The organism is Photobacterium kasasachensis, from assembly GCF_050336885.1.
GTDB classification, from domain to species: Bacteria; Pseudomonadota; Gammaproteobacteria; order Enterobacterales; family Vibrionaceae; genus Photobacterium; species Photobacterium kasasachensis.
Genome location: NZ_JAKJSH010000013.1, coordinates 172190 through 224151 on the forward strand (window position 1 = coordinate 172190; position 51962 = coordinate 224151).

The 51962-nt window shown below is 45.8% G+C and carries 50 protein-coding genes and 2 pseudogenes (1 of these 52 cut by a window edge); 27 read left to right on the top strand and 25 right to left on the bottom strand.

Annotated features, from left to right (window positions below; genetic code table 11):
* Together L4D19_RS18855 and L4D19_RS18860 are read left to right on the top strand one after the other, a co-directional pair.
* Positions 1 to 102, top strand: partial view of a zinc-dependent alcohol dehydrogenase family protein gene (locus L4D19_RS18855; RefSeq protein WP_428453757.1) — the end only. Its footprint begins 876 nt before the window's first position; only the last 102 of its 978 coding nucleotides appear in the window; its start codon lies beyond the left edge, outside the window; its stop codon occupies positions 100 to 102.
* Between the two features lie 164 nt (positions 103 to 266).
* Positions 267 to 452, top strand: a complete 186-nt coding sequence (locus L4D19_RS18860) for a hypothetical protein (protein ID WP_075767407.1) — start codon at positions 267 to 269, stop codon at positions 450 to 452.
* Between the two features lie 99 nt (positions 453 to 551).
* On the opposite strand, the gene arsB is transcribed toward L4D19_RS18860, so the two are convergent.
* Together arsB and L4D19_RS18870 are read right to left on the bottom strand one after the other, a co-directional pair.
* Positions 552 to 1592 (bottom strand): ACR3 family arsenite efflux transporter, encoded by a 1041-nt coding sequence (arsB, locus tag L4D19_RS18865; protein WP_428453758.1) that lies wholly within the window; start codon positions 1590 to 1592, stop codon positions 552 to 554.
* A gap of 77 nt (positions 1593 to 1669) precedes the next feature.
* A complete protein-coding gene (locus L4D19_RS18870; RefSeq protein ID WP_428453759.1) occupies positions 1670 to 1978 on the bottom strand; it encodes an ArsR/SmtB family transcription factor in 309 nt (102 codons plus the stop codon).
* Positions 1979 to 2125: 147 nt separating this feature from the next.
* Here L4D19_RS18870 and L4D19_RS18875 point away from each other — a divergent pair, with 147 nt between their 5' ends.
* On the top strand, positions 2126 to 2644 hold the full coding sequence (locus L4D19_RS18875; protein ID WP_428453760.1) for a DUF4136 domain-containing protein: 519 nt from the start codon (positions 2126 to 2128) through the stop codon (positions 2642 to 2644).
* Positions 2645 to 2719: 75 nt separating this feature from the next.
* On the opposite strand, the gene aroG is transcribed toward L4D19_RS18875, so the two are convergent.
* A complete protein-coding gene (aroG, locus tag L4D19_RS18880) occupies positions 2720 to 3772 on the bottom strand; it encodes a 3-deoxy-7-phosphoheptulonate synthase AroG (RefSeq protein WP_428453761.1) in 1053 nt (350 codons plus the stop codon).
* Positions 3773 to 4104: 332 nt separating this feature from the next.
* Between aroG and L4D19_RS18885 the strand changes: the two genes are divergently transcribed.
* The 4 genes from L4D19_RS18885 (at position 4105) to L4D19_RS18900 (ending at position 7464) form a co-directional block, all read left to right on the top strand.
* Positions 4105 to 4863 (top strand): amino acid ABC transporter ATP-binding protein, encoded by a 759-nt coding sequence (locus tag L4D19_RS18885; protein WP_428453762.1) that lies wholly within the window; start codon positions 4105 to 4107, stop codon positions 4861 to 4863.
* 93 nt (positions 4864 to 4956) lie between these two features.
* Entirely contained in the window at positions 4957 to 5697 is a 741-nt protein-coding gene (locus L4D19_RS18890; protein ID WP_428453763.1) for an amino acid ABC transporter permease, read from the top strand.
* A 39-nt stretch (positions 5698 to 5736) separates the two neighbouring features.
* Entirely contained in the window at positions 5737 to 6546 is an 810-nt protein-coding gene (locus L4D19_RS18895; protein ID WP_075767400.1) for a transporter substrate-binding domain-containing protein, read from the top strand.
* A 3-nt stretch (positions 6547 to 6549) separates the two neighbouring features.
* Complete coding sequence (locus tag L4D19_RS18900; protein ID WP_428453764.1) at positions 6550 to 7464, top strand: amino acid ABC transporter permease; 915 nt, start codon at positions 6550 to 6552, stop codon at positions 7462 to 7464.
* 103 nt (positions 7465 to 7567) lie between these two features.
* Here L4D19_RS18900 and L4D19_RS18905 read toward each other — a convergent pair whose 3' ends face one another.
* The 3 genes from L4D19_RS18905 to cobU are packed head-to-tail and all read right to left on the bottom strand — an operon-like array spanning position 7568 to position 10254.
* Positions 7568 to 9052: a cobyric acid synthase gene (locus tag L4D19_RS18905; protein ID WP_428453765.1), complete on the bottom strand. Its 1485-nt coding sequence runs from the start codon at positions 9050 to 9052 to the stop codon at positions 7568 to 7570.
* Between the two features lie 10 nt (positions 9053 to 9062).
* Positions 9063 to 9686, bottom strand: coding sequence for a histidine phosphatase family protein (locus tag L4D19_RS18910; protein WP_428453766.1), 624 nt, complete (start codon positions 9684 to 9686; stop codon positions 9063 to 9065).
* A gap of 25 nt (positions 9687 to 9711) precedes the next feature.
* A complete protein-coding gene (gene cobU, locus L4D19_RS18915; RefSeq protein ID WP_428453767.1) occupies positions 9712 to 10254 on the bottom strand; it encodes a bifunctional adenosylcobinamide kinase/adenosylcobinamide-phosphate guanylyltransferase in 543 nt (180 codons plus the stop codon).
* Between the two features lie 117 nt (positions 10255 to 10371).
* Between cobU and L4D19_RS18920 the strand changes: the two genes are divergently transcribed.
* The 3 genes from L4D19_RS18920 (at position 10372) to L4D19_RS18930 (ending at position 12663) form a co-directional block, all read left to right on the top strand.
* Positions 10372 to 11208 (top strand): CPBP family intramembrane glutamic endopeptidase, encoded by an 837-nt coding sequence (locus tag L4D19_RS18920; protein WP_428453768.1) that lies wholly within the window; start codon positions 10372 to 10374, stop codon positions 11206 to 11208.
* Between the two features lie 94 nt (positions 11209 to 11302).
* Entirely contained in the window at positions 11303 to 11671 is a 369-nt protein-coding gene (locus L4D19_RS18925; protein WP_428453806.1) for a YgiW/YdeI family stress tolerance OB fold protein, read from the top strand.
* 173 nt (positions 11672 to 11844) lie between these two features.
* Positions 11845 to 12663 (top strand): alpha/beta fold hydrolase, encoded by an 819-nt coding sequence (locus L4D19_RS18930; RefSeq protein ID WP_428453769.1) that lies wholly within the window; start codon positions 11845 to 11847, stop codon positions 12661 to 12663.
* A gap of 108 nt (positions 12664 to 12771) precedes the next feature.
* Here the strand turns inward: L4D19_RS18930 and L4D19_RS18935 are convergent, their stop codons facing one another.
* From L4D19_RS18935 to L4D19_RS18950, 4 genes are all read right to left on the bottom strand, one after another.
* Entirely contained in the window at positions 12772 to 13587 is an 816-nt protein-coding gene (locus L4D19_RS18935; protein WP_428453770.1) for an alpha/beta fold hydrolase, read from the bottom strand.
* Between the two features lie 137 nt (positions 13588 to 13724).
* On the bottom strand, positions 13725 to 15083 hold the full coding sequence (locus L4D19_RS18940) for an MATE family efflux transporter (RefSeq protein WP_428453771.1): 1359 nt from the start codon (positions 15081 to 15083) through the stop codon (positions 13725 to 13727).
* Between the two features lie 182 nt (positions 15084 to 15265).
* Positions 15266 to 15844, bottom strand: coding sequence for a nucleoside triphosphate pyrophosphohydrolase family protein (locus L4D19_RS18945; RefSeq protein WP_160649064.1), 579 nt, complete (start codon positions 15842 to 15844; stop codon positions 15266 to 15268).
* 105 nt (positions 15845 to 15949) lie between these two features.
* Positions 15950 to 16306, bottom strand: coding sequence for a YibL family ribosome-associated protein (locus L4D19_RS18950; protein WP_075767391.1), 357 nt, complete (start codon positions 16304 to 16306; stop codon positions 15950 to 15952).
* An 875-nt stretch (positions 16307 to 17181) separates the two neighbouring features.
* On the opposite strand from L4D19_RS18950, the gene L4D19_RS18955 reads away from it, so the two are divergent.
* Complete coding sequence (locus L4D19_RS18955; protein WP_428453772.1) at positions 17182 to 19689, top strand: ATP-binding protein; 2508 nt, start codon at positions 17182 to 17184, stop codon at positions 19687 to 19689.
* Between the two features lie 132 nt (positions 19690 to 19821).
* Positions 19822 to 21114 (top strand): DEAD/DEAH box helicase, encoded by a 1293-nt coding sequence (locus L4D19_RS18960; RefSeq protein ID WP_160649060.1) that lies wholly within the window; start codon positions 19822 to 19824, stop codon positions 21112 to 21114.
* 71 nt (positions 21115 to 21185) lie between these two features.
* On the opposite strand, the gene L4D19_RS18965 is transcribed toward L4D19_RS18960, so the two are convergent.
* Together L4D19_RS18965 and L4D19_RS18970 are read right to left on the bottom strand one after the other, a co-directional pair.
* Positions 21186 to 22019, bottom strand: a complete 834-nt coding sequence (locus tag L4D19_RS18965; protein WP_428453773.1) for a PfkB family carbohydrate kinase — start codon at positions 22017 to 22019, stop codon at positions 21186 to 21188.
* 169 nt (positions 22020 to 22188) lie between these two features.
* Entirely contained in the window at positions 22189 to 24039 is a 1851-nt protein-coding gene (locus L4D19_RS18970; protein ID WP_428453774.1) for a beta-ketoacyl synthase, read from the bottom strand.
* A 122-nt stretch (positions 24040 to 24161) separates the two neighbouring features.
* Between L4D19_RS18970 and L4D19_RS18975 the strand changes: the two genes are divergently transcribed.
* The 3 genes from L4D19_RS18975 to L4D19_RS18985 all read left to right on the top strand — a co-directional run bounded on the left by L4D19_RS18975 (position 24162) and on the right by L4D19_RS18985 (position 28102).
* A complete protein-coding gene (locus L4D19_RS18975; RefSeq protein WP_428453775.1) occupies positions 24162 to 25139 on the top strand; it encodes a GlxA family transcriptional regulator in 978 nt (325 codons plus the stop codon).
* A gap of 118 nt (positions 25140 to 25257) precedes the next feature.
* A complete protein-coding gene (locus L4D19_RS18980) occupies positions 25258 to 25767 on the top strand; it encodes a hypothetical protein (protein ID WP_428453776.1) in 510 nt (169 codons plus the stop codon).
* Between the two features lie 457 nt (positions 25768 to 26224).
* Entirely contained in the window at positions 26225 to 28102 is a 1878-nt protein-coding gene (locus L4D19_RS18985; protein ID WP_428453777.1) for a methyl-accepting chemotaxis protein, read from the top strand.
* A gap of 99 nt (positions 28103 to 28201) precedes the next feature.
* Here the strand turns inward: L4D19_RS18985 and L4D19_RS18990 are convergent, their stop codons facing one another.
* On the bottom strand, positions 28202 to 28492 hold the full coding sequence (locus L4D19_RS18990; protein WP_428453778.1) for an FxsA family protein: 291 nt from the start codon (positions 28490 to 28492) through the stop codon (positions 28202 to 28204).
* A gap of 160 nt (positions 28493 to 28652) precedes the next feature.
* On the opposite strand from L4D19_RS18990, the gene L4D19_RS18995 reads away from it, so the two are divergent.
* Together L4D19_RS18995 and L4D19_RS19000 are read left to right on the top strand one after the other, a co-directional pair.
* Complete coding sequence (locus L4D19_RS18995) at positions 28653 to 29816, top strand: AAA family ATPase (RefSeq protein ID WP_428453779.1); 1164 nt, start codon at positions 28653 to 28655, stop codon at positions 29814 to 29816.
* Between the two features lie 96 nt (positions 29817 to 29912).
* Positions 29913 to 30794, top strand: coding sequence for a LysR family transcriptional regulator (locus L4D19_RS19000; RefSeq protein WP_428453780.1), 882 nt, complete (start codon positions 29913 to 29915; stop codon positions 30792 to 30794).
* A 79-nt stretch (positions 30795 to 30873) separates the two neighbouring features.
* Here L4D19_RS19000 and L4D19_RS19005 read toward each other — a convergent pair whose 3' ends face one another.
* A complete protein-coding gene (locus L4D19_RS19005) occupies positions 30874 to 31176 on the bottom strand; it encodes a hypothetical protein (protein WP_075767619.1) in 303 nt (100 codons plus the stop codon).
* A gap of 202 nt (positions 31177 to 31378) precedes the next feature.
* Between L4D19_RS19005 and ltaE the strand changes: the two genes are divergently transcribed.
* On the top strand, positions 31379 to 32389 hold the full coding sequence (gene ltaE / locus L4D19_RS19010; RefSeq protein WP_428453781.1) for a low-specificity L-threonine aldolase: 1011 nt from the start codon (positions 31379 to 31381) through the stop codon (positions 32387 to 32389).
* Between the two features lie 52 nt (positions 32390 to 32441).
* On the opposite strand, the gene L4D19_RS19015 is transcribed toward ltaE, so the two are convergent.
* Positions 32442 to 33095, bottom strand: a complete 654-nt coding sequence (locus L4D19_RS19015) for a hypothetical protein (protein WP_428453782.1) — start codon at positions 33093 to 33095, stop codon at positions 32442 to 32444.
* A gap of 351 nt (positions 33096 to 33446) precedes the next feature.
* Positions 33447 to 34874, bottom strand: coding sequence for a sodium:proton antiporter NhaD (gene nhaD, locus L4D19_RS19020; protein WP_075767377.1), 1428 nt, complete (start codon positions 34872 to 34874; stop codon positions 33447 to 33449).
* 280 nt (positions 34875 to 35154) lie between these two features.
* On the opposite strand from nhaD, the gene L4D19_RS19025 reads away from it, so the two are divergent.
* The 4 genes from L4D19_RS19025 to L4D19_RS19040 all read left to right on the top strand — a co-directional run bounded on the left by L4D19_RS19025 (position 35155) and on the right by L4D19_RS19040 (position 38723).
* The gene (locus tag L4D19_RS19025) at positions 35155 to 35997 is read left to right on the top strand and encodes an ABC transporter ATP-binding protein (protein WP_428453783.1); all 843 of its coding nucleotides are present in this window, start codon (positions 35155 to 35157) and stop codon (positions 35995 to 35997) included.
* A complete protein-coding gene (locus L4D19_RS19030) occupies positions 35994 to 36935 on the top strand; it encodes an ABC transporter ATP-binding protein (RefSeq protein ID WP_428453784.1) in 942 nt (313 codons plus the stop codon). The genes L4D19_RS19025 and L4D19_RS19030 overlap by 4 nt, the downstream gene beginning before the upstream one ends.
* Positions 36932 to 37405 (top strand): hypothetical protein, encoded by a 474-nt coding sequence (locus L4D19_RS19035; protein WP_428453785.1) that lies wholly within the window; start codon positions 36932 to 36934, stop codon positions 37403 to 37405. The genes L4D19_RS19030 and L4D19_RS19035 overlap by 4 nt, the downstream gene beginning before the upstream one ends.
* Positions 37406 to 37526: 121 nt before the next feature.
* Entirely contained in the window at positions 37527 to 38723 is a 1197-nt protein-coding gene (locus L4D19_RS19040; protein WP_428453786.1) for a D-alanyl-D-alanine carboxypeptidase family protein, read from the top strand.
* 148 nt (positions 38724 to 38871) lie between these two features.
* On the opposite strand, the gene sgrR is transcribed toward L4D19_RS19040, so the two are convergent.
* The 4 genes from sgrR to L4D19_RS19060 all read right to left on the bottom strand — a co-directional run bounded on the left by sgrR (position 38872) and on the right by L4D19_RS19060 (position 43724).
* Entirely contained in the window at positions 38872 to 40566 is a 1695-nt protein-coding gene (sgrR, locus tag L4D19_RS19045) for an HTH-type transcriptional regulator SgrR (RefSeq protein ID WP_428453787.1), read from the bottom strand.
* A gap of 197 nt (positions 40567 to 40763) precedes the next feature.
* A complete protein-coding gene (locus tag L4D19_RS19050; protein WP_428453788.1) occupies positions 40764 to 41858 on the bottom strand; it encodes an ABC transporter permease in 1095 nt (364 codons plus the stop codon).
* Complete coding sequence (locus L4D19_RS19055) at positions 41855 to 42781, bottom strand: ABC transporter ATP-binding protein (protein ID WP_428453789.1); 927 nt, start codon at positions 42779 to 42781, stop codon at positions 41855 to 41857. Before L4D19_RS19055 ends, L4D19_RS19050 begins: the two co-directional genes overlap by 4 nt.
* On the bottom strand, positions 42774 to 43724 hold the full coding sequence (locus L4D19_RS19060; protein ID WP_428453790.1) for an HlyD family secretion protein: 951 nt from the start codon (positions 43722 to 43724) through the stop codon (positions 42774 to 42776). The genes L4D19_RS19055 and L4D19_RS19060 overlap by 8 nt, the downstream gene beginning before the upstream one ends.
* Before the next feature lie 234 nt (positions 43725 to 43958).
* Here L4D19_RS19060 and L4D19_RS19065 point away from each other — a divergent pair, with 234 nt between their 5' ends.
* A complete protein-coding gene (locus tag L4D19_RS19065; RefSeq protein ID WP_428453791.1) occupies positions 43959 to 44450 on the top strand; it encodes a cupin domain-containing protein in 492 nt (163 codons plus the stop codon).
* A 75-nt stretch (positions 44451 to 44525) separates the two neighbouring features.
* On the opposite strand, the gene L4D19_RS19070 is transcribed toward L4D19_RS19065, so the two are convergent.
* On the bottom strand, positions 44526 to 45545 hold the full coding sequence (locus tag L4D19_RS19070) for an NAD(P)-dependent alcohol dehydrogenase (RefSeq protein WP_428453792.1): 1020 nt from the start codon (positions 45543 to 45545) through the stop codon (positions 44526 to 44528).
* A gap of 540 nt (positions 45546 to 46085) precedes the next feature.
* Between L4D19_RS19070 and L4D19_RS19075 the strand changes: the two genes are divergently transcribed.
* A complete protein-coding gene (locus tag L4D19_RS19075) occupies positions 46086 to 46793 on the top strand; it encodes an SDR family NAD(P)-dependent oxidoreductase (RefSeq protein WP_428453793.1) in 708 nt (235 codons plus the stop codon).
* Between the two features lie 22 nt (positions 46794 to 46815).
* On the opposite strand, the gene L4D19_RS19080 is transcribed toward L4D19_RS19075, so the two are convergent.
* Positions 46816 to 47661, bottom strand: coding sequence for an MBL fold metallo-hydrolase (locus tag L4D19_RS19080; RefSeq protein WP_428453794.1), 846 nt, complete (start codon positions 47659 to 47661; stop codon positions 46816 to 46818).
* Positions 47662 to 48418: 757 nt separating this feature from the next.
* Here L4D19_RS19080 and L4D19_RS19085 point away from each other — a divergent pair.
* Both L4D19_RS19085 and L4D19_RS19090 read left to right on the top strand, forming a co-directional pair.
* A complete protein-coding gene (locus L4D19_RS19085; RefSeq protein ID WP_428453795.1) occupies positions 48419 to 49192 on the top strand; it encodes a hypothetical protein in 774 nt (257 codons plus the stop codon).
* Between the two features lie 154 nt (positions 49193 to 49346).
* Positions 49347 to 49619: pseudogene (locus L4D19_RS19090) on the top strand (IS4 family transposase); the annotation flags it as partial.
* A gap of 160 nt (positions 49620 to 49779) precedes the next feature.
* Here the strand turns inward: L4D19_RS19090 and L4D19_RS19095 are convergent.
* From L4D19_RS19095 to L4D19_RS19105, 3 genes are all read right to left on the bottom strand, one after another.
* Entirely contained in the window at positions 49780 to 50190 is a 411-nt protein-coding gene (locus tag L4D19_RS19095) for a hypothetical protein (protein WP_428453796.1), read from the bottom strand.
* Positions 50191 to 50355: 165 nt separating this feature from the next.
* Positions 50356 to 50868, bottom strand: a complete 513-nt coding sequence (locus L4D19_RS19100) for a hypothetical protein (RefSeq protein ID WP_428453797.1) — start codon at positions 50866 to 50868, stop codon at positions 50356 to 50358.
* A gap of 247 nt (positions 50869 to 51115) precedes the next feature.
* Complete coding sequence (locus tag L4D19_RS19105; protein WP_428453798.1) at positions 51116 to 51274, bottom strand: hypothetical protein; 159 nt, start codon at positions 51272 to 51274, stop codon at positions 51116 to 51118.
* Between the two features lie 282 nt (positions 51275 to 51556).
* On the opposite strand from L4D19_RS19105, the pseudogene L4D19_RS19110 reads away from it, so the two are divergent.
* Positions 51557 to 51962 (top strand): annotated as a pseudogene (locus tag L4D19_RS19110) (IS4 family transposase); the annotation flags it as partial.

Below are 51962 nucleotides of genomic sequence, written 5' to 3' on the forward strand. Positions count from 1 at the left end.
CCACTGATCGATGACTCACACCATTCAATCTGGGAGGTATCAGCAGCCCATCAACGTCTGGAATCTGGCCAGGCTGTCGGCAAAATTGTACTAACGGCGTAAGCTCAGTATCCGAAAGGCTGCCATACTGGTATGCCAGCCTTCTTGTATGCCAACTTAGGTGACTGTAATTTTCAGTACCGTATTTCGGACGTCTCAGAGTTAACACATTTCTTCTCTTCCAAGCTCCCTACACTGAATTTAAGTGCAACAGCTGGGCCGGTAAAATGGAAGACAAAGTACTCATCGCAGACACTAAAGATATTTTAGATGCGTTTGTTGATAACGGATTGCATAAAGAATTCGCGATTTATTGCCAATTCCCCCACAGCAATAAAGTGCTGCACGATATCCGGATCCGTGAAGTTCGCTCTATTGAATTCAACGACGGTTTCAGGTTGCAAAGAAAATAACCAGACATAATAAAAGACCTCTTATCTGGAATAAGAGGTCTTGGATAATAGAACTACAATAATATTGCTAAATTAACGCTAAGTTAATGCCAGTAATGTTTATGAACTGGCTTCACCGCTCAAGTCCATGTCAGATGCAAACTGGCTCTTTGTTCTATTGGCATAAGCCACCAGCGATAGCATTACAGGCACCTCGACAAGCACACCCACAACAGTAGCCAGCGCCGCCCCCGAGTGAATACCAAACAAACTAATAGCCACTGCAACTGCCAACTCAAAGAAGTTAGACGCACCAATCATACTACCTGGAGCAGCAACACAATGTGGTTGTTTCCACTTCTTCATCCAAACGTAAGTCACCGCGAAAATAAGGTATGTCTGGATGAGTAATGGAATTGCAATCAATACAATATCAACCGGGTTATCTAGAATTGTCTGCGCCTGAAAACCAAACAGCAGGATAACAGTACCCACCAAGCCCATAATTGAAAGCGGCTTCATTGTTGCAGAAAGCTTATCCAATTTAGACTTGTTGCGAACAAACTGACGCGTTAATGCACCTGCAACTAGCGGAATAACTACAAACAAACTTACCGACAGCAATAATGTATCCCAAGGAACAGTGACATCGGTTACTCCTAGCAAGAATGCAGCAATCGGTGCAAAAGCAACTACCATGATCAAATCATTAATCGCTACCTGGGCAACCGTATAGTTTGCATCACCTTTCGTTAGCTGGCTCCAGACAAACACCATCGCGGTACAAGGCGCTACACCAAGCAAGATCATACCAGCAATGTACTCTTCACCTAGTGATGGCGAAATCCAGTCACCAAATACATAACGCATGAACAACATAGCAAGCAAAGCCATAGTGAAAGGCTTGATCAACCAGTTCACCGCAATAGTAATGATCAGCCCTTTTGGCCGACGGTGTATATCACGAACCGATTTAAAATCAACCTGCATCATCATCGGGTAGATCATCAACCAAATCAGCACCGCAATGACCAAATTGATCTGGGCATACTGTAATCCGCCCAAAAAAGAGAAAACACCAGGGAACAGCGAACCACCCACCAAGCCCGCTAGCATGCCGAGCCCGACCCATATACTTAGAAAACGTTCAAAAATACCCATGCTTTCACACTCGCATAGTTAATCGTCGATTGACGATATATTGTTGTTTAAAAAAGGCCATTCGTGATGGCCAACCTCTATAAATACGACAGCAACTCTCGAAATTCTTCTAGCTTTTCCTGGTTTACCGTAAAACAGGTTCTTGGCGGCTTCGGCTCTGCAATCACCAGACCGGCAGCCTTCAAAATCCGCAGGTGTTCAGAAACAGTCGACTGTGCCAAACCCAGTTCACCGACAAGATCGCTGTTCAAGCAAACTTGCTGCCGGGTCAGGATCCTCAGAATTCGAACTCGGGCCGGGTGCGACAATGCTTTCGACAAACTTGCCAAGGCAAGCTCTTTTGTTTCATCGATTTCAATACCGTCCAATACCGTGACACAAGCCATTTTTCACACCTTTCGTTCATCGTCGAATGACGATAATAGGAATAAGACAAGCCACTGTCAATCTAATTTTCAAACAGATACCCCAGCCAGTTGGCAAGATCGGCTTTGCTATAATTGGTGATGTAGCGTTATCAAAGGATACTAGCGATGTTGCCTTTTTTTAGTCCAATCTTGATCAGCGTCGCCATAGTTGGTTGCAGCGCTGATGTCGCCACTGACTATGATGCCCAAGTTAACTACTACCAATTCAAAACCTATCAGTTTGCCTCTTCTCCTGCTAACAGGGTGATCACCCTGGACTCCTCACGAGTCGAAAATGCCATCACTGCGCAGCTTGATAACAAAGGACTTACCGCTGAACCCAGCGCAGCCGATCTCACCGTTAAGCACTACATACAGCAACAATCTGATTTCCGCTCTTACGGTACCACTCTCGGCTTTGGTTACAGACACCGAAACGTCGGAGTGGCCTATACAAGCCCATCGCAGTATCGCGAATACCGGTATGGCAAATTAGTCGTCGAACTGATTGATAATGACAACAATAAAATTGTCTGGCGATCGATATCACAGCGCAAACTCACAGAAACAATGACATCAAAATCAAGAGATGAATTTATAGACGAGCAAGTCGTCGAGATGTTTAAGAACTATCCGCCTCAGTGATTATCGACATATAACCCCTAGCGCAAAAGGCCTGATTGTCTATCAGGCCTTTGTTGTTCTCAATTCAGTTTTTAATTACTTCTGACGGCGCTTGCTGACATCACTTGCCAGTTGGCGAAGTACTTTTTCCGTATCAGCCCAACCAATACAAGCATCGGTAATACTCTGACCATAGGTAGCGACTTTACCGTCAACAATATCCTGTCGTCCTTCGACCAGGTGACTTTCAATCATAACGCCGAAAATCGCATCATTGCCATCAGCAATCTGATTTCCCACATCTTCAGAAACCACAATCTGACGCTGGAACTGCTTCAAACTGTTAGCATGGCTGAAATCGATCATCACTTTCTGGCGCAAACCTGCTTTATCAAGCTGATCAGTGATCGCATTAACGTGCTCAGCGCTGTAGTTCGGCTCTTTACCGCCACGAAGAATGATATGACAGTCTTCATTGCCCGCCGTTGATACAATGGCGGAATGGCCGTACTTGGTTACTGACAGGAAGTGGTGAGGCGCACTTGACGAGCCAATCGCGTCAGTAGCAATTTTGATGTTACCGTCAGTACCGTTCTTAAAGCCAACCGGACAAGACAAACCTGAAGCCAACTCGCGGTGAACCTGTGATTCGGTAGTCCGTGCTCCGATTGCGCCCCAGCTGATCAAATCGCCCATATACTGTGGTGTGATCATATCCAGGAATTCACCGGCGGTCGGTACTCCCATATCTGTCAAATCAAGCAGCAATTTACGTCCGATACGCAGACCGTCGTTTAGCTGGAAGCTTCCATCCATATACGGGTCATTGATCAGACCCTTCCAGCCAACGGTAGTACGCGGCTTTTCAAAATACACACGCATTACCACTTCCAGCTCGCCTTTTAGCTCTTCACGGAGCGACTTGAGCTTCTTACCGTACTCAAGTGCCGCTTCGGTATCGTGGATCGAACAAGGGCCTACGATGACGAGTAAGCGGTCATCTTCGTCATTCAAGATATTGTGGATCGACTGACGTGCCTGAAACACAGTTTCAGATGCATTTTCAGTTGCCGGAAAACGCTCCAATACTGCAACTGGTGGTAAAAGTTCTTTAATCTCGCGAATGCGTACGTCATCTGTTTTATGCATGCTCATTACTTCCCGTATTTCTATCACCTGTCAACGTGTAAACTTAGATGTACAGAGATCGTTGACAGTAAATCTCACATCCCATTGACTTTAACTTATCGCCTTAACAGCGGTAGTGCAAACGCTATTTGAAATTAAATTACACATTTATTGCCCTATCGGGGCTAGTCAGCACAATATTGCTGCGAAATTTCTCCCTACCGGATTTTTATCATCGCACTTTTGCTCAAAATTCAAGCAAAGGGTATTTCAATGAAACAGCTTATTTTGTCTTTTGAGTGCTATCACTTTGAAAATAATTTGTAAAAGCAATAGCATATGAACAACAACTTATGATTTTCGAGGTCGCTACGGTGCCTGATAATGCAGTCGTTTCATTTCGAAACGTCGATAAATGGTATGGCGAATTCCATGCCCTCAAGAATATTAACCTGACCATTGAACGTGGTGAGCGCCTGGTGATTTGCGGCCCTTCCGGCTCAGGAAAATCTACCCTGATCCGCTGCATCAACGGACTCGAGCAATACAACACTGGCGAACTGCTGGTTGCAGGCCAGCCACTAAATAATAAACATTTAAAATCCATCCGCGGTCAGGTCGGTATGGTATTCCAGCACTTTAATCTGTTCCCGCATATGACTGTGCTCGATAACCTGACCCTGGCGCCACGACGTACCCTTAAAATGTCCCGACCCGATGCCGAAAAGCTCGCACGGGAATACCTTGATCGTGTGCATATCGGCCACCAAGCCAATAAGTATCCGGCCCAACTCTCCGGTGGCCAGCAACAACGTGTGGCTATTGCCCGTTCGCTGTGTATGAAGCCTGATATTTTGCTGTTTGATGAGCCAACTTCGGCGCTGGATCCGGAAATGATCAGAGAAGTGCTCGATGTGATGAAAGAGCTGGCCACGGAGGGAATCACCATGGTGTGCGTCACCCATGAGATGGGTTTTGCAAGACAAGTCGCCGACCGCGTTGTCTTTATGGACGAGGGTGAGATTGTTGAAGTCGCCCCGCCAGCCCAGTTATTCGATACACCTTGCCAGGCTCGCACCCAGCAATTCCTTGAACAGATACTGAGTTACTAAGCCTTGAAGTTAGATCGAAACTCCCCAACAGCACCCTCTGTTAATGGGTATAAAATCCTAAAACCAGTATTATCCGTTTTTTTGCAGGTGGCTATGGTTGGCTTCGGCCTGTATTGGCTGCTGAACAGCGGAGCCGAGGCAATGAACTACCGCTGGCAATGGTACCGCATTCCCCAATACCTGTGGTTTTTTGAAGATGGCGAATGGTTTCCTGCCGAGTTACTGGAAGGCTTGTTGGTCACGCTGAAAATATCGGCAGTCAGCCTCGTGTGCACATTGGCGATCGGGCTGGCAACGGCGCTGCTTAGGATGTCTGATTCCATTATCGGCCGCGGACTGGCGCGCGGGTATATCGAGCTCATCCGGAATACTCCGCTCCTTGTACAGATTTACCTGCTGTACTTCGTGTTCGGCCCGGTACTCGGACTGGAGCGCTTTACCACCGCCGTTCTGGCTCTGTCTCTATTTCAGGGGGCCTATACCGCAGAAATTTTCCGTGCCGGTCTGAACAGCATAGCCAAGGGGCAATTTGAAGCCAGCCAGAGCCTAGGACTGTCATACAGCGATAGCTATCGCTTTGTCATCCTTCCTCAGGTTATCAAAAAGATCCTGCCACCGCTGACCAATGAGGCGGTGTCTCTTGTTAAAAACTCATCGATTGTCAGTGTGATGGCGATTTTTGACCTCACGACAGAAGGAAGGAACATCGTCGCCGATACCGCTATGCCGTTTGAAGTATGGTTCTCTGTCGCCGGCATTTACCTATGCGTCACCTTAGTGCTATCCGGCTTTGCCGCCTGGCTTGAACACAGGCTCAATGTCCCTGAGCACTAATTTTGCTATCAACTATTACAACAATTGGAGAAAGGAAGCATGAAACGTCTGATAACAGCATGCATTGCTGTATTTTTATTACTAGCGGGCTCCTCTGCGTTCGCGGCAGATAAAAGTACGCTGGTAGAAATCAAAGAACGCGGTACGCTGCGTGTGGGCTTGTCCACTTTCGTGCCATGGGCAATGCGAGATAAACAAGGTGAGCTCGTCGGATTTGAGGTGGATGTCGCCCGCAGACTGGCAGAAGATGCGGGCCTTAAGGTAGAGTTCATTCCTACCGCCTGGGACGGCATCATTCCGGCACTGCTTGCCGGTAAATTCGATGTCATCATCGGCGGTATGTCGATTACCCCGGCACGTAACATGAGTGTTCTGTTTACTTCGCCTTATGCCCACTCGGGAGTCCAGTTGGCTGCACACAAAGAAAAAGCGGCAGACAAAACGGCTATTGCGGACTACAACAAACGCAGTGTAACCCTTGCAGTGCGTCGCGGCGCTTTCACGGTACAGACAGCCAAGAAATACTTCCCGAAAGCCAAGCTACGTCAGTTCGATGATGATGCCCAGGCGTTTCAGGAGGTGCTGAACGGCAATGCACACGCCGTCCTCGCGTCTTCACCCAAACCTGAGCAGATGTCGATTCAATACAAAGACAAGCTCTATATTCCTCTTTCTGAGCGCCTGAGTAGAGGTTCTGAAGCCTTTGCGATTCGTCATGGAGAGTTTGATCTGCTGAATTTCTTCAACAACTGGATCTTACTTCGTACCGAAGATGGCTGGCTAAAAGAGCGTCATGACTACTGGTTCACCACGCTTGACTGGCAAAACCAAATTGCAGAAGGTCAATAACGTTTGTCACAGGGTAAAGCAAACAAACTGTCGGGAGGCTCTCTCCCGAGTCTGACCCGGTTGAACACACTGGATCTGCTGTTAATCGTGATCGTCGGTAGTTTCATCGGCTGGTTATGGTACCGGTCATCGGCCGGTATTCACTATCAGTGGAACTGGGACAAAGCCTTTAACCTCATTCTGTCCAGCGGGAAAAATGGCGATCTACCCTATTTCATCCAAGGATTTATCGCCACCATTAGACTGAGCCTATGGGGAATGCTGTTTGCCGGTATACTTGGCCTGATACTGGGGCTAGCCCGTCGCTCTCCGTTGATGATTCTGAGGCTGCCGGCCCAGGCTTATATCCAGCTGGTACGCAACATTCCACCTCTGGTGTTTGTGTTTATCTTCTACTTTTTCATTTCCAGCCAACTAGTCCCTGCGCTTGGCCTTGAATCAGTACTTCGCCATCAGAGCGGAGAAATTAACAGCCTGCAACAGTTTCTGTTCGGCCCTGCCAGACTATGGGAAAACCTGTTTTCAGGCGTTCTTTGTGTCGGGCTGATCGCTGCTGCCTACATTGCCGAAATAGTTCGATCTGGCATTGATGCAATCGCCAAAGGACAATGGGAAGCCGCCGATTCACTTGGACTTTCCCGCTGGCACCGCTTCCGTGACGTCATTTTTCCGCAAGCGCTGTCTGGTATCGTTCCACCTCTGGCCGGACAGTTTATCTCTTTGGTCAAAGACTCATCCATTATCTCTCTGATATCAATTCAGGAGCTGACCTTCGTCGGCAGTGAAATTGCTAACTCATCAGGCTTAATCTTTGAGATTTGGCTCTTGGTGGGCGCTGGTTACTTATTCCTCTGCCTCGGTTTGTCCTTGCTATTTAGCAAACTCGAAGTACACACACTGAAACACAAACAACGCTAATCAGCTCCTACAACCTTACTAATGAAAAAGCCCTTGAAGACACTCGTCTCAAGGGCTTTATAAATATCACTCAGAAATGAATCGACACCTTAAAAGTGCGGAATTACTCCGCCATGGCAAACTTATCTGCCCACTCAGGCCAAAGCTTAGCAAGGTCCATATGTTGTTCAATCGTATCAGCAACGCGATCGATTCCTTGCTCCCGCACCTGATCAAAATCAGGCGTTTGGGTCGCCTCTAGTCCTGCCCAGCGAAGAATGGCATCGCAGGCTTCTTTCTGCTCAAAAATGCCGTGGAGATAGGTGCCAAATACCTGATTATCGATACCCAGCTGCCCGTCAGGCCCATCAACTAACTGCACCGGCGCATCAGCGTTTACCCCTTGTGTCACACCGGCATGGATCTCATAACCACGGATGGCAACAGGCTCTTGCCCCGGCAGTTGTAATTGACCCGTTGTTTGCTTGAGCTGCTTTTCCGGTGCTAACACAGTGGCAGTTTGTAAATATCCCAGCGCCTGACTCTCACCAGCCTCGCCTTCGATACCATGAGGATCAGCAATGTGTTCACCAAGCATCTGGTAGCCACCGCAAATCCCCATCAATTTGCCGCCCAGACGCACGTGACGGGCAATCTGTTTATCCCAGCCCTGTTCGCGCAAGAAAGCCAGATCACTACGAACACTTTTTGTACCCGGCAGAATAATAAGATCGGCCGGTGGCATTGGCTCGCCTTTGCCAACAAACTGCAAATTGACCTGGGGATGCATACGAAGAGGATCGAAGTCAGTATGATTGCTCACTCGGGTGAGTACCGGGACAACAACCTTCAACTGCTGCTCGGCGGCCTCGACCTGCTGCACGTTAATCGCATCCTCAGCTTCCAGCATCAAACCGTGCAAATATGGCAGCACTCCCAAAACAGGTTTCCCCGTTTTTTCTTCCAGCCAATCCAGGCCTGATTCCAGAAGCTTGATATCACCTCGGAAGCGGTTGATAACAAAACCTTTAACGCGAGCCTGTTCCGATTCAGACAACAAAGCAAGCGTCCCGTACAGGTGGGCGAAAACCCCGCCGCGGTCAATATCGGCGATGATGATGACCGGGATATCGGCCTTTTCGGCAAATCCCATATTGGCCACATCATTCTCACGCAGGTTTATCTCAGCAGGGCTTCCGGCCCCTTCGACAATCACGGTTTGGAACTCAGACTGCAACAGGCCAAACGACTCCATCACCGGCCCCATCACCACTTTTTTATAGCCGTGGTAACCAACAGCGTCCATATCAGCCAGGGCTTTGCCCTGTACAATAACCTGAGCGCCGATATCTGTATTAGGTTTTAACAAGACCGGATTCATGTGAACGGTCGGCTCAATACAGCAAGCCTGAGCCTGAACCGCCTGCGCCCGGCCTATTTCACCACCGTCTTTGGTAACGGCACTGTTGAGCGCCATATTCTGCGATTTAAAAGGGGCGACATTGATACCTTTTCTCGCCAAAACCCGGCACAAGCCAGCAGCCAGCACACTTTTACCGGCATCCGATGTCGTTCCCTGCACCATAAGTGCCTGAGTCGTTAATTGCATTTTCTTCTCACTAATATTGCTGCTGCACCGGCCACTGCACTTGCGGCCAATACTCGCCATTTTTATCGCGATACACTGTGACACGGTAACGCGCCGCATAAGGTAAATCGATTCGTTGCAGATAGCTGGCGCTTTCAGGCATATCGAGCAAAATACGGAGCAACTGCTTCATGACACCACCATGGGTAACCAGCAAGATACGTTTGCCCTGATAACGGCTTAACATGGCTTGCCAGGCTTTTATTACCCGGCTGTCAAACTCCTGTAATGTCTCGCCACCGTGTGGTGTTGATTGCCAGGGGTCTTTCCAATAATTGCTCAACAGCTCTCGCTCTGTTTGCCAGAGGCTGTCACGACTTTGACCATCCCAACGGCCAAAGTTCATCTCTTTCCAGTCAGGACATTGCTCAAGCGGTAGCGATAAATTTGAGGCAAACAATTTGGCAAAGTCATGGCAACGCTGTAACGGCGATGAAAGAACCTGCTCAACATCATGTAGCCCCTCAACAGCAGCATGCATTTGCGCCAAACCTTCCGTGGTAATCGGGAAATCTGTATGTCCCCGCAGACAACCGTCCCCTTCTGGCAAACCATGGCGCAAAATGTCGATACGGGTCGTTGACGTCTGATTCATTTCCCCCTCCCTATCCATTACACATTTATAATGCAGGCCCTTTCAGCACCTGAGGAATGCCTGCGGTCACAAAAACCACCCGCCCAGCCTGTTTGGCAATAGCCTGGTGCAGCCACCCGCTTTCATCAACAAACAGACGCGAAACCTCCCCCATAGGCACTACACCCTGCCCAACTTCATTGCTGACCAGAATAATTCGCCCTTTCGCTTCACTCAGAGCATGAAGAAATGTCTGCTTTCTCTCTTGCCAAGGGTGTTGGTTCACCTTCGGATCAAACAAACAGTTAGTCAACCACAAGGTAAGACAATCAATAAGCAAGCAATAGCTGGGTTTACTGTATTCCCGGATCACTGAGGCCAGGTCTCTCGGCTCTTCCACCAGTTGCCAGTGCTGTGGTCGTTGTGTTTTATGGCGGGCGATACGGGCAGCCATTTCATCATCTCCGGCAGTGGCTGTTGCAATGTAAACCACCTTCAGTCCAGATTCTGTTGCCAACGTTTCGGCAAGGCTGCTTTTACCTGATCGTGCACCACCAAGTATCAGTTCTGTTCCGATAAACCCCTTCATCACTCCACTTACATACCGCTTTTCAATCCACAATACTATCCATTGTATGGCACTCACTAAAGCATTACTATCTAAACACTTTCATTGCGACTGCCACTGTAACCCAAACCAACAATTATGTTCGAATCCTCTCTTTTGTTCCCCGGTGCTCTCATCTGGTTACTGCTGGCAAGCAGTATTACCAGCCTGTTTATTAACACCCGTTATTGGCCGTTTCTTTTATCATTAGCGCTGTTATTGGCCTTCTGGCTTGATCGGCTGACACCTGCTGCTGCATTGTTCTCGCTTATCGGCTTAGGGGCTGCTGCCTTTTCTAAGAAACTGTTAGGGAGATGGCGCGCTTTGGCACACTTCGGGGTAATACTCTGGGGCGCGGCCCTTGCTCTTCACCTTGTCCCCGGCTTCGGCAACCTTCTGGTCCTCGACAAGGTAGTCAGCGGCCCTGACAGTATCCCGTTTACCATGTACCTTAACCTCGACAAACCACTCATTACCTTCGGCTTATTTCTGCTAGTTCCGGGCATGCTGGTTAAGCACGGAGAGATCTCGTTATCCAAAGTCGCAGTATTAGCTGGCCTGTTTGTTCTGACACCAACGCTAGCAGCCCTGTTTAGGCTCGTCAGGCCTGAGTTTTCCTTTCCCGAATGGATATGGCTATTCGCCTTCAATAATCTGCTATTCACCTGTGTTGCAGAAGAGGCGCTATTTAGAGGCTATATACAAAATTTGCTGACTCAGCGATTTAACCATTGGATCGGTATAAGTGTTGCGAGCATTCTCTTTGGTCTGGCGCATTTCGCCGGAGGTCCTTTGTTTATACTGGTGGCCGGTTGTGCAGGTATCCTCTACGGGCTGACCTATCACTGGACTGGCCGACTAAGCCTGGCGATCGGCGTGCACTTTGGGTTTAACCTTATGCACCTGATCTTTTTCACTTACCCGCTAGGGAAATAGTTGAACATGAACGAAATCTGAATATTCAACTCATCATTAATTCAGAACACTTGTTGTTTAATAGCACCATAGACAACGAGGAGACAGAATCATGATTAAAAAAACTATCATCGCAATCGCAACTATCGCAGTTATGGCACCAGCAATGGCACTGGCTGGAGACCATGATAAAGGCCAAGCCATTTCATACTCAGGACCAGTAGATACCGTAACAGTTGCAGAGCTGTTGGAAGATACTGGCATGTTAACCGAGAGAAACGCCGTTGTTGAAGGCAAGCTTATTAAACAAATCAATGCTGAAACTTTCATTTTCAGTGATGGCACCAAAGAGATCCAAGTTGAAATCGATGACGATATTCGTCTTCCACAAACCATTGATGCAACAACACAGGTAAGACTGTTCGGCGAATATGAAGGCGGCAATACCCCAGAAATTGAAGTCGACCGCCTGCAAATTCTGTAACACTCATTCCACGCCCTTTCTTTGCCCCCTGCTGCTGGGGGCTTTTTTCTTACCGACACAGGCTTATCGACATATCTACTGACAGTTATCAATCATCTTCATATAACAGACATGATAAACTCCGTTTTCGCTGCAATATATGGTAGTTTTGCAGTGTCGCTATAGAGGTCAGAATGTCAGATACACTGTTGTTCCACAAAACTTTCCTTCACCCATCCAGCAAAGACTGGGTTGTTTTTGTCCATGGTGCCGGAGGCAGTTCGTCTATCTGGTTTAAGCAAATCAAAGCTTACAAAGCACATTTCAATATACTGCTCCTAGATCTTCGAGGTCACGGCAAGTCGAACTCTATGTTCAAGGACATGATTGCCAACCCCTATACATTCAAGGCAGTGACGACTGATATTATTCGGGTCCTCAATCACCTAAAGATCCAATCAGCGCACTTTGTCGGGATATCGCTTGGCACAATCATTATACGAAACCTGGCAGAACTGGCGCCGGAGCGGGTGAAGACTATGGTACTCGGCGGGGCCGTGACTCGCTTGGATGCACGATCTCAGGTCTTGGTCAAACTTGGCAATCTGTGCAAGCACATTATTCCCTACATGTGGTTATATGAGCTATTCGCCTATATAGTCATGCCGCAAAAAGCCCAAAAAGAATCACGCTTATTGTTTGTCAATGAAGCCAAGAAACTCTGCCAGCAAGAATTTAAACGCTGGTTCAAACTGGCGGCAGATGTCAATCCGATCATGAAGTACTTCAAGGAGAAGGAATTATCAATCCCGACCCTGTATCTCATGGGGGAAAACGACTACATGTTCATCAAGCCGGTCAAAGAAATGGTAAAAAAGCACGAGCATAGCTACCTGACTGAATTCGATAACTGCGGCCACGTGTGTAATGTCGAGCGTCCCGATGAATTCAACCATCACTCTATTGCATTTATTCAGAGACATCAGACTGAGCTACCAACACTGAACACTTAGTTAATTTCCATGGCATAAAATACAAATAAACCTCATCCCAATTTTTGTGATGAGGTTTATTTTTGTTATCTGCGATCAAGCAAAATAGGCTGAGAGCACACAGCAATGCTAAACGAGAGCGGCGTCCAAGAATTCAACAAGGTGCTTTGTAACAAACTCTGGTTGCTCAAGATTACTGATATGACCCGCAGCCGGAATAATGACATATTGGCTACCGTCGATGGCGTCATGCATCAACTGAGCTTCAAGCGGCGGGCGCGGTGAATCTTCCGCACCTACCATAATGAGTGTCGGTAACGTCAGCTTTTCCACCTCTTCAAACGTATCACGACGGCCAAATACCATACGGCCGATACGGGTGATATCCAAGGCATGCTGCCCGTTCAATCCAGCTAGGTGGCTTCGGAATTGAGCAACAAGCTCAGGGTTATCCTCTGCTGCATTTCGGGCAAAGAACATCGGCGTGATCATGTCAATCATAGGTGCCGGAACAAGCTTAAGATCCGCAATGGTATCTAGCATTGCGAAATACTTCGCGTGCGTAACTTCAGGTTCATAACCGATAAAGGTGTCCATCAGAACCAGAGACTGAACACGAGCAGGCGCCTTCAATACCAACTCTGCTCCCCACATACCACCAACAGACAGGCCAATGATTGAGAAATTATCGATATTCAAGTGGTCCAGCAAAGCCAGGATATCATTGGCATAGTCGCGTAGCGTACGCGTTTTCTCCGGAGCCGACTCGGACTGACCGTGACTCCATAAATCCGGAACAATACAACGATAGTGCTGGCTCAGGGCTTCAACCTGCGGTGCCCACATAGCACTATCCCACAAGTAGCTGTGGCCAAAAACGAGTACCGGCCCTTCGCCCTTATCAAGAAAGTGCATGGTCTTATTATCAATAGTGAATGTACCCATTAATCCGGTTCCTTTTCCCAAATAGTATTCGCGCAAGATAATACCAAGTAAATGAACTAACTACACGACCTGCAGATACAAATACGCCCGGTATGTACCGGGCGTAGCAACTAACTCTGTAACTCAGCACTTATACCCTATGCAGCAGGTTCTCTGCAGTATTTGGCAATCACACGCTTCAGGCCTTGCTGGTACAACACCCAAGCAGCGATCCCTGCGGCAACATTACCAATCAAAGCGCCGACAAACAGGCCTTCCAACCCAGCGATCTGTGCACCTAGCCAAATCGCAGGCAGAAAACAAACAAATAAGCGCAAGCCTGAAATCAATAGAGCCCTCATAGGCAGCGCTAAAGCATTGCAGATTGAAACCATCAGCATGCACACACCAAGCGGCCCCAAACTTACCGGTACCCAGAATAGGTGAATGGATAGAATTTCGCTTACCGACACCTCGCTGGTCAGCAAGTTACTGAGTACCGGCTTGCCAATAAACAACGCAACCGCAATCACAAACTGCCAAATCAGTACAAATTTTACTGCAAGCTTTATCAAGGCCTTTATTTTACAGATTTCACCGGCCCCGAGCATCCTGCCGACCATCGGTGGCATTGACATGGTTAGGGCCAGCACCACCACTATAGAGAAGAACTCCAAACGGGAACCCAGAGCCCATGCGGCAACTGTCGCCGCCCCAAACCCGGCCACAAGCTTAGTTGCTAACATTGATGACAGTGGCGGCAATAGCTGGCTTAGCATCGCCGGTGCCATAATATTCACCAGCTCCTTGATTGATGCCAAGATATCTAGCCCCTGCCAATCCAAACTCATCCAGTGACGTTTAAGCACAAGTGGATAAACAACCAGCAGACCGACACCAAAGGCAGCAATCGTTGCCCATGCCGCTCCAACAAGCCCCATATCAAGGGTAAAGATGAATATAGGATCCAGGACCATATTCAGCACACTGGTTACCATCATCATGATCCCCGGCAGCATAGTATTACCATTTGCACGACATAAACTGTAGGCAAAATACAGCATCGCCCCCGTCCAAGAACTTGCAAGCCAAACAGGCCAGTAGGCATCTATCACGGGATAGACATCTAACGGGGCGCTTAGCAACATCAGGATAGGGCCGCGCAGAAACCAAATTAGGACACAGATAAGAAAGACACTGACGGCCCCTGTAAGTACTACCAGGCCACCGAGCTGCTTGGCACGCAATGTCTCGTCAGCGCCTAGTACTCTTGATATCAATGAGGTCGTGGCAATACCCAGTCCCACCTGCAAGCCAATGATGACCATTTGCATAGGTAACGTAAAGCCCTGAGCGGCAAGTGGCAACACCCCCAGTTGACCAATAAACGCACTATCAACTAGCTGAAAGCTCATCAACGACAATACGCCAAATAACATCGGCCAAGTCATGTTAAACAGTTGGCGGCCTAAGTCGGGATAATCAGATTGGGATTTAGTTGAACTATGAGAACTCATGTCACACTTCGGTATTGGTAATCAAGCCGTATAGTGTACGTTCTTTGAAAGCAGAGCTAAAGAAAAGAAAAAGTTACAGGAAGAAAACACTGCGATTACAGAAAACAACCGTGTTAGCGCAATTGAATACTTAAGGCAGCGCCAAAGCACAGCGCAACACGGTTATTTCAAAAGATGTACCGTTACAGCGTAACTAGCTTAACGAGATCGGCTGGACGGTAGTAAACTGACTTTAGTACTTTGCCCTGGCGGATAATTTTACCTTCCAGATCAACATCTTTTGCGCATTTCGCAATGATGAACTCGCCTTTTTGGCTACCGACAATCTCTACACCCTGCTTGGCGTAATGAGATTCTGTGTCACGAAACTCTTGCTCGTTACGGCACACTTTACTCATATTGCTGGAGTGTACTTCGTTCCAGCAAGTGACAAAGTCAATGTTCAGGCGCTCTGCAACCTGAAGTAACAGGTCAATGATATAGCTAATACCGATATTGGCTTCAACCTGCTTGTCACCAAGATGAACCAAACGTCCCATAAGCACGTAGACAGAATCAACAATCGCATCAGCCTGCTCAACCAAGGAGTCTGCTTCAGCCAGCTCAGTCAACTCCTCGACAGCCAATGACGTATGCAGGGTGTCCATTTGCTCATTTAATGTCGATGGGGTTTCAATATCCAGGTCAAACGTTGTACGGAATTCACGGATATCTCGATAGAGATGATCAAATAATGTTTGATCCAGAACGGCAAGCTTCATTAAACAGTACCTTTTTTAATTACAACTAGAGTAAAGACGACAATAAAAAATCAGTGCCGGCAGCACAACGCTACCGGCACTGATCTTAATAACTACAATACGTGATTAAAATGCTTTTGGTGCAAAGCCGGTAACTTCCTTGATACCCATTTCACGGCCAAGCGCTGTCATCGGGTGTACCACAACCAGACCTTTGACAGACTTCTTCAGTTTACCCATATCTGCCTGTTCTGCTTTAGTCAGCACACGATTAAACGCCAGGGATTTTACATCTGCACCCTTCTTGCCCATTTGGCGCTTCTGCTGTGATTTTACTTTATTAATTTTTTTGGTTAGCGTCTCGATCTCTTGAGTTGCCTGGCCAGCAATAGCCTTGTCACCACGCTCTTGTGCTCCAGCTAGTTTACGACGTAACTTGTCTAAACGGTTATTCATTTGCTGAAGCTCTTGCTTTAAATTCATGCTGTTACCTTAAAATACACTACCACAACTTGATATTTGCCCAATGCGGCCCATCGGCTGATAAGTTGTCCGACCGCATAGTATATACAGTATGTACCCTCTTTTCATCGCTTGTTGCGAATAACTTCAATATTCACTACTAGATAGCATCACTAGCCGGACTAATTATATCCTTATCCAAACCCAGCAAGACATACCTCACAGGAATACATCGGACAAATTCAGAACAATTTACATACAACATTCAAAAACAAACAACAAAATTAACAGAATTCTTGTATTTAGATGTTTTCATTAAATCTAATAAGTGATCTATATCACAGACAGTTGTAGCACACTATCTGTACACTCGCTCCACTCAATTGGCTGAGGTTTATTATGTGCGACTACTGCAAAGTAGGCACAAACGTTTATCGTGTTAAAAGAAATTTTCTGGAAAAAACAATCACTCACAGACAGTACCAGAAGTTTAAATGTGCCGAATGTAATAATCATTTCTTTGTAAAAATTGGTTCTAGGGCTATCGCTCGATAGTACAAGCAACACTAAAAGAAAGGTTACCAACTCTGGTGACCTTTCTTTGTTTATCTAATTACTTTTACCTCACTTCGATATACCCCATTAACCCTGTCTTCAGCTCGTAATTCGGTATATGCTCGCAGTTAACAGCCCCCACTCACCTGAACCCACAAGAAAATGAAAAACACTCTCATTATCAATCAATAAACCATTTCAAATGAGTTACTTAAAATAGTCCCAAATATTAAGCAAATTTCTTCTACATACAGGAAAAGTGCGTCCAACTCGACTAACTTTATAGTGTTATCAATATGAATTAGGCCGTATATAGACGTTATTCATAGAAAGGTGCACAAGTGAACACTTTCCAGAAGCTGCTTTTTCCCATTGTTGTTGTGTTCATGGTGATACTTGGCTTTCTCTACTCGTATATTCCCCATATTATTGCGGCCAACACGGTTCGTCAGGCTGTCGCCTCCTCAGAACACACCGTCACACAATTTAAAATTTTACGTGACGTATACTCGAAAACGGTTTTATCCGAGATCTTGGCCCACACCACACTAAGCGTCGGAACCGATGTTCAACATGACAATGGCGTAATCCCACTGCCTGCTACTCTGGTTCAGGAAGTCAGTCGAAGGCTCCACGATAAAGGAACGCAAATCAGGCTCTACAGCCCTTATCCTTTTCCAAACCGTAAAGACCGGCAGTTAGATGAATTCGGCTTGGCAGCCTGGCAGGCTCTCTCCAAAGATCCGGCAAGTACCTTTTTCAAAGAATATAATTCCGATGGACGGTCATATATTCGTGTAGCAGTTAGTGATGTACTCAGCAACCAAACATGTGTGAACTGCCATAACCAGATTGCCGATCCAAGCGGCAATCAATGGCGAGTTGGCGATTTACGAGGGATATTAGAAGTACAAACAGATATTACGCAGCCTATACAAAATGGTATTGTGATCAGCCGCTATATTACTTTTGCCCTTCTGGTTGGCCTGCTGTCGATTACCCTCACACTATTGATTACCTACCGAGTGACGGTTCAAAAACGCCTCTCAGCCTGTATAACCGCCATGGATAAAATTGCCAACAGTGACGGTATTTGCCGGGATAAATTGCCGGAAAGCGGAAGTGATGATATCAGCCACCTGAGCCAGACATTCAATAAGATGTCATCCAGGCTCAACGCTTCGTTGCAATCATTAAAACAAGAACGCACGCTGCTTGATAACAAAGTAAAAACACGCACCAGAGAGCTTGAGGTCGCCACACAGCAAGCTAACAATGCAAACAGAGCCAAGTCACAATTCCTTGCTGTTATGAGCCACGAATTACGGACGCCTCTCAACGGTATGTTAGGCATGGCGCAAATCATGACCACTTCACAACCAGAGCATCAACCGGAGCAACAAAGGCAGCTCAATATCTTGCTGGAATCAGGCCAACATTTGCTTTCACTACTTAACGATATTCTCGATTTTTCGAAAATTGAACAAAACAAGCTAGAGCTTGAAATCCATAGTTTTAAACTTGCCGATCTCATCGAACCCATAGAAGCAACCTATAAACCGATATGCCATGAAAAGAACCTGACATTCAACCTGGACACAACACTTCCGCCTACGACGATACTGCGCAGTGACAAGTCCAGAATTCGACAGGTGATTTACAATATCTTAAGCAACGCCGTAAAGTTCACCGAAAGTGGCGGAATCAACTTATCGATCCAGACCGAAAAATGCGGCTCCTGCTCAGAATCGCTGCTGATTGTGACAATTTCAGACTCTGGCATCGGTATCAGAAAAGAGCGTTTGAAGCGTATTTTTGAGCCCTTCACACAGGCCGAATCCAGCACCACACGTTGCTACGGCGGTACTGGCCTCGGACTGGCCATCGTCAAACAGCTAACCGGGTTAATGAGCGGAAGCGCCAAAGTTGAAAGTACTCTTGGCAAAGGAACCACATTCACTGTAAGTATGCGCGTTGACATCATAGATTCAATGGGTGATAAATGTGCCGACACAATGACAACTTGCGTAGAATCATCAGAGCCCCTGCCAGAAAAACTCAAGGTCTTAATTGTTGAAGATAATAAAATCAATGCGTTAGTTGCCCAGTCCTTCTGCCAACGCATAGGTTACCGCGTAACGATAGTGAAAGATGGCTCACAGGCAATCGATACGCTCCGGCAAGAGCGCTTCGACCTCATTCTGATGGATAACCATATGCCAACCATGGATGGATTATCCGCAACCAGGATCATTCGCCAGCAACTAAAACTAGATACCATCATCTTTGCCTGTACTGCAGACGTCCTTAAGAAGAACCAGAATGAGTTTCTGGAGGCTGGCGCCGACGCCATTCTTTCCAAACCTATCCTTGACGTGAAATTTAGAGAGGCACTCTGTCAGTTTTCCCCCCGGCTCAATCAGCAACTTAATCAGCAGACGGGGTCTCGTCCCCAAGACAGTGAGCTCATCAGTTACAGGGACCTCATTGAGCAATGTGATGGTAACGAGCATAAAGTCCTTCAATTGCTTCAGCACTTTATTCAATCAATGAGCTGTGAATACGAGTCGTTGCCTATCTATTATCACTCTGATAGCTATCAGCAACTTGCTATGAGTGCCGACAACATCAGACAAATTGCAACGGATTACAAACTTGCATCACTCAAGGCAATGGCAACCTATATCGTTGCTGTTGCCAATACCGGTAACCCGCCAAAACTTGAGGTTATTCGTGATCTCAGCCGTTTAATGAAGAAGAACATCGAGCAAGCCAGCTATTTTTTGCACAAACCTGAAGGAAAATCTGGTGTTTCAACAGCCTATAACGGGCTTCAGCAAAGTAATTGAACAGACCTCAGGCAAAAAACGGACATTTATCAACCAATCACGTAAAATTAGTCCCCACAGATAAGCATTATTCATCTATAATCGGCGACCGTATTTTTGGTCAGGCTCAGCCGTCTGCTTTAGGAACAACGAATGTCATTTGCATCACAAAGCTTTTCTCCGGAAATTGTACGCGCACTTACCGAGTGCGGTTACGAGAAATTAACGCCGATTCAGCAACAAGCGATTCCACACGCTCGTCGCGGGCATGATATTCTTGCCAATGCACAAACCGGCACCGGCAAAACAGCAGCCTTCTCCCTGCCTATTATCCAGCAGATCTGTGATAAGCCTAAGCAGCGTAGCCGTTTTAATGTGCGTGCACTGATTCTTGCACCGACCCGCGAACTTGCAGCGCAAATTGCCAAAAATATTGAAGACTACACCAAATATGTCTCGATCAATGTCGCGGCTATCTACGGCGGTACCAAGATGGCCTCCCAAGAAAAGAAACTTGAGCAAGGACTCGATATTCTTGTTGCCACACCGGGTCGACTGCTTGAGCACATGGAGCTGAACAACGTTTCACTCGCTAACCTTGAGTTTCTTGTCTTCGACGAAGCTGACCGTATGCTGGATATGGGCTTTATTTCTGATATCCGCCTGATCATGAACGATATCCGTACCCAGCCTCAGACCATGCTGTTTTCGGCAACTTTCTCTAGCCAGATGAACAAGCTGTCCAATGAAATCCTGCGTAAGCCAAAGCGTATTTCAGTGAGTCCAGAGAACGCAACGGCCGAAACAGTTGCCCATGTTGTTTACCCGGTAGACGATGACCGCAAACGCGAGCTGCTTTCAGAGCTTATCGGTAAGAAGAACTGGCAGCAGGTGCTGGTTTTCGTCAACTACAAAGAAACAGCCAACGAGTTGGTTAAAGAACTAAAGCTGGACGGCATCAAGGCTGTACTCTGCCATGGTGACAAGGCGCAAAGTGCCCGACGCCGTGCGCTGGAAGAGTTTAAGGAAGGAAAAGCCCGTGTGATGGTAGCAACCGAGGTTGCAGCCCGAGGCTTGGACATTCAGGGACTGCCGCACGTCGTGAACTACGATATGCCTTTCCTGGCCGAAGACTACGTACACCGCATTGGTCGTACCGGCCGTGCTGGCCAACAAGGCCATGCCGTATCTTTTGTTAGCCGAGAAGAAGAGCTGACTCTGGTTCAGGTTGAAAAACTAATCAGACAACGAATTCGCCGTATCCAGCTAGCCGGCTATGAGCCAGCCAACCGCGATGCTCTGCTACATAAAATGCAGACTAAATCTGCATTCAAAGACCGTCAAGGCCGTACCAATAACCCTACTGACCAGTCTGATGCCGAGCGACGTGCACGCCTTCGCCGCGCTGTTCTCAATAAATCAAAGATCACTAAGCTTAAAAAATAACGGCTAAAAGTAAGCCCTGAGAATACAAATCTTCAGGGCTTTTTACTTTTGAAAGTCCAGCAATCAGATACTTATGTTGACTGGTGTAAGTACTGCTCCAGCTTTTCCCCCGGTACAGAGCTTTGGGTTCCTACCGCAAATGATGCCCACCTTGCCCCTTCAGCCATAGCATCGACAATCGACTCGCTGTTGACCAATGCATGGATCAACCCTGAAGCAAACGCATCGCCCGCTCCGGTTGTATCGACAACGTCAGTATCCAAAGCAGGAACAAAATGCGTTTCATCTGCTGTGTAGGCCTTAGCTCCATTTTCACCATCAGTGACAACGAAATAGCGCAGAGCCTCTCCGGCAATACTCTGCCCATATTGCCACAAGGGCAACGTTGTTCGGCCTGCCAAATCTGACTCAGATGTGATTAATACGTGACACGGGCGCAAACGCTCATCTTTTGCCAGCTGCGCGATAACCAATGAGTGCTCCAGAGCTTCCTGCGCCCATACCTCACAACCTTCTGCAGACGAATTTATATAAAGCGCATCCCAGTTGGCAAAAAGAGGCGGTGTTCCCAGCACAAATCTAGGTCGTTGCGGGCGGATAATTGTCCGTTCACCATCAGGCGTCATTAGCAACAGTAACTCTGGTGTTACCACGTCATTACGGTGTAGCAAAGCACAATTTAAACCACTCAAGCTCGCTTCGGCCAATAGCCAGTCGGCAGTTTCATCTTTGCCTACCTGGCTAACCAGAGCAACATCGTGGCCAGCCCATACCAGTCCCAAGCCGGTATTGGCCCCGCCACCACCCAAGCGACGACCGGCATCTAAATAGTGGTGGCGTCCACCCGTTACCAACGGCTTATCCAACTGCAGCACACGATCACAATTTAGATTTGCAATCAGCATTATATTTGCCAAAAAACTCTCTCCCAAACCCACTTAATCACAAGTCTGACTATCATTATTCTATTAGTTATATACTCACTTTACGTATTAGTAAGCATTTTCTTGAATCCAAAAAAAAAGCGTGAAGCCATTAGTTACTAACGGCTTCACGCTTTTAATGATACTTCAATTAACTGTAATCAGCGTAAGGGTTTGTTTGCGGCAGCACAATTTCCTTATCAAACTCAGACAACTTCAAACTATCTTGTGTCATTGATACCGATGACTCGTCCATTACTCGCTCACCAAACTGGTAACGAATCTTTTCTGTACCGGAACAAGCCGCCTGATCATTGCTATCTGCTGTCTGTTTTACATACATATTCTTATCGTGATAAGCAAGCATGGCTTTATCACCGTACTTGTTGCCAAGCATTGCCAGTGTTTGTGCCGGCGACAAGACTAAGCCCGTTGCATTGTTACCACCAAAGCCTTTGGCATTCAGAATCACAGCCTTGTAGTCTTCACCATGTTCACCGGCATATGCATGCTTGGCCAAAATATTGAGATTCGATGTATGCACATCATCAGCAATATGGTCGATAGTTTGGATCCCTGGGATCCAGCCATACTGCCACACACCCAAGGAAGCTATGAGCTGATCGCCTGCCGCAGCACTCATGGAATGACCGACATAAGACTTAATCGCGGTAACAGGCCAATTATCGATAGCAAATGTCTTAGCCACTTCATTAAGAATATGGCTTTCAGTCACACGGTTTTGCGGCGTACCCGTCCCGTGCGCCTGAACATATGTCTTTTTAACGCCTTCTTCACCTAGAATGGCCTTTGCCAGCGCAGTCGCCTTCGCCACAGTGACATAGTTACCGACACCCGGTGCTGAAATCGATTTTTTATTGGCATCGGCATTAATGAACACATCAGCCACAGAGCCATAAATAGTTGCCCCCAACTTCAGTGCCAACTCATCATCCATCAGAACAACAAACTGTGCCGATTCAGCCATAGTAAAACCGGCATTGGAAGAGAACGGACGACACGCACGGCGGTTGTCAGCCTCGTCACTATCATCCAGCGCTTTCAGCTGATCATCTTCAGCCAGAGCACCCATGACACGGAAGCCTTCCATCACTTCAGCAACAACTGGTGCTTCGGCATTTCCGACTATCACAACTTTCGATTTGCCGTGCTGAATGTCATACATACCCTGGCGAAGATTGTATAGGAAGGTGGCACAAGCCCCCATATTAGTACCAGTAGTACCGGCACTGTTGATTACATAACTATTAATAAAATCTGCAGGCATTTCAGCAAATGATAGAGCCATCATTTTAGAGCTAACCCTACCACCAGTAAGTGGGGCAGCAAGCATCCCTGCCAAAGAGTGTTCATCAATTTGTGATAATCCACTACCAGCATAAACAGATACTTCATCAGGCTCGATATGAGACAGTACCTCTTCCCAGTCAATGCCCAATGAATTTAAGGCATCTGAAGCACCATAAACGGTAAGCTTTAGACCGCGAGGGTGAAAGCGTGAATTATAGAGCTTGCCAGGGTCAAACCCCGCAGGAATGTTACCACCGCTAGTAACCGGGAATGAAACGCGGTCCTCGATCAAAGCACCCAATTCACCAGTAACGGTTATTTTTACTTTACTCCCCTGCTCTTCAACCTCCCAGTTCTCCGGGATTATATTCGGCAGCTTCGACTTACGCAGGGTGAATGAAATTTGCTCGCTTTCACTGGTTAACGACGCTTTATACTGATATAGCAAATTATCGGGATCAAAAGAGTCGATACGGCGTACCAAGGTGCCTGCCTTAATGGCATCAATAATTTCAGAATCCAACATTTCACTGTCCGACAGGCCCATTCGGAAGGCGAGATCCTGCCAGGTTGTTTTCATCTCATCATCGGATAATACATCAGCAATCATGCGCTTATAGCTATGAAAACCGGAGCTACGCCCGGCCGCATTCATTCCGCCAAAACCGACAATTAGAGGTAACTTTGTCATCCTAAACCTACATCAATATATTCAGTTGGCCATAGGGTACCAATTTACACTGTTCATTCACCCCACATTCATGCCAAAATTACCAACAATCAGGCCAACACATACAAAATAGGCATGTAATCATGAGAGTAGGATTTGTTTTATACCCTCGCGCACTTATTACCGGCATCTCTCTGGCCGCCGAAATGCTAAGCAGCGCTGCCAGCTTGCGTACCCGTCAGCTTCAACGTAAGAACCCCTTCCAAATCAAAGTAGTTGCTCCAACCAACTCCCCACCCAAATTACCAGCTGGTCTAACACTGCAACCAGATACAACCTTTGATGATTTGAATGAATTTGACCTTGTTATTTTGCCGCCTATGTGGGGAAACCCACTGGTTTCTGTGCGCCAGCATCCCGAGATCATTCCCTGGCTCAAACGCCAATACCAGCAAGGAGCCAAACTTGTCGCAACCGGTACAGGCGTAGTCTGGCTTGCCGAAACAGGCTTGCTAACGAATCAGGTGGCAACCACTCATTGGTATTACTACGAGCAATTTTCGGCCCGCTACCCAGCTATCGCATTAAACCGACAGGCATCAATTACTGAGGCCAATGGGCTATTTTGTACCGGCAGTATCAACTCGCAATCTGAGATGATCCTCTACCTGATAGCAGAAAACTTCGGCCAGAAAATCGCAGGGACCATAGAGACGCATTTTGGCCATGAAATATCAAAATCCACCCAGCAGCCCTTTTATCAAATTGGTGGCCAGCTTCAGTTTGATGAATCAATAGCACTTGCGCAGGATTGGATGAAACACCAGCTGTCCAATAGCATCACCGCGCAAGATGTTGCCGATCATTGTGCCTTGCCGCTTAGGAGCTTCAATCGAAAATTCAAAGACCAGGTGGGAGAATCACCGCACCAGTACCTGCAAAAAATACGAATGGAAGCCGCCCAGCAACTTCTGCGGGACTTTGGCATGTCAGTACAAGATGTCGCCGAACAAGTCGGCTATAAAGACGCCTACCACTTCTCGACCCGCTTTCACCGCCAATTTAGCATTACCCCGAGCCAATACCGCCGAATGGTCAAAGCGAAAATTTACAACCCGTAAAGATTCGCTTTTTTGCGATTTGTTTTTTAAATGAGACACATACAACAGGGACTCCATTACTAAGCTTTGCCTGAGCATTCTTAAATAGGGGTTGAGTGGTATGTGTTGTTTCATTTTCATGCGTTGGTTCAAAAAGACGTTTCTCTTCCTCTATGTAGTATCTTTCCCCACCCAGGCTGAATTACTTCCAACCAGCACAACCCAGCTGAATGAAAAAAGCTGTCGTCTGGATCTGTATCATCTAACTAAAAATGAAAACAAAAAATTTGAAAGCAGCCTCCAGCTCGCAATGATCACGGACAACATCCACAGGCAACGCTACGTCGCAATAAAAGCGGACATCAATCACCCAAAAGGCTTTGAAAATATTAGCTATTACCGTATGGGACAACCTGTAGAGATCTTCACCGCGAACTGGCGAAAGAAACGAGATGAATACAGTGTTACACGGTTGGTTATGTTAGGTGGAACCAGCGACAGACAAGCTTTCGATGTCTTTACTAAGCTGGTAAAACAAGACAAGGGACACCTTGAACTTAGAGCTTCTAACAAGCGTTACCATTTCACCGCCAAGAATAAAGATCTGAATGATTTTCTTGGCTGTCTTAATCAACATTACCGAAACTGACAACAAAGACTTAACACCATTTTTTTGACGCTGCTGATGCAACAGAGTTGCAACCGTTAAGCATGTTGTTGCAATAAAAGATATTGGTTAAATCGCGTTTTTTCTTTATTCGTCATTCAATTACAGGAAGGCCTACTCAATCACCGTCTAATAACTGCTCAACCCGTACCAACACGGCTTAGCAAGCGAACTACTGGTAAGTATTACCGTTCACATCTTAAGCAAGATATCAATCCTCTTTTTAAGCTTAAAATACTTAATATCGTAAAAATTCCACATTATAAAAGTCCAACAACAGTCAAATTTGTGACAAAATACCGCAAGAAATGGCATACCGAGAACATCAGGGCAATCATCCCTGCAACATGCTCAATAACAAGCGAGCACCATTTTTTTGATGAATGGATAACACATAAGATGCAGTACATAAGTACCAGAAACCGAGAGGAACGGTAGTTTGAACCTTTCTATTAAAAACAAACTTTCACTTACATTTGCAGGAATAATTCTTCTTATCGCCGCTGTGCAAACATGGCTCACCAGCGAACGACTAACTGAAGAAGCTAATCGTTCAACCCAACAATTAGCCAATTCACTCACTCAATCAAATATCAGTACGATCAGCCAGTGGCTTGAGAGTAAAACGAAAATTGTCCAGGCCTCGGTTGACAGCTTTAATCAGCATGCCGAACCGACAGACGCTTTGGCGCAGGCAATTGCCTCAGGTGATTTTGATTTGGTCTACGCTGGTACTCGGCAAGGAGATATGATCACCGGAATACCTGTCGACTTTCCGGCTGGTTACGATCCTCGCCAAAGACCTTGGTATAAAGATGCAACTGCTGCAAACGGACTCGTCGTTACCACTCCCTACAACGACGCTTCCTCAGGCAAACTGGTTATTACCATTGCTCAACCGTTCGATGCCCAGTTGAATAGCGGTATTATTGCCGGTGACGTATCAATTGACGCTCTGGTTAAAGACATTCTGGCCATTAATCAAAATGGTGTATTCGCAACTCTGTTTAGTGGTGATGGAACGATTATCGCCCACCCGAACCAGTCTCTGACCCTTAAGCCAACCTCAGAGATGAACCCTGCATTTAATACCAGCCTTATCAATAAAGTAGCTTCGCAAAGTGACCTTGTCACGCTGAATGTGTCGGGTGTCGACAGCTTAGTGAGTATTCAGCAAGTTCCTGGTACGGACTGGTACTTCTCGCTAGTACTCGATAAATCGGTTGCTTTCGCTCATGTCAGCGAAGCACTTATCGATGCCATCATCAGCGCTATTATCCAGTTGGTATTAGTATTAGGTGTAGCGACGGCTCTTATTTCACGTGCAATGAAGCCGCTCGATACCCTTTCTGAAGCCATGGCTGATCTCTCTCATGGCAATGGCGATCTGACTCGTCGCCTTAACTTCGATCAAGATGACGAAATCGGACGTCTTGGCAAACATGTCAACGCATTTATTGAAAAGCTGCACGTTTCAATTACTGGTATCTCTGGCTCATCAGAACACCTTTCGCAGCAAGCCAAAGACAGCCACGAACTGGCGCTTCAAACCAACGAAGCGTTAAACCTGCAGCAAAACGAGATTTCTCAGATTGCAACGGCGATCCATGAAATGTCAGCGACGGCACAAGAAGTCGCCAGCCACGCCGAACAAACTGCCGGGGCTGCTGTTGCCTCTCAAGATAACTGTAATGAAGGCAAGAAGGTGATCAGCCGAAACCAGCAGTCGATCACTCACCTCGCCGATCATGTCGAAGATGCTGCAAGCATCATCAAGGAGCTTGAGAACAACGCTCAGGGCATCAACGCGATTCTGTCCACTATTCAGGATATCGCCGAGCAGACAAACTTACTTGCCCTCAATGCAGCCATCGAAGCAGCCCGTGCCGGCGAACAAGGCCGTGGCTTTGCTGTCGTTGCTGATGAGGTTCGCGTCCTGTCTCAGCGCACCCATAGCTCAACCGAAGAAATCCGTGGCATGATTGAAACACTGCAACGCAACACTCACAGCGCGGTTGAAACCATGCAACAGAGCCAGTCTCTGGCCACTAGCAGTGTTGACGATGCCAAGAATGCAACCAACGCTCTAGAGCGCATTACCGAATCTATTCAGCATATTTCTGATATGGCGACCCAGATTTCAAGTGCCGCCGAAGAGCAACGTGCCGTAACCGATGAAATCAGCCGTAATACTCAGGCTGTCAATGATGTTTCAGACCAGCTTTCTTCCGAAGCACAAGATGCGCAGAAGATGTCTGAAGAACTTAACGATATTGCACAGCACCTTAACTCTGAAGTCAGCAAGTTTAGGATCTAAGAGAAGCTGTCCCCCTTAGAAACCGGGCAGCTCAAAATAAGAAAAAACGCCAGCGAATACTTTCGCTGGCGTTTTTTAATGCTTAAGGAAGTTATTAAATTAAAGTGACTGAGCCATCTGGTTCATGTTGTGATTGCCCGTTTGGTTCTGGCTTTGTGCCTGATACCTGTTGGTGATGTCATCATATTCACCGTCAATCACTGTTGAACTGGCAGTATAATCGCCGCCCTGTTGTTTAACGGCTTCGGCATATGCGGCTTCGACCTTCTTTTTAATAAATGGTCGGGCGATAAGCGCTGCTATACCAATGAACAATCCCATGATCGCTGCAAATGTCACCGTAAAAAAACCAACGACAAGTGCCAGTACGCTTGCAACAAAATTCTTCATATTGAGCCTCTTTCTTTCTCAGTCATCTTCATTTCTATGATTTGCAGTCTAGCTTAATGAAAATGAATCAAACATGAACACAACATTCAGAAAGCAAAGTTGCTCTCTAATTCGTTTTACACTAACATCCCAGACACTGTTCATTTATACAGGCATTATAATGATCACCACCTTATCTATCAGTAACTACCGTTCTATTCTGCAGCTGACTATGCCGCTTGGACCACTAAATGTAATTACCGGGGCAAATGGCAGCGGTAAATCCAACTTATACCGTGCGCTTCGGTTACTGGCTGATACGGCACAAGGTGGCGTCGTGAATTCACTGGCTGCCGAAGGTGGGCTTGACTCGACTTTCTGGGCCGGACCAGAAAACCTTTCACCTTCAATGCGCCGTGGTGAAGTACCGATTCAGGATGTTGTCAGGAAAGAAGTCAAACGGCTACGACTCGGTTTTTCTACCGAGGATTTCGGATATTCGATTTCTCTGGGATTACCTGAACCCTCTCGATCTGCATTTCGCCTTGATCCTGAAATCAAACAAGAGAGCATCTGGAGCGGCCCGTTCTTTCGGCCCGCAACCCAATTAGTCGCGCGTCAGGGTCCACTCATAAAGATTCGCGATAACAGAAGCTGGCAGATCGCTTCTCAGCATATCAGCCATTTTAACAGTATGTTCGATCAGATAGCTGATCCTGCCACAGCACCTGAAGTCTTCCATATGCGAGAACGAATTCGCAGCTGGCGATTCTATGATCACTTCCGTACCGACAAAGAGGCACCAGCCCGACAACCACAGCTCGGGACCCGTACGCCTGTTCTTCATCATGACGGTAGAGACCTGGCCGCCGCCTTGCAGACCATCCGTGAAATCGGTGACAAGCAGAGCCTCGACAAGGCCATCAATGATGCTTTTCCCGGCGCGAGTATCAGCATTGTTCAGCACCAAGATGGACGATTTTCGCTGGAGTTCTATCAAGAAGGCTTATTACGCCCACTGACAGGCAGTGAGCTCTCTGACGGGACACTCAGATACTTGCTGTTGGTTGCAGCGCTACTTACCCCTCGCCCACCTAGCCTGATGGTATTAAACGAACCTGAGACAAGTCTGCACCCCGATCTGCTCCCGGCGTTGGCCAAGCTTATCATTCATGCTTCGGAAAACTCGCAGGTATGGGTTGTCTCCCACGCAAGCCGCCTGATAGCGGCACTAAACAAGCACCCAGATTGCCATGCCATCGAATTGGACAAGGAGCTTGGGCAAACGAATATTCGCGGTCAGGGTATGCTAGACGAGCCAGCCTGGTATTGGCCGGATAAATAGCACTAAAAGCCCTTTGTTTCAAAGAAGGCTTAAACACTTGAAAAATAAAAATTATCAAATATTCTTATTTTAATAAATTTTCACTATCAAATAATCATGCTAAATACCCAGTGGCTCCAAACCTTCATTACTCTGGTCGAGGTAGGACACTTCACCCAGACGGCAGAAAAACTCTTTATGACCCAACCAGGCGTCAGTCAGCATATCAAGAAGCTGGAGGCGCAAACCGGTACGCCTTTACTAGAACGGTTTGGTAAACGGTTTGAGCTAACCCCGGCTGGCGAAACGTTGTACCATTACGCCCGGCGAAGACGTGACGATGAGCTAGCACTGTTTCAAGCACTGCAGAATGATGATCCTTTTACGGGTGAATGTCGTATTGCTTGTTCTGGCTCGCTTGCGACATATCTTTATCCGCATTTCCTCAAGCACCAGCAAACTCACCCTAACCTCGCCATTCAACTTGAGGCAGCTCCGAACAAGCGGATCCTTGATAACCTGAATACCAACCAAATTGAACTTGGCATAATTACGCAAAATGTAGCCATTCCAGAATTAGAGCAAGAAAAAGTAGGTGCCGAGCAATTATGCCTAGTTATTCCCGCTGGTATGGAAAAGGTTGTCATTAATATGGAACAGTTAAACCAGCTTGGATTTATTAACCACCCTGACGGCGAACATTACGTAAGGCAAATTATTCAGGCTAATTTTGATCATAGCTTTAATAGCATCGAATCATTAAAAGTCGCTGGCTATATCAATCAGCTCAACCAAATCCTGCTCCCCGTTTCACTGGGGCTTGGCTATACCGTACTGCCTGAAAAAGCCGTAACCTGCTTTCCTCAGCAAACTAAAATCCATGTAGTTTCATTGGATAAGCCTGTCTATGAAAACTTATACCTGATCAGAAAAAAGCATCGCCCGTTGCCCAAGCGGTATGATTTCTTCATGAGACAAATCCGCACATTACTTTCATAACAGCAAATAAAAACAAAGCCTTGCAATAAGCAAGGCTTTGGACTGTATCTCTGAGGAACCACCAGATCAGAACGGTTTATCACAGGTCGCGCATTAAGGTCTCATATTCTTCTTCAGCAGATTCGATCAGTTTCGCTAGCTCTCTGGCATCATCATTTGCAAGATTTAGATGCCACCGAACAGATTCTGCACCTAATTGGTCACGGCAAACCAATTCAGTTTCCTTACCGGCTGAATAGAAATATAACTCATCAAAATCAGCCTTAAGGCTATTATTATTTTCCTTAATGTTTACCTCTAACTCCCCGGTCGGAATAACGGTTACTTCAGCGTGTAACTCATTATGACCCGGCAGAACAAACTGCCGACATTCAGCTAACATGATCTCTGCCTCCATCTTCAACCAACCTGTTTATATTTTAGCCAAGATATAGCCCCCTCGATAAAGATTCACAAAAACAACACAATCATTCACCGTTAAGCTTGATTTAGATCACAGTATGTAGCCATATAATCACTATTAGATGAATCATTCGATAGATTCCTAATTACGATAATCAGTTAAGCACCCTAAGGACGAAGTAATGATAGATTTTCGCTCAGATACTGTTACTCAGCCATCGCTTGCAATGCGTCAGGCTATCGCTAATGCACCAGTCGGCGATGATGTTTACAGCGATGATCCGACAGTTAACGACCTGGAACTGTGGGCGGCAAAACGACACGGCTTTGAAGCAGCGCTATTTTGCAGTTCCGGAACACAAGCCAACCTGCTCGCATTAATGGCGCACTGTGAGCGAGGAGATGAATACCTTTGTGGTCAGCAGGCGCATAATTACCAGTTTGAAGGAGGCGGTGCTGCGGTTCTGGGTTCCATCCAACCTCAGCCTATTGAGAATGAGAAAGACGGTACTCTATGTTTTAAGAAATTAGCAGCAGCCATAAAACCGGATGATGCACACTTTGCCCGCACCAAGCTATTGAGTATTGAGAACACCATCAATGGTAAAATACTACCGCTTTCTTACTTAAAGCAGGCTCGTGAGTTTGTCGACCAGCATGAACTAAAACTTCATCTAGACGGAGCTCGTGTCTATAACGCCGCCGTCGCCTTAGGTGTCGATATTACGGAAATTTCTAAACATTTTGACTCGATGACGATCTGCTTGTCCAAAGGTTTGGGAGCCCCTGTTGGCTCACTGGTTCTTGGCGACGCTTCACTAATCAAAAAAGCACGCCGCTGGCGTAAGGTACTTGGTGGCGGCATGCGTCAAGCAGGTATTCTGGCCGCAGCCGGCAAGATCGCGCTGACAGAAAACATCGACCGTCTTGCTGACGACCACGCAAATGCTAAATACCTTGCTCAACAACTCACTGAAGTCGATGGTTTTGAGGTTAACATCGATCATGTAACAACCAATATGCTCTTTGCCAAGGTTGATCTAAACATTGATCAAGTCCGGCTAGTCGCAGCGCTAAAAGAGCAAGGTATATTAATCAGTGCCGGAAACCCGATGCGATTGGTAACTCACCTGGATATCAGTCGCGAAGATATCGACAAATTTATCACCGCTTTGAATAAAGCATTGGGGTAATTAAGTCGTTATCGTTGCTAATAGCATGAAGGCGCTCTCGAGCGCCTTCCTATCAAAACCGGTAGCCAAAACTCAATGTCGACAACGCATGCCTGACTTCCACATCGTTATCATCCACTCTTGTCGGTACGGCAAACCTTAGCCCAAGCTCCCATTGCTTGTAGTTCATCACTGCTCCTAAATGCGAGTTAACCCCTATGCCTGAATTTTCAAATACCGTTCTCTCACCATTACTCGCAATCAGATCACCGTCAGCATTCAGGTAGTTGATCCCCGCTCCTAATTCGAAACGCCAGCTTTTACAGTCGCTGCAAAGCGTTTTGTCGCCCCACTGATAAAAAAGCACAGGGGTAAAAGAAACAGAGTAACCTTCAAATTCACCATCACGAAAGCCCTGACGGTTATCGTCATCATAATCAAGCTTAAAATAAGCCGCATTCAGTTCTGTGTGGTACCCCCAACGGCTATCATCAGAGAAATAAAACGGTGACTGGATCAGAGTGACAACGGGTGTAAACGATGTTGACGAACTGAACGCCACGTCATCAAACTGTCCTTTGCTAGAAACGTCTATCGTACCGGTACTCTTGGCAAGCCCTAATTTCAGGCTCGGCACTCTAAAAAGGGTTTCAGCTTCTACAGCAATAACCGATTGCAACGGATTTAGCATAACGATGCTAAAGCAAATCCATCCATATTTTTGCATACGCTGTCCTTACACTACTTCCCATCTAACAATGATATTCAGATAATCCCTGTTAGGGCAAAAAAACTAGCAATTAGTACACCCTATTATTCGTTACCATGGCATAGTTCATCGGGAAAAGCCCGAACTTGCTTTCTGCCACAACGACATTAGTGACAAGCTACACAGTAATATTGAAAACCACAAAAATTCAGATAGTTAATAACATTATAATATAAATAATTTGCTCGAAGGATAATTGAGGTGGGAACACACGCCAGGGAGTATAAGGAAATAAGAAGCAGTGGGTGAGATAAAGATGAACGGGCGGCTACCAATCATTGATAAAACCGCCCGAATTCACAATATGCATTAGAAAAGCTGATGATTAAGCAATAGATGACAAATGATGCTGGCGATATATCCCAGTGCAATCACAGGCATCCACTTCAAGTGACCAAAGAAGGTATATTTACCATGCGCTGCGCCCATCAAGGCCACCCCGGCAGCCGAGCCAATAGACAGCATACTGCCTCCAACTCCCGCAGTTAAGGTAACCAATAGCCAGTTGCCGAGAGTCAGATCGGGTTGCATGGTTAACACTGCAAACATCACAGGGATATTATCGACAATGGCCGAAAGCACCCCAACCATAATATTGGCCCATACCGGGTTCCACTGGGTATACATCACCTCCGATACCATCCCGAGATAACCCAGTAAACTAAGCCCACCAACACACATCACGACCCCATAGAAAAACAACAGGGTGTCCCATTCAGCATGGGAGACACGTTTGAAGACATCGAACGGTACAACCGAGCCAAGTCGTTTTAACGCCGCTTCATCATGATTGGCCATTGCAATGGCCTTCTTCTTGGCAAGCGAGCGCGGGAGGGTTTTGCGAAGGTAGAAGCCGAAAAACTGCAGATACCCAAGGCCCATCATCATACCTATTACCGGTGGGAAATGAACCATGCCGTGGAAGGCAACAGCGGTAGAGATAGTCAGAATAAACAAGGCCACGATACGGCGTGCCCCCCGTTTTAGCTCAACATATTCGCCAATCGTATTTGGTTGGGTTTTCGGCACAAACAGCGACATGATCACAGCCGGGACCACATAATTTATCAATGACGGGATAAAGAGATCGGTAAATTCGAGGAATGAAACCAACCCAGCCTGCCAAACCATCAAAGTCGTAATATCACCAAAGGGACTAAACGCACCACCAGCATTGGCAGCCACGACAATATTGATACAAGCAAGATTAATGAAGCGAGTATTGTCGCCCCCCACTTTCATAACGACAGCACACATCAACAACGCGGTTGTCAGGTTATCGGCAATGGGGGATATTAAGAACGATAGAATGCCCGTCAGCCAAAACAAGCTTCTGAAATTAAAGCCCTTGCTCACCATCCAGGCCTGAAGCGCATCAAACAGTCGACGCTCTTCCATCGCGCTGATATAGGTCATCGCGACAAGGAGAAACAGTAACAGCTCTGCATACTCAAGCAAGTTATGTTCGAGTGCACTTTTTGCAACATCTATTTGACCTAGTTCCTGAAACACAAACCCTATCATCAGCCAGATAATACCGGCAGCCAGCAGTACAGGCTTTGACTTGCGAAGTTGTAAATATTCCTCGGCCATCACAAGGCAATAAGCCAAGGCAAATATCAACAAAGCCACATAGCCTACAAAAGACTGGGTTAGATCAACCTCAGAGCTCACTGCCATTGCTGGTGTCGCTGTCAGTAATCCAGCTATACATAATACAAGCTGTTGAACTTTCATCCTGTTTCTCTGCTCCTTGAGAAAAATACATCTACGCCCAAGTGTACACATAACTATTAGATATTAACGTGAAGCATACCGATAAGCCGACCAAAACTAGCAACATACCCTTAACAACCTTCAGTTATTTGGCTAAATGAGTAATCAAAAGCGCAAATAATGAAACAGTTAATTAATTAATGTCGACCCCATCACCTTCTCTATTTATTCACTTTACATTAAATAGAAATGATAATAATTTGCATTGCGAATTAACTTGTATTGTCTTAGGGAGAGAACCGTGGAACAGGCATTTCACCCCGAACCATTGGTAAGCATTAGAGAGTTGGAAATCACCTATGTTACCGATCAAGGTGACTTTCGTGCGGTAGATAACGTCAGCTTTGATATAGGTAAAAGCGAGATTTTTGGACTCGCCGGCGAATCCGGCTGTGGCAAAAGTACCATTGCTTTTGCCATTAACCGTCTACATAAGCCGCCAGCCCTTATTACTCATGGTCAAATTCACTACGACGGCCTCGACCTCCTCACGCTTAGCGAAAGAGAAATGGGGATTATTCGCTGGAAAGAAATTGCTATGGTGTTCCAAAGTGCCATGAACTCCCTCAATCCGGTACTGCCCCTTAAAGAGCAGTTTGCCGATGTTATGAGGCACCATCTAGGATATAGCAACGAACAGGCCAATGATCGCGCTGAGAAGTTACTGGATTTGGTCAACATTCCGCGCGACCGTTTATCTGACTATCCTCATCAGTTCAGCGGTGGTATGAGGCAAAGGCTGGTTATTGCTATCGCACTAAGCCTAAGTCCCAAGCTGATCATTATGGACGAACCGACCACCGCACTCGATGTGGTTGTCCAGCGAGAAATACTGCAACAAATCTATCAACTACGAAAAGAGTTTGATTTCTCGGTACTGTTCATCACCCATGATCTTGCCCTCATGACCCAGCTATGTGATCGCGTTGCCGTTATGCGCAAGGGGAAAATTGTTGAAGTAAACAGCTCCAAAGAGATCAGAAACAACCCGCAACACCCATATACACAGCAGCTATGGGCTTCGTTCCCGAATATTCATGAAGAAGCCGATCACATTCGTGTTACAGAGGATATTGCCCTATGAGCCAGCCGATTATAGAAGTAAAAAACGTTGTCAAAGAGTTCCTGGCGGGCGGTATGGGATCGAAAGACATCTTCCGCGCGCTCAATGATATCAGTTTCAAGCTATATAAAGGACGTACCCTGGCACTTGTGGGGGAATCTGGCTGTGGTAAAAGTACCTGTGCCAGGCTCATTACCAAAGTGCATGAACCGACACAGGGGAAAATCTTATTTAACGGCAAGGATATTACCGAGATCACCTCGAGAAAAGAGCTCCTTGAGTATCGCGGCAAAGTACAAATGATTTTCCAGGATCCATTCGGGTCACTCAACCCTACTCACACGATTGAGCACCACTTGACTCGCCCTCTGCTGATCCACAAGCAAGTCAGCAATAAGCAAGCATTACGAGCAAAATTGGAAGAGCTGATGACGCTCGTCGAGCTGCCGGTTTCTGATCTGAGTAAATATCCTCACCAGCTCAGCGGCGGTCAGCGACAGCGTGTTAACCTGGCCCGTGCCATTGCCGTTGGGGCCGAGGTCATTCTGGCCGATGAACCCACCTCCATGCTGGATGTTTCTATTCGCCTCGGCGTCCTCAACCTGATGAAACAGATGAAAGAGCAAATGGGCATTGGTTTTCTTTATATCACCCATGACCTGGCTACTGCCCATTATATTGCTGAAGAAACCGCTGTGATGTACCGTGGACGTATAGTGGAATGGGGAGACACTCGCTCTATTCTGAGGAATCCAACTCATCCTTATACTCGATTATTGATATCGGCGGTTCCGGATCCGGACCTGCCTTTCCACCAGCTTGTTGATTCTGAGCCAAACTATTCCTTAAGTGCGGATAAAATTCGTACACTTAGCCTCAAGGAAGTCGATGGCTATCAGCAAATCAGCGATAACCATTTCGTAGTCAACTGGGAGAGCGAAAAGGAAAACGTTGCATGAACCAACTTAGTATCTGGTTAGCCGGGATAAAATCCTGGTACCATCCACAGCAACAGTCTGATATTGACATATTAGTTAACGCCGTTAGCCATGCACCGGAAGAAATTTTCGGACCAATAGAAAGCGAGCTTCACAGTGAGGCTTTGGCTTATTGGTTAGATGCCTGTACGCGGTTGAGTTACTACTATCAAGACCGTCAAGAGATAGACAAAGCCTTCAGCTATCTGCAGTTTGCTTATGCCAAGTTGCAAGATATGGCATGCAGACCAGAACTTGATAGTGATATGAAGCGCTGGTGCCTAAAAAAGCTGGACCGGATGATTGTCGCCATCATGGAATTTTGTCAGCGCCAGTGCGAGACAAAATGGCAGCAGGAAAGTACACAGCTCATTGAACTACACGTGATGTTCATGGAAGGCCAGAACAACCTCAACCTAGCCTACTCCGATAACTACCCAGCAATTAAGTAATTCCCCGTAACACACTCAGCCTTACCAAACGGTAAGGCTGATGTAAAAATTATCCTCTCTTCACAAGTTTTTACTAAGCTAAAGATAGCGCAGCAAATAAGCTATTGAAGGTCTTAGAACTATGACGTTAAAGGCAATTATCAAGCACTTCTTATTATTCTCTGTATTCTGTAGCACTAGCGTTAGCATTTCCGCACTGGCCGAATCCATGCCCAGTCCACCAGAGATTGCCGCAAAAGCCTGGGTCTTGATGAGCTACGAGTCAGGTCAGGTCATCGCCAGTGAAAATGAACAGGCACTATTGGCACCGGCAAGCCTGACAAAGATAATGACAACCTACGTGGTGGGAAAAGAGCTCAATGCGGGGCATATTGCAGCGGACGACAAAGTTATTATCAGCGAGAATGCGTGGGGTCAGAAGTTTCCCGGCTCATCAAAAATGTTTCTCAATGTCGGTGACGAAGTCTCTGTTGATGATCTCAACCGCGGGGTGATTATTTCATCGGGTAACGATGCCACTGTTGCGCTTGCCGAGCATGTTGCAGGCCATCAGCCAGCATTTATCGAAATGATGAACCGCACGGCTGAAAAGTTGGGAATGGATAACACCTATTTTGCCAACCCGCACGGCCTGGACTCTGAAGACCAACATACAACAGCCTATGACATGGCCCTGCTGACACGTGCACTCATTCAGGACCTGCCTGATATCTATCCCTTTTTTAAAGAGAAATCGTTTACCTTCCAGAAGATAAAGCAAGGAAACCGTAATGCCCTGCTGTGGGATACCTCATTGAACGTCGATGGAGTCAAAACTGGTTACACAAAGAAAGCTGGCTACAGTTTAGTCTCCTCTGCTGAACAAAATGATCAGCGCCTTATCGCTGTGGTGATGGGAACCGACAGTGTGAATATACGTCGTACCGAAAGCAAAAAGCTCCTAACCTGGGGGTTCCGCTTCTTCCAGGATATTACGCCGCAATTTAGCAACAAAGAACTGTCTACGCTTAAAGTATGGTATGGCTCCCCTTCTGCCATAGCCGTTGAGGTAGCCGACGGAGGAACAATCACCGTGCCAAGGCGCCAGCGAAAGAATATTGAACACAGGATCTTCTATAACAATGAGCTCGAAGCGCCAGTCGAAAAAGGGACACAAGTTGGCAAAGTGGAATGGTATCTAAATGATGAATTGCTAACAGAACAACCCATTCTAGCGGCTGAAAGTGCCAGCAAGGCCCCCTGGTATAAATCTATGATTGATGTTGTCTGGCGACCAATCGGCCAATGGTTTACCGAGCAGGATTGGGAGCCTAAATAACTCGCTTCTACTAATAAGAACAGGCCTACGGGCCTGTTCTCTCAATAACGGGGCGGACTATATATTTCTGTAACTAATCATAGTCACCATCAAAGATGACACTCTTATGAAGCCATGATTCAAGAATGATGAAGCCCCAGGCTAGTCATTAGTGCTCCGGCTTCATCCAAACCGATTTAAAATCAAACCATCCCATTGAGTTAGACTGCATGCCCTGAATAACCCCCGTGTCATCAACCCCCAGCCAATTATGGAACAGCGGAAGGATCTGCCCACCTTGAACCAGTTTGGCACCGATGCTCTGGCATGGTGACTCCATGGCAATGTCAGCACGCCAATGTGCAACGCTACGCTCTATTTCGTCAAACTCCGCTTCGGGCATAGCGCGTGCGATATGGTCAAAATTATAAAACCAAGACAAGATGGCATCATCACGGTAGTTACTGAGGCTCATCCCCCCAAGCCAGATATCAATTTTGTCTGCATGCTTACCCGATAAAATTTCCATCGTCGATAGCTCCAGCACTTTTAATTTAAGGCCATCTTCCGCTAATAGCTTACGCATGGCAGAAGCAATATACGGATAAACCGGATGTTGCTCCGCGAACGCCAACGTAACATTACGTCTTGCCGGTACCGAAGTTTTTTCTGTCATCAGAGGCATATGCGCCCAGCCGGGAAGAATGCCATAGGCATTGGTAAGACGAAAATCTCCGATTTCATTCTTTTCAAGCAGAGGCAGTACATTCAATGGCGTTAAACGACATCTAAAATATGCTAGCCATTGATCATTGTTAGCCAGACCTGTCATTCGATTAAACAGCAGATAATTACATCCCTCATCCAGCTTAAGACGTGTTGAAACACTGACACCACTTAGCTGGCTGCTATCCGCCGCCGGCTGTAGATAGCATGAGGCCACTTCTGACAGCATCCAGATATCAACGACATCAATCAGTGCTCGCATACCGAAATAGTGATCAAATGCCTCTAGCTTAAATCGCTGCTTGTCATTCTGTATAACGCGGTACGGGCCTGTACCTATCGGGAAAAGCTCATTATCCCTTTCATGCTCAGCATCGGCTGGCTGAATAACAGCACTGACATTGCTCAGTAGCTCAGGTAATCGATAGTCATCACTTCTAAGGTAAATATCAATAGTATTGGGAAATGGTGAGTCAACTGTTTGAATATGCTTAAACAGTCGCTGTTTTTTTACCTGCTCAAGCGTTGTGATAATGTCCTGGCTATCAAGCAACTTGCCGTCATGGAATCTGACCGCGGGACGAATATAAAAGCGCCAGTGGCGTGGAGAAAGAGACTCCCAGTGATGCGCCAAATCACCCTCGACTTCCTCTTTTTCCTCATTTATTCGGGTTAGGCCGTTAAAGATCTGTCTGGCTAAGTGCTGTTCCGAACGACGAAGCGGACACAGCGGATTAAGGTTACTGAATGCTCGATAGTACGGTAGACGAACAATCTGTTTGCCTTGTGCTGTGGTGTGTCCTAGCTGTTCCTGGATGAGCTGTGCCAGTTTATCTGCGTTGTTTTCCAGCACATCGAGCGCTGGCTCCAGCTTGCCTTCTGCTACCAGCTTTCGCGCATGCATGTACTGTAATTCACTGTCAGAGCTGTGAAAAACAAGCTTTGACTGCTTTCCTCGTCCTACCGCAGGCTGCCAATCAATCCAGCCCTTTTCAACCATTTTGTTGATCACCATGCGTACGTTACGACGGGTACAAAACAGTACTTCGGCAATATCCTGCAGGTTTGTTTCGCAGTCTTCTCCGGAAAAGTGGCTATAGAGGCGCTGAAATTGAATTTTAAGCCTTTGACTGCTCATAAAAGAGGAACCTTTGTAATTTATTTATTCTGTTTTTCACTTCCTATTTTAACTTAAAATCAAACGTATACAAAAACAAAGTGATTCCGATGGTAGCCAGTACAAGAGCTGATCATTTTTACCCCCATTCAATTGTGAATCTCCTGAGTGAATGCTGGCTACCATCTTTTTACTGAGTAACGGACATCGAAAAGCAATCAGTCGAGGCTCTTCTTAAAGCGCATCGAAGCAACAAGTAAACCAATGACGGTAAATCCGACCAGCCAAACGGCATCACGCCACAAATCAATCAAATCAGCCCCTCGCAAAACGATACCTCGGATCAGGCGCATAAAGTGTGTTGCAGGTAATACCTCGGATATCCACTGGGCAATATCAGGCATTGCCTCATACGGGAAGATAAAGCCCGACAACAAGATTGAGGGCAACAAGATAAACACCGTCATCTGCATGGCCTGAAGCTGAGTCTGGGCTATCGTCGATATTACTAGCCCCAAAGTCAGGCTGGCTGAGATAAACAATAAGGTCCCAAGCAACAATTGCGATAACTCACCGTTTATCGGAACATCAAATATGAAATGCCCCAGCCCAAGGATGATCCCAACCTGAATGAGCCCGACAAAAATATAGGGGATGATTTTCGCTATCATCAGCTCGAGAGAATGTACCGGCGTGGTGATCAATAGCTCCAGGTTGCCCCGCTCCCGCTCGCGCACTATTGCTGCCGAGGTAAACAGTATCATTGTCATCGTCAGAATCACGCCAAGCAGACCAGGAACGATATTCACAGCTGAACGTCTGGATGGATTGAAATACAAAGCAACATCAAAAGTAGGCTCAGCAGGCGGCTGGTATGTCAGGAGATCCTGCAATGGCATGGTCTGTAATTGAAGCAAGGCCGAACTGATCATTGTATCTGAACCATCCACCAGCCACTGCCCGACGGTGCGCTGCTGCACGATCCGCTGTGACAGATCTGAAGGAAGGACCAGCGCTGCTCTTACCGTACCTTCAGTAATCGCCTGTTCGGCTTCTGCCGCTGTAGGGTAAGACTGCGTAACCACGACCACCTGCGTTGCTTTCACGGCTTCGGTTATCACCCTTCCCACAGCAGAATGGCTTTGATCAACAACCGCAACTGGGATATTTCGAACATCGGTATTGATTGCGTAACCAAACAACAGCAACTGTATCAGTGGGATCATCACAACCATACCAAACGTAATGCGGTCTCGTGACAGCTGGCGAAATTCTTTCACCATTATCGCACTCATACGAAACAGGCTATTCATTGCCTTCCCTCCCCCGTACTTGTCACGAACACATCTTCCAGGCTTGGCCGTGCTATCGTCAATTCTGCGTTACCCAGCACTGGATACTGCTGCCTCAGCCATTTTGTCGGCTCAGTAATATCCTGCTCGACAAGCACCCGTAACCGGATCCCCAATTGCGCCGCAGAGCGTATTTCGTCTCGCTTTAATAGCTCTGTTTTGAGCTGGCGGAGATTATTGGCCTGTACCTCGACAACCGTTACGCCCATGTTCTTCATCAGATCTTCCGGGGAGCCATTCGCTCGAACCACACCCGATTCCATAATTGCCAGACCATGACAGCGCTCTGCCTCATCCATATAATGGCTGGTAACAAGAATCGTCGTTCCCTGATCACTCAAATCAAATAATTGCTCCCAAAAATCACGGCGATTTTCTGGATCAACAGCCGAAGTCGGTTCATCCAAAAACAGTAGGCTGGGTTGGTGCATCGTGGCTGCAGCAAGCCCCAGACGCTGTTTTTGGCCACCACTCATACTCCCAGCCCGCTGCCTGACTAACCTATCAAGGCCATAGGTAGAAAGTTGTTCATCAATACGCTTGGCAAGCGGTTTTGTCGACATACCGAAAATCTGACCAATAAACTGAAGATTTTCTTTAACGGTCAGATCTTCATACAGCGAGAACTTCTGGGTCATATAACCAATACGAAGGCGTAACTTTTCTGCTTCCCGGGGCACTTCCAAGCCAAGGACTTCAACCTCCCCGGTTGTCGGACTTAGCAGGCCTGTAAGCATACGTATCGTTGTCGACTTCCCACAGCCATTCGGACCGAGAAAGCCATAAATGCTGCCCGTCGGGACCACAAGATCAAGCCCATCTACAGCGGTAAAATCGCCGAACTTCCGAGTGAGCTGCTTTGCGACTATTGCATTCTCACTCATGAGGCATCTCCACCTGAGCGGGTACACCTGCGGGGAGATCTTTGGCTTCGTCAGGCATATCGACCTCAGCCAGATAAACCAAACGGGCACGGTCTTGTTCATTCAGTGCGTAATATGGGGTAAAGGCCGGCTCTGTAGCAATCCAACGTAAAGTACCGATATAACTGTTCGCCATACCATCAACATGCACTGTCAGCTTATCACCCGCCTTCAGTTTCACCCTATATGGCTCAGGTACATAAACACGCGCATAAGGAACTGTATCTGCCTGAATGGCAGCCACAATACTGCTCGTTGATACTCGCTCACCGACATTATACGGCAGGCTATCTAACACCCCATCCCGGGTGGCGATAATCGTCAGATCATCGAGAATTTGCTGTTGAAGGGCGACCTCTGCGCTGGCCGCTTCAAGGGATGCCTGAGCCTGAGTGATATTTTCCGGACGTTCCCCGCTGGTTAATTTGGCAAGGTTCTCAGCAGCGGAATGGTAATCAGCCTGGGCAGCATCACGCTCCGCCCTCGCCCTATCACGCTCTGAGTAGCTTGCTAATTTTTGAGCAACAAGTTTGGTTATACGGCGATAGGAACTCTCTGCCTCGGTCAGTGTTGCTTTTGCTCGCTCAACACTGGCCTGTGCAGCTGCGATATCTTCGGGGCGCTCACCATTGGTCAACTTCAGCAAATATGCAGCAGCTTGAGCTTCTTCAGCCTTAACGCGAGCAATAACTGCAAGCTGCTGCTTGTTGTCCAACTGAACTAACACGTCACCTTTTTTGACAAACTCACCTTCTTTAACAGGCTGCAGGCGAACTATCTCACTAGAGGTGGCTGTCAGGGTGACCCTGTCACGTTCAAGTGTGCCCAAAGCCTCCGTTGGCCCTTGCTCTGTACATGCTGTTACGGCAAACATCAATAATAAAGTGTGCAATACTCTTCCCATAGCACCGCCCCTATCAATTTCAAGTCATATTAAAAGTGTACGCCGTTGAAACTAATGGACAATCGATTTAATTACCTAAAAGAAGAGGAAGTGATGAGCAAAATAGTGCTCTATATCAAGTTCTTGCGAATTGCTTCATCATCATGGCTCTGCTACATTCATACGCTTAATTCCAAGAGTCAATAAGTACCTAATTTATTGTACTTTTCTCTCTTTATAACCATGCATTAATTTATGGGTATTACTTTGAAAACTGCTGATGATTTCATTCAACACCTAGAGCTGGAACAGCATATTGAAGGTGGTTACTACCGTTCCTCGTATAACTCACAAAGCAATTTCGACCAGACACGCTCTTTGTGGACCAGCATCTATTTTCTTCTTCGAACAGGTGAGGTTTCGCACTTCCATCGCTTAACCGCTGATGAGATGTGGTACTTCCACGCCGGTGAGTCACTGACTATCTATATGATTTCAGAGCAAGGTGAGTTAACAACGGCACAGCTAGGCCTTGATATCGCGGCTGGAGAACGACCTCAGTTCCTCGTACCCAAAGGATGCATTTTTGGTTCGGCTATGAATAAACCAGGATTCTCACTCGTAGGCTGCATGGTGTCACCTGGCTTTACGTTCGAAGATTTCGAGCTCTTTAGCCAAGAAACACTGCTGGATATGTACCCTCAACACGAAGAGATTATTAAACGCTTGAGCCGCCCTGAGAATTAAACAACATTTGTTGGCGTAAATTCATTTAGTAGCTCATTTTGAGCTGCCCTTCATAGAAAGGGCAGCTCTTGATTATCAGGCCGTTTCAAGAACAATACGATAACGAGCCTTGTTGGCAGCTACCTTATCCATCGCCTCGTTTATCTCGTTGATTGGCATTATCTCAATCTGTGGCTCAATTCCATGTACTGCAGAGAAATTAAGCATCTCCTGCATGAAGTGACGACCACCAACGATACTGCCAACAACTGATTTTTGACCGAAAATCAACGGTAACAATGGCACTTTCATTTCTGAAACCGGTAAGCCGACAAAGCAGAGTTTTCCATTATTCGCAAGAAGATCGAACGCCATGTTCCAGTCAGCATCAGCAGAGATGGTACAAACAATGAGATCGAATGTTCCTTTAGCCTCAGCCATTTCATCTTCGTTGCCCCACTGAAGGAAGTTATGAGCGCCAAAACTGCGAGCTTCTTCTTCTTTCGACTTGGTCGTCGAAAATGCCGTTACTTCAGCTCCCATTGCATTGGCATATTGAAGCGCAAGATGACCCAGACCTCCGATACCCATAACACCCACTTTCATACCGAGTTTGTCAATATGAGTTCTGAGTGGGGTGTATACAGTGATACCGGCACATAGTAGCGGTGCTGCAGCTGCAGAGCTAAGCCCATCAGGAATTCGATAGGCAAAGTCGGCAGGGACGCGCACCTTGTCAGCAAATCCACCATGGTGCCCAACAATTAGGCCCGTGTACCCTTCACGGCAGATGTTCTCCTGACCACTGAGACAATGGTCGCAAGAACGGCACGAGTCTCGAATCCAGCCTAAGCCGACACGGTCACCGATATTGAGGTTTTTAACCAGTTTTCCTGTTCCTACGATTTCACCGACTACCTCATGACCTGCCACTAATGGAAACTGACTAATATCCCAGTCATCATCCCTCATGTGCAGATCCGTATGACACACACCGTTGTGGGTAATCTTGACATCAATATCCCAATCGCCCATTGCTTCAGGGCTATAAGACCAGGGTACAAGCTTACCTCCCGCTTCCATAACAGCATAAGCATTAAATTTATCATTACACATTCGCGATTCCTCATAAATTGATTGTTAGCTAAATAATTTATAAATTTCTAATCGCGTATTTATACATAAGTAATCAGTTTCATTAAGGATTTTACTAAGAAAAGTTGATTTATCTATTTCCTTTTGCAAAGCATGACTGCAACAAATATATGGTGCATGAAATTCTATGACTTTCATCTCTTAACTGAGAACAAAAGTAGTTACATCAAATTTAAAACATTAACCCTACCCTAACAACAAAATCACGGAGTACTGTGCTTGCAATAATAAGAAGCTATTTATAATCTAACCTCTTATTATTAACAATAACCAAAAACAGAATACTTTAAGTATCAACAAGACATAATAACGTTCAGAAATATTCTCAGATAATAGCGTTATACAGATCATCCGTTGCTTGTACACTATTTGCTTAACTACCGAGTATAACTAGATAGCCCTCAACCTATACCGACTTATCAAATGATCAGGAGCCTTATTAGCCCTACCAACTCCCATGTCCTATGCTTACAGAATCTATAATATAAAGGTGGTTAAACATTGAGAATTCTCATTATTGGCAGCTCTGGCGGTATAGGTTCAGCTCTGGTAAACCTGTTCCTTGCATCTAACACTGAAGCCATTATTTATGCAACTTACCGAACTAACAAACCTGAAATTGATAATGATCGTATTCATTGGTTCAACATAGACGCATCGTCTGAGCCTGATTTTCGCTCACTCACAGACAGCATTCCGAGACTGGATATACTAATCAATGCAGCTGGATTTCTGCACTTACCGGACACAAAACCAGAAAAATCTATCAATGAATTTACTCGTGACTTTTTCGACCAGAACATTCATTCAAACGTCCTTCCTACTATCTACCTAGCAAAATACTTTTCTACTCAGCTGAAGTCGAAGCATAGAACATACTTCATTTCACTTTCTGCTCGAATCGGGAGCATAGAGGACAATAAAATCGGTGGATGGATCAGTTATCGATGCTCAAAAGCAGCGCTGAACATGGCCATTAAAACCATTAGCATAGAGTGGAAACATAAGCTACCTAACTGTTGTGTACTCGCGTTTCATCCAGGAACTACCGATACTGACCTATCAAAACCATTTCAGAAAAACGTACAACCAGACAAACTGTTTACAGCAGATTATGTAGCCCAGTGCGTATTGAATGTATTAAATACTGCAGCGCCTGCTGATTCTGGTAAATTCTTTAGCTATGATGGCTCAGAGATACCTTGGTAGCATACTAAATCTCACTACAAAACTAGATAGTTACACTACGCCCTGTTGGGAGATGTTCAAGTCGATCACCCAAAACATCTTTAAGTATCCCAAACGCTTTCATTCCAGTGCAATGACCCGTGTAGAGCTTGTCGATTGGATAACTTTCCAAAGCCTGCCCGATAGCCTTAATCTCCTCTTTACTTCCTCCGATACTATCAAATATCGGTAAGCCGACAAGATGAAAACCACCTACAACAGCCTTAATCCTTGCGCTCGGAAAAAGCTCAACAGCAGTTTGAACCATATTGATAACCCCACTATGTGCACAACCTGTAAAAACAACGAGACCATCGCTTTCTTTGATAATCAGGAGTAGTTCATGGTCAAAAGTATCTGGCTTGCAATCCTTACCTGAATTAACAAACAGGTATTTATTACCTTTTGGTTGTTGATACCTGGAGCCTATATTCGTAACAACATAAATGTTAGGCAATATTTCTGTCATCTCGTTAACGAAAGAAAATCGTTCTGGTGCTTTCTCAAATATTTCCCTCTCAATACCGATATTACTCTTAAAGCCAAATACCCTAAAAGAATAATCGGTTTCTTCACAGTCTCGAAAGTACACCTGAGCTTTAGTGTTGCAATCCAGAAAATGAGTAACACCATTGCAGTGATCATGGTGCCGATGTGAAATAACTGCAACATCTATGTCTCGAATTTCAACACCCAGTAATGCAGCATTATCGCAAAACGCTTTACCACTACCGACGTCAAATAAAATCTGCTGACCCATTGTCTCTACGTGGAGAGATAGCCCTCTCTCAACTGCGAGATCGGGTCTGCTGTTCAACCGTGAGTTATCAACTAAAGCTGTAAGTTTCATAATTACCTATTGAGATAGAAAATCTTTTCTGTGGTTCGTGCCGTTTCCAGTAACCCGGGAGCAATTAAAAAAACCTCTTTAGCACCTTGTTACTCTTCTACTTTCTCTGAATTCAAAGCATAAGTACAAACAGTTTCTTATTAACTTGTTGTACTAAACTGTCATCATTGCGACTAATTCAGCAAGGCTATTTTTTGCTTATACGTATAAAATTACGTCATTTAGGCTTGGAAAATATGTTGCTTTTATATCCGGCTTGTGTCATGTACATTTTCATTGAAACATCGTTATATATTGATAACTGATTGTCAATCAGTAAATTCCTGCAAAGCATCCGAAGAACCAAATAATGCCGGGCGTAAAGTGCCCCACTAAACCAGCAAAGCACAGTGAACTTCATACCAAACCGCCGAGTTTAACCGGTCACTTTGATTGCTTTTTTATGTACGTTAAATTCATTTTCTAAGTACTTTTCGGCTTCGAGCAGATTTTTTCAACGAATCCTTCAAACCATGTTCTTAATGTAAAGTTCTGTCTCTATCTATATTACAAGTAGAGAATAATGCACTCATTTTTCAACGACTGAATGATCAATAGTTAAAGGATTTAGTCAAAAACAGTTTATTTTATCTTGAACTGCCTTTTATTTGTATACTGACTCGCAAATAAACATTGTTAACAGTACTATTTTTAACCCTCTGTGCAATATTCATTATTCTGAAGATTTAATAGTGTTTAATCGATAAATGGAGTATTCATGATTGTTCATAAAATGATTGGCTTATTAGCGTTGACCGTTTCCTGTGCTGCACAGGCCGCAGAACCTGTCTATGATACAGATGGTACGGCAACTCGTATAACGAGTTATACTAACGGTCCAGTGAAACAGATTGAAGTGAGATCATCTTCAAATTATTACATGGAAGCGCTTGTTCATGCTCAGTCGCCAACAATTGAGTGCACAATGGCTGAGCTTATTTCAGAGTCAACTCAAGAAGCTTTTTCGACTATTGGGTTGACACCTACGCCGTTTGGCTTTGTTGTCCACGGAGAGCTTCCAAAAGGCAATGAAACGCTCGCAAAAGCGCTTAAGATTTCTTGCGAAGATGGTGAGCAATCATTTGCCGTATACCATAAAGTTCCAGCTTCCCCTTCTATTCAACTTCAGCCAGATCTACAAGGAGAGGAATGGATTCCACCATACAAATATCGTCCGGGATTCTTCTTGAACCTCAATTATCAGGCACAAGCTTACATTGATAATCACAGCTCTGATGGTGTTTGTACGAGTAATATGCTTACTGGCGTACTTCCCGAGTTTAATTTCCTACAAGATAGCAAGTCTCAGTTTATTAGCGATAGCTTTGAAGTGTCGGGGCCAGGGTATTACACCAGTATTCACTCTCCATACTTTGCTAGGGGAATTATATGTAGTAACGCGGGTGGTAAAACCATTTTGACTGAGGAGTGGCAGCTATCCAGATATCAGCCAAATGATATTAGCTTAAATATTACAGAAAATTACGAGTAAGCTATATCTCTACTATATATGGCAGTTAAGTGCTGCCATATTCATTAAACCAGCAATAAGGTGTGTTACTACTAGTTCACCAAACCTACTAAACTCCGAATCAAAACCGCCAAGCGTTCTGCGTCACCTTAATGCGTTGTATGGATAATAAAACCAACTTCAGGGTAAAGACCCTAAACGCTTCGACATTTTACTACTCATTGGTCTGTTCGCTTTTATGGTCTATTGGTGGTTTGGAATAATTGCAGAACATAACGGTTGGCACCGTCACTTTCAGGCAAATTCTGTAAAAGACCGACGCGTTTTATCATTTGTTAGGCTAGGAAAAGAGGTCTTCCGACGGCTGGAATATCACATCAACGATTCAGCAATTCGTTGGGCGCAATCCACCCTAATTCTAATGGCAAGGAACAATTATCATGCGTAAATTATGTGGGGATCCGCCAGCGCCTGCAATAAGGTGTGCCCCACCGAAACCAACAAAGCACACTGAACTCCATACCAAAACCGCCGAGTAAAAAGCATCACCTTGATTGTTTTGTTAGCTGCGTGCTCAATAGATTCTGAAAATATTAATTATCTAGCTACTAATTTTTATACCAAAGTGAAATATAGTGCAGAATTATTCCTGAAAAAGCGCCAAACAAAGCAACTTTCATACTACCAAACCACATAATTAGACCCGAATAGCCCTGTGCGGGACCCAAGCCTCCTTTATGCACAACGTCTAAAAGCATAAAGCTGTTCCAAAAAACATGTAACAGTGCTGTAAAAACGAATACACCAGTAGCCATTTTACAGAGCAGCTTATGATTCTCTTTTACTGCTGTCCTACAGAACATCGCAACAACACTAAATGCAATAATCAATGGTGCCGACAACGTACACGACACAATCAATGACTCTAAATAGCCACCATCTCCATGCAAAAACGTTAGAAACACTAATGACATTGAAAACAATAGTATTGCTAGTGCTGACCATATTAATTTGTTCATCGGATATCCTTTCCGTCATGAGTTTCCCTGATGCCTCATAAAGCAGCTAACGCCTGCGATAAGGCGCCCCGCACTAAACCAACAAAGCACACTGAACTTTATACCAAAACCGCCGAGTGTAATGGGTCACCTTGGTTGCTTTGTTAGCTGCTGGAATTTCCAGAGTTAGTTCCAGGCTCTTTCATAAGCATCGATCAGGTTAAACGGTTTTTTTAGTGATTCAATCGAGCGTAATTCATACTTAATATTCTTTGGTAAGTCATGATAATTTCTCTCAACATTTAGATCTACTACTGAAAACATAAGTTTCTTCATAGTAATGATTTGTTTTGAAATATAATTTGGTTTATTAGCAGTTGCATTTGAAGCTTCCAGCACTAACAGCATTCTCATCAACTCACCGTATTCGGGCTGAGAGCATTCTCTAATTGCACTTTGATTCAAATAACCTACCCCTTCTGCTGAAACGCTAGGTAACTGTTTCAGTTTACCTATCACTGACTCTGAGAGAACCTCAGTCTGACTTTTAGAAATACACTCTGAATGTTTACTTTCATAATCAACGAACTTTTGTTGAAGAAGAGCTGAACCGAAGCCAAGGTTATCATCCACACTTGCATAACTAAGTGAAGAGCACCCCGCAACAAAAGTAATAATTACCAAATAGTTAAACTTCATTTTATTTTGCACCCATAATGTACAGACTTCCAAAACAACCTTTCTTTAGGGCTAATTTTACTTCTCATCATCTGAAGGCCTGCAATAGTGCTTATTTGATTATTTGCATATCTATCTAAAGATGACAGTGACTTAAAAAAGTACTCCCAATTTGCTGAGTAGATACTATATGATGTTTGGCTGATATCACTTGATACAGTATTAAATGCAAAACTTTTCTCTATAAAATTTGAAAGCCCCTGCGTTTTCACAGCCAACCCACAAAAATCAATGCAAGCTGGCCAATAACAGTTGCCACCCATCCATATTTAACAGTTTGATTTATATCATTTATTGCATTAATTGCGTCTTGGCTTTCTTTATCAAATGTCATGTTAACAATAGCCGGACATGTACTTTTACTCACTTTGCATCCCTATCTAGAACAAATATCCTTCAGAATACAGTGATGACTTCAACCGCAGTGTGAAGATACCTATCTTCGAGAGCAACTGAGCTCTAAATCGCGCCACTCAAAATATCAATTACAATATCTTTGGATGACTATCACGTACGTCCGTTTATTGGTTGCAGCTAACGCCTGCAACTTGTGAATCCCCACAAAATACCTTTGTAGTTCAATAGGTAGACACGCACCTTACCTTCTAATCTAATGAATTCACCACAAACACAAAAGATTGAAAGCAAGATGCGTGATATTCAAATACTACACGAGTCGCTGGAAAATCAATGCCCTAACATTCACAGAAAGAGACTCCAATCACTCATGGACTCGGTGCAATCATTGCTTAGCAATGATGCACTTACGCTTACTTTGCTTGGGCACTCACTTCCTTCTAAGGCCAAAACCAAACACTGTATTAAGCGCGTTCACCGTTTATTAGGTAATAATCACCTTCACCACGACAGACTCGATATTTATCGGTGGCACTGTCATCAATTTTGTTCGGTCAATGCACAGCCTATTGTCTTAGTCGATTGGGCTGACATCCGCGAATATGAACGACTCATGGTACTAAGAGCATCTATTGCTGTAGATGGTCGTTCTGTTACGCTTTTCGAGCAAACTTTTACTTTCAAAAACTACAACTCTC

Excerpts from the sequence above, each read along its gene's own strand:
- L4D19_RS18860 (WP_075767407.1), top strand. The coding sequence starts at position 267 with ATGGAAGACAAAGTACTCATCGCAGACACTAAAGATATTTTAGATGCG.
- arsB (WP_428453758.1), bottom strand. The coding sequence starts at position 1,592 with ATGGGTATTTTTGAACGTTTTCTAAGTATATGGGTCGGGCTCGGCATG.
- L4D19_RS18870 (WP_428453759.1), bottom strand. The coding sequence starts at position 1,978 with ATGGCTTGTGTCACGGTATTGGACGGTATTGAAATCGATGAAACAAAA.
- L4D19_RS18875 (WP_428453760.1), top strand. The coding sequence starts at position 2,126 with ATGTTGCCTTTTTTTAGTCCAATCTTGATCAGCGTCGCCATAGTTGGT.
- aroG (WP_428453761.1), bottom strand. The coding sequence starts at position 3,772 with ATGCATAAAACAGATGACGTACGCATTCGCGAGATTAAAGAACTTTTA.
- L4D19_RS18885 (WP_428453762.1), top strand. The coding sequence starts at position 4,105 with ATGATTTTCGAGGTCGCTACGGTGCCTGATAATGCAGTCGTTTCATTT.
- L4D19_RS18890 (WP_428453763.1), top strand. The coding sequence starts at position 4,957 with ATGGTTGGCTTCGGCCTGTATTGGCTGCTGAACAGCGGAGCCGAGGCA.
- L4D19_RS18895 (WP_075767400.1), top strand. The coding sequence starts at position 5,737 with ATGAAACGTCTGATAACAGCATGCATTGCTGTATTTTTATTACTAGCG.
- L4D19_RS18905 (WP_428453765.1), bottom strand. The coding sequence starts at position 9,052 with ATGCAATTAACGACTCAGGCACTTATGGTGCAGGGAACGACATCGGAT.
- L4D19_RS18910 (WP_428453766.1), bottom strand. The coding sequence starts at position 9,686 with ATGAATCAGACGTCAACGACCCGTATCGACATTTTGCGCCATGGTTTG.
- cobU (WP_428453767.1), bottom strand. The coding sequence starts at position 10,254 with ATGAAGGGGTTTATCGGAACAGAACTGATACTTGGTGGTGCACGATCA.
- L4D19_RS18920 (WP_428453768.1), top strand. The coding sequence starts at position 10,372 with ATGTTCGAATCCTCTCTTTTGTTCCCCGGTGCTCTCATCTGGTTACTG.
- L4D19_RS18930 (WP_428453769.1), top strand. The coding sequence starts at position 11,845 with ATGTCAGATACACTGTTGTTCCACAAAACTTTCCTTCACCCATCCAGC.
- L4D19_RS18935 (WP_428453770.1), bottom strand. The coding sequence starts at position 13,587 with ATGGGTACATTCACTATTGATAATAAGACCATGCACTTTCTTGATAAG.
- L4D19_RS18940 (WP_428453771.1), bottom strand. The coding sequence starts at position 15,083 with ATGAGTTCTCATAGTTCAACTAAATCCCAATCTGATTATCCCGACTTA.
- L4D19_RS18945 (WP_160649064.1), bottom strand. The coding sequence starts at position 15,844 with ATGAAGCTTGCCGTTCTGGATCAAACATTATTTGATCATCTCTATCGA.
- L4D19_RS18950 (WP_075767391.1), bottom strand. The coding sequence starts at position 16,306 with ATGAATTTAAAGCAAGAGCTTCAGCAAATGAATAACCGTTTAGACAAG.
- L4D19_RS18960 (WP_160649060.1), top strand. The coding sequence starts at position 19,822 with ATGTCATTTGCATCACAAAGCTTTTCTCCGGAAATTGTACGCGCACTT.
- L4D19_RS18965 (WP_428453773.1), bottom strand. The coding sequence starts at position 22,019 with ATGCTGATTGCAAATCTAAATTGTGATCGTGTGCTGCAGTTGGATAAG.
- L4D19_RS18970 (WP_428453774.1), bottom strand. The coding sequence starts at position 24,039 with ATGACAAAGTTACCTCTAATTGTCGGTTTTGGCGGAATGAATGCGGCC.
- L4D19_RS18975 (WP_428453775.1), top strand. The coding sequence starts at position 24,162 with ATGAGAGTAGGATTTGTTTTATACCCTCGCGCACTTATTACCGGCATC.
- L4D19_RS18980 (WP_428453776.1), top strand. The coding sequence starts at position 25,258 with ATGCGTTGGTTCAAAAAGACGTTTCTCTTCCTCTATGTAGTATCTTTC.
- L4D19_RS18990 (WP_428453778.1), bottom strand. The coding sequence starts at position 28,492 with ATGAAGAATTTTGTTGCAAGCGTACTGGCACTTGTCGTTGGTTTTTTT.
- L4D19_RS18995 (WP_428453779.1), top strand. The coding sequence starts at position 28,653 with ATGATCACCACCTTATCTATCAGTAACTACCGTTCTATTCTGCAGCTG.
- L4D19_RS19000 (WP_428453780.1), top strand. The coding sequence starts at position 29,913 with ATGCTAAATACCCAGTGGCTCCAAACCTTCATTACTCTGGTCGAGGTA.
- L4D19_RS19005 (WP_075767619.1), bottom strand. The coding sequence starts at position 31,176 with ATGTTAGCTGAATGTCGGCAGTTTGTTCTGCCGGGTCATAATGAGTTA.
- ltaE (WP_428453781.1), top strand. The coding sequence starts at position 31,379 with ATGATAGATTTTCGCTCAGATACTGTTACTCAGCCATCGCTTGCAATG.
- L4D19_RS19015 (WP_428453782.1), bottom strand. The coding sequence starts at position 33,095 with ATGCAAAAATATGGATGGATTTGCTTTAGCATCGTTATGCTAAATCCG.
- nhaD (WP_075767377.1), bottom strand. The coding sequence starts at position 34,874 with ATGAAAGTTCAACAGCTTGTATTATGTATAGCTGGATTACTGACAGCG.
- L4D19_RS19030 (WP_428453784.1), top strand. The coding sequence starts at position 35,994 with ATGAGCCAGCCGATTATAGAAGTAAAAAACGTTGTCAAAGAGTTCCTG.
- L4D19_RS19035 (WP_428453785.1), top strand. The coding sequence starts at position 36,932 with ATGAACCAACTTAGTATCTGGTTAGCCGGGATAAAATCCTGGTACCAT.
- L4D19_RS19040 (WP_428453786.1), top strand. The coding sequence starts at position 37,527 with ATGACGTTAAAGGCAATTATCAAGCACTTCTTATTATTCTCTGTATTC.
- sgrR (WP_428453787.1), bottom strand. The coding sequence starts at position 40,566 with ATGAGCAGTCAAAGGCTTAAAATTCAATTTCAGCGCCTCTATAGCCAC.
- L4D19_RS19050 (WP_428453788.1), bottom strand. The coding sequence starts at position 41,858 with ATGAATAGCCTGTTTCGTATGAGTGCGATAATGGTGAAAGAATTTCGC.
- L4D19_RS19055 (WP_428453789.1), bottom strand. The coding sequence starts at position 42,781 with ATGAGTGAGAATGCAATAGTCGCAAAGCAGCTCACTCGGAAGTTCGGC.
- L4D19_RS19060 (WP_428453790.1), bottom strand. The coding sequence starts at position 43,724 with ATGGGAAGAGTATTGCACACTTTATTATTGATGTTTGCCGTAACAGCA.
- L4D19_RS19065 (WP_428453791.1), top strand. The coding sequence starts at position 43,959 with ATGGGTATTACTTTGAAAACTGCTGATGATTTCATTCAACACCTAGAG.
- L4D19_RS19070 (WP_428453792.1), bottom strand. The coding sequence starts at position 45,545 with ATGTGTAATGATAAATTTAATGCTTATGCTGTTATGGAAGCGGGAGGT.
- L4D19_RS19080 (WP_428453794.1), bottom strand. The coding sequence starts at position 47,661 with ATGAAACTTACAGCTTTAGTTGATAACTCACGGTTGAACAGCAGACCC.
- L4D19_RS19085 (WP_428453795.1), top strand. The coding sequence starts at position 48,419 with ATGATTGTTCATAAAATGATTGGCTTATTAGCGTTGACCGTTTCCTGT.
- L4D19_RS19095 (WP_428453796.1), bottom strand. The coding sequence starts at position 50,190 with ATGAACAAATTAATATGGTCAGCACTAGCAATACTATTGTTTTCAATG.
- L4D19_RS19100 (WP_428453797.1), bottom strand. The coding sequence starts at position 50,868 with ATGAAGTTTAACTATTTGGTAATTATTACTTTTGTTGCGGGGTGCTCT.